Raw genomic sequence first — 52,428 nt, 5'->3', positions numbered from 1 at the left:
CGGTCAACTGTGGGAGCGGGCTTGCTCGCGAAGGCGTCCATCAGAGCACCACTGTCCGATTGGCGTTCAAGAACACCCGCCGCTCAATGTGATACCCCACGGCCCGGGCCAGGGTCAGGCCTTCGATATCCCGTCCCTTGGCAATCAAATCTTCCGGATAGTGACTGTGGTCCACCACCTCCACGCCCTGGGCGATAATCGGGCCTTCGTCCAAATCGTTATTGATGTAATGCGCAGTGGCGCCCACCAGTTTCACCCCCTTGTTGTAGGCCTGGTGATACGGCTTGGCGCCCTTGAAACCGGGCAGCAGGGAGTGGTGGATGTTGATGGCTTTACCGTCAAGCTTGCGGCACAGCTCCGGCGACAGCACTTGCATGTAGCGCGCAAGAATCACCAGCTCGGCGCCGGACTCTTCGATCACCTGCCACACCTGGCGCTCCTGCGACGGCTTGTCGTTGGGGTCCAGGGGAAAGTGGTAATAGGGAATCTGGTGCCAGTCGGCCAGGGGCTTGAGGTCCGGGTGGTTGGAGACTACGGCGACCACGTCCATCGACAGTTGGCCGATGCGCTGGCGGTAGAGCAAATCGTTGAGGCAGTGATCGGCCTTGGAGACCATGATCACCACTTTCGGCCGGTAGTTCGGCGCGGTCAGTTCGAAGATCATGCCGAAGGCTTCGCCACGGGTGGCCAGGCCATCGCGGAAGGCTTGTTCGTCGAAACCATCGGGCTGGCGGAACTCCACGCGGATGAAGAACCGGCCCGAGAGCCGGTCATCGAAGGAGTGGTGCTCAGTGACGTAGCAGCCCTGCTCGAACAGGTAGCGAGTGACCGCGTCCACCGTGCCGAGCACGCTGGGGCAGTCGGCGGTCAAAATCCATGTATCGGGTACGCGGCTCATTATTCGTGACTCCTTGATCGTTCCCACGCTCTGCGTGGGAACGCCGCAATGGACGCTCTGCGTCCGCTCTTGGGACGCGGAGCGTCCCGGGATGCATTCCCACGCGGAGCGTGGGAACGATCAGGCCTGGACGCTTAAACCATACTCAGCCGCCGCATCCTGCAACCACAGCCACCAGTAATCCGAGAAGCTGCGACGAATCACCAGCTCCCAGGTGTCTTCAGCAGTATGGCGAATCACCAATTGCGACTTGGCGAACACCGTGCCCACCGCCTTGCCCACCGGGAAGCTGTTGGGGTGCACGTCGTAGCTGGTGGATTTCATCAGCACATCGCGCACGTTGGGGCCGCTGAGTTCGAGAATCTGCTGGCCGCCGCTGACGTTGACGACCTGGATATGCAAATCACCCAGCGCCTCACGCAAGCTTTTCTCGGCGGCGAATTCCTCACCGCCTGGCACTACCAGCAACCACTCATCCGGACCGAGCCATTGCAGGCTGGTCTCACCCTTGACGATGACTTGCAGGGCACCGGGCAATTCGATACCCAAGGCTTTGTGCACACCGGCGGCGAAGGCTGCGTCATGGCCATCGCCACGAATGGTCAGGTGGCCCAGCAGTTTCTTTTCACGCACGGTCACGCCGGCGTTCTTGCGGCCCTTGCCTACCAGGCTGGCGAGGTCGGCATGGTGCAGCGACGACTCGGCCTTGGCTCCGGAGGTGGGGCGTTGTTGGTAAACATTGGCTGCTGTCATAAAGCACCTGTGTTGAATTTGATCGTTCCCACGCTCTGCGTGGGAATGCCGCCATGGACGCTCTGCGTCCGCTCTTGGGGCGCAGAGCGCCCCGGGATGCATTCCCACGCGGAGCGTGGGAACGATCAGGTGTCAGATGTTCTGACGATCGCCTTTAGGATCAAAGAACACCGAAGAAACAATCTCCGCCTCGATCACGCTGCCATCCGCCAGCGGTGCAAACACCCGCTCGCCGATGCGCTTCAAGCCGCCCTTCACCACGCCCATGGCAAACGAATAACCGAGGGAGTTGTGGGCATAACTGGAGGTGACGTGGCCGACCATCTTCATCGGGATCGTCTGCTTGGCGTCGAACACCAACTGCGCGCCTTCCGGCAGCCACACGTTCGGGTCGATCGGCTTGAGTCCGACAAGCTGCTTGCGGTCTTCACGCACGCAATCCTCGCGATTCATCCCGCGCCAGCCGAGCCACGAGAACGGTTTGGTGCGGCCTACACACCAGCCCATGTTCAGGTCGTCCGGGGTCATCGAGCCGTCGGTATCCTGGCCAACGATGATGAAACCCTTCTCGGCCCGCAGCACGTGCATGGTTTCGGTGCCGTACGGGGTCAGGTTGTACTGCTTGCCGGCCTCGACGATTTTCTCGAGCACACCCATGGCGTAGTCGGCCTGCACGTTGACTTCGTACGACAACTCACCGGTAAACGAAATCCGGAACACCCGTGCCGGCACGCCGCCTACCAGGCCTTCTTTCCAGGTCATGAACGGGAAGCCGTCCTTGTCCAGGTCGATGTCGGTGACTTCGCTCAGCAGCTTGCGGCTGTTGGGGCCGGACAAAGTCATGGTTGCCCAATGGTCGGTGACCGAGGTGAAGTACACCTTGAGGTCCGGCCATTCGGTCTGCTGGTAGATTTCCAGCCACTGGAGTACGCGTGCTGCGCCGCCGGTGGTGGTGGTCATCAGGAAGTGGTTGTCGGCGAGGCAGGCAGTCACGCCGTCGTCGAAGACCATGCCGTCTTCCTTGCACATCAGGCCGTAGCGGGCCTTGCCCACGTCGAGCTTGGTCCAGGCGTTGCTGTAGATGCGGTTGAGGAACTCGCGGGCATCCGGGCCCTGGATGTCGATCTTGCCGAGGGTGGACGCGTCCAGCAGGCCGACGCTGTCACGCACGGCCAGGCATTCGCGCTTCACTGCGGCGTGCAGGTCTTCACCGTTGCGCGGGAAATACCATGGGCGTTTCCACTGGCCGACGTCCTCAAACTCGGCGCCGTTTTTCACGTGCCAGGCTTGCAGCGCGGTGTAGCGCAGCGGCTCGAAGATGTGCCCACAGTGCCGGCCTGCTACCGCGCCGAAGGTTACCGGCGTGTAGTTGGGACGGAACATGGTAGTGCCCATCTGCGGGATGGTCACATTCAGCGAACGGGCCGCGATGGCCAGGCCGTTGACGTTGCCGAGCTTGCCCTGGTCAGTGCCGAAGCCCAGTGCGGTGTAGCGCTTGACGTGCTCCACCGACTCGAAACCCTCGCGGGTGGCGAGTTCGATGGCGGCCGCGGTGACGTCATTCTGCAGGTCGACAAATTGCTTCGGCGCCCGTGCGGTAGCTTTCTCGTGAGGTACCTGGAACAGCGCCAGGGTCGGTTCTTCCAGACGGCTCAAGGCTTTGGGCAGCGTACCTTCCACCGGCGCAAACCCGGCTTCGCTGGCAGCGCGCACGCCACCTTCAAAACCGTCGGCCAGGGAATCGCCGAGGCCGTAGACGCCATTGATGCCACCGACGCACACGCGTTTCTGCGGTGCTTCGCCCGGTACAAAACCGAGGATGTCTTCACGCCAGGTCGGCTTGCCGCCCAGGTGCGAGGCCAGGTGGACCACCGGGCTGTAGCCGCCGGAGCTGGCGACCAGGTCGCACTCCAGCCACTCGCCGGGGCTGGTGACTTTATGAGCTTTGACATCGATGGCCGCAACACGGGCACCAGTGACGTGCTTGCTGCCACGGGCCTCGATCACGGCGCTGCCGGTGAGGATGCGAATGCCTTTGGCACGCGCCTCTTCAACCAGCGCGCCCCGTGGGTTGTGGCGGGCATCGGCTACGGCGACAACGCTGAGGCCGGCGTCGAACCAGTCCAGCGCCACGCGGTAGGCGTGATCGTTGTTGGTGGACAGCACCAGCTTCTTGCCCGGTGCCACGCCGTAGCGACGCACGTAAGTGGAGACCGCTCCCGCCAGCATGTTGCCCGGTACGTCGTTGTTGCCGTACACCAGCGGACGCTCGCAAGCACCGGTGGCCAACACGACACGCTTGGCGCGAACCCGGTGGATACGCTGACGCACCTGGCCGATCGGCGCACGGTCACCGAGGTGGTCGGTGAGGCGTTCGTGAATGGTCAGGAAGTTATGGTCGTGGTAACCGTTGACGGTGGCGCGAGGCAGCAGCACCACGTCCGGCAGGGCCTTGAGTTCAGCAATCACACTGGCAACCCATTCAGCCGCCGGCTTGCCATCGAGGCTTTCGCGGGAATCCAGCAAGGAGCCGCCGAACTCTTCCTGTTCGTCCGCGATGATCACCCGGGCGCCACTGCGGGCAGCCGCCAACGCAGCCGCCAGGCCGGCAGGGCCCGCGCCCACAATCAGCACGTCGCAATGACGGTTCATGTAGTCGTAGGTGTCCGGATCGTTCTCGGTCGGCGAGCGGCCAAGACCGGCTGCCTTACGGATGTACTTCTCGTAAGTCATCCAGAACGATTGCGGGTACATGAAGGTTTTGTAGTAGAAACCCGGCGGCATCAGCTTGCCGCCGACCTTGCCGAGAATGCCCATCATGTCGTTGTTCACGCTCGGCCAGCCGTTGGTGCTGGTGGCGACCAAACCCTGGTACAGCGCCTGTTGCGTGGCGCGCACGTTGGGGATTTGCGTGGCTTCGGTGGCGCCGATCTGCAGCACCGCGTTCGGCTCTTCGGCACCGGCGGCGAAGATGCCGCGCGGGCGGGAATACTTGAAGCTGCGACCGATGATGTCGACGCCGTTGGCCAGCAGCGCAGCGGCCAATGTGTCGCCTTCAAAGCCTTTGTAGCTCTGGCCGTTGAAGGTGAAGCTCAGGGCTTTGTTGCGGTCGATCCGGCCACCGTTGGACAGGCGATTGATCTGGCTCATACCTTCTCTCCAGAAGCCTTGGCGGTGAATTGCGGCTTGGTGCCTATCTTGTAGGTTTCAAGAATTTCGTAGGTCACGGTGTCGCGGGTCGCGTTGAAATACTGGCGGCAACCGGCAGCGTGAATCCACAGTTCGTGGTGCAGGCCGCGCGGGTTGTCGCGGAAGAACATGTAGTCGCCCCACTCCTCGTCGGTGCAGGTGTTCGGGTCCAGTGGGCGCGGGATGTGCGCTTGGCCGGAGGCGTGGAATTCCTCTTCGGAGCGCAGTTCGCCACAGTGAGGACAGAAGATATGCAACATAGGGAATTTCTCCTGTTAGTGGGCGACGGCCGCAGCGCCGTGTTCGTCGATCAGCGCGCCGTTGTGGAAACGGTCGATGGAGAATGGAGCTGCCAATGGGTGCATTTCACCCTTGGCGAGGCTCGCGGCAAATACGTTGCCTGAGCCTGGAGTCGCTTTAAAACCACCGGTGCCCCAACCGCAGTTGAAGAACATGTTCGGGACCGGGGTCTTGGAGATGATCGGGCAGGCATCCGGCGTGGTGTCGACGATGCCGCCCCACTGGCGGTTCATGCGCACGCGGGACAGCACCGGGAACATCTCTACGATGGCCTGGATGGTGTGCTCGATCACCGGGTACGAGCCGCGCTGGCCATAGCCGTTGTAGCCGTCGATACCGGCGCCGATCACCAGGTCGCCCTTGTCGGACTGGCTGATGTAACCGTGCACGGCGTTGGACATGATCACGCTGTCGATGATGGGTTTGATCGGCTCCGACACCAGTGCTTGCAGCGGGTGGGATTCGATCGGCAGGCGGAAGCCCGCCAGGGATGCCATGTGGCCGGAGTTACCCGCCGTCACCACGCCGACGCGCTTGGCGCCGATGAAGCCTTTGTTGGTTTCCACGCCGATGCACACACCGTTTTCCTTGCGGAAACCGATCACTTCGGTCTGCTGGATCAGGTCCACGCCCAGTGCGTCAGCGGCGCGGGCAAAGCCCCAGGCCACGGCATCGTGACGGGCCACGCCGCCGCGCCGTTGCACGGTGGCGCCCATGACCGGGTAGCGAGTGTTCTTGGAGCAGTCGAGGTACGGAATCTCATCGGCCACTTGTTTGGCGTTGAGCAGTTCGCCGTCCACACCGTTTAGGCGGTTGGCGCTGACGCGACGCTCGGAGTCACGGATATCCTGCAGGGTGTGGCACAGGTTGTAGACGCCACGCTGGGAGAACATCACGTTGTAGTTCAAATCCTGGGACAAACCTTCCCAGAGTTTCATCGCGTGCTCGTACAGGTGCGCCGACTCGTCCCACAGGTAGTTGGACCGCACGATGGTGGTGTTGCGCGCGGTGTTACCGCCGCCCAGCCAGCCTTTCTCGACCACCGCCACGTTGGTGATGCCGTGCTCCTTGGCCAGGTAGTAAGCCGTCGCCAGACCATGCCCGCCGCCGCCGACGATGACCACGTCGTAGACCTTTTTCGGGGTGGGCGTGCGCCACATCTTCTGCCAGTTTTCGTGGTGGCTGAGTGAGTGCTTGAAGAGGCCGAAGCCCGAGTAGCGTTGCATAGTCATTACTCCAAAACCGCGCTCAGCGATAAACCGGGAAATCAGCGCACAGGGCGGCCACATGCTTGGCGACGTTGGCCTCCACATCGGCGTCGCCGAGGTTGTCGAGGATGTCGCAGATCCAGCCGGCCAACTCCAGGCATTGGGTCACTTTGAAGCCGCGTGTGGTCACCGCCGGCGTGCCGATACGCAGGCCCGAGGTCACGAACGGCGACTGCGGGTCGTTGGGCACGGCGTTCTTGTTGACGGTGATGTGAGCGCGACCGAGGGCGGCGTCCGCCTCTTTGCCGGTGAGGCCCTGACGGATCAGGCTGACCAGGAACAGGTGGTTATCGGTGCCGCCGGACACTACATCGTAGCCGCGTTTGATAAACACGCCGGCCATGGCCTGGGCGTTGTCGATCACTTGCTGTTGATAGGCCTTGAAACCTGGTTCCTGGGCTTCCTTGAAGCACACCGCCTTGCCGGCGATCACGTGCATCAGCGGGCCGCCCTGGGCGCCCGGGAATACCGCAGAGTTGAGTTTCTTTTCAATTTCTTCGTTGGACTTGGCCAGGATCAACCCGCCACGTGGACCGCGCAGGGTCTTGTGGGTGGTGGTGGTGACCACATCGGCGTAGGGCAGCGGGTTCGGGTACAGACCGGCGGCCACCAGGCCGGCGACGTGGGCCATGTCGACGAACAGCAGCGCACCGACCTTGTCGGCGATCTGGCGAAAGCGCGGGAAATCCAGGGTCTTGGAGTAGGCGGAAAAACCCGCCACGATCATCTTCGGCTTGTGCTCCACGGCCAGGCGCTCGACTTCGTCGTAGTCGATCAGCCCGGTGTTGGTGTCGATGCCGTATTGCACCGCGTTGTACAGCTTGCCCGAGGACGACACCTTGGCGCCGTGGGTCAGGTGGCCGCCGTGGGCCAGGCTCATGCCGAGGATGGTGTCGCCGGCGTTCAACAGCGCCAGGTAAACCGCGCTGTTGGCGGACGAACCGGAGTGCGGCTGCACGTTGGCGTAATCGGCACCGAACAGCTGCTTGGCACGCTCGATGGCGAGCACTTCGACCTTGTCCACGTGCTCGCAGCCGCCGTAGTAACGCTTGCCCGGGTAACCTTCGGCGTACTTGTTGGTGAGGCCGCTGCCCTGGGCTTCCATGACACGCTTGCTGGTGTAGTTCTCTGACGCGATCAGCTCGATATGATCTTCCTGGCGCTGCTCCTCGGCATTCATGGCCGCCAGCAGTGCATCGTCATAACCCTGGATCTGGTCTTGCTTGCTGAACATCGCGTCTCTCCCAGCGGCGGCGGTGCGCCAATCGTATTGTTGGGGCCGCCGCACGACGGAGGGGCCCTTTGATGCGATGGTAGGGCTGGCGCAGAGAGGTCAAATGCCTATGGACGCCACGCAAAGGTGCGTTTACGACATGGCCCCCGGCATTTGTAGGAGCGAGCTTGCTCGCGAAAAACCTGAGGGCGCCGCGCGCATCCAGACAGCCCTCGTAATCGTTGACGTTTTTCGCGAGCAAGCTCGCTCCTACAAGGGGTTAGGCGATGATCTTTCGAAGGAGTAGCAGCAGCAGGAAATGCGCCGGATAAAGCGCATACGCCCAGCGCCGCATGGCCGGTGGCGATACCTGCCCGGCATGTCGCAACAAGACCAATCCGGCCAGCGGCGCAATCAGGCATGTCGCCAATCCCAGCATCGCCACCAGCGTGCCGCTATTGAGCAGGATCTGCCATTGATTGGCAGCCAGGCACACCACACCCGGCAGCACGCTGAAGTACCACGGCCGGCGAAACACCAGCAGCATCGCCAACGGCAGCAGTACGCCAAAGAAACCGAACATCAGCTGCGCCGAGAAAAACCCCGCCAAAACCAGCGCGATCAACGCCAATCCTCGATCAATAACCGTCTTCTGCTGCCATCCCCGGGCAACCAGCAAACCCAGCGCCAGGGTCGGCAGCACGTTCAGCGTATCGGCGTCGTCAATGAACATCCGGTACGGCACCTCACTGATCACACTGAACAGCAGCAACCAGCTCAGATAGCGCCATTGCCCCGTCACCGGCGCGTCCTTGACCCGATGCAAATTCGCCGCGATCGCCAGGCAAAACCACGGGAACGCCAGGCGCCCCGGCACATACAGCCCGTCCAGGCTCAAACCGACATACCGCAGGTGGTCCAGCACCATACTCAGCAGCGCCAGCCACTTGAGCAGGTCCAGGGCGCCATCGCGGACGCGGCTTACAGGAACGCTTTCAGAACCGTGCATAATTCCCCAATGACTTTGCATTAACAGTGCGTGCGCCCGCCCGACAATCTTGGGTAAAGTGCGCACCAACATCGACCACAGGACTGGGCCATGACCGACAAGAGCCAACAATTCGCCAGCGACAACTATTCCGGCATCTGCCCGGAAGCCTGGGCCGCCATGGAACTCGCCAACCAGGGCCATCAACGCGCCTATGGCGATGATGAATGGACCCACCGCGCCGCCGACGGTTTCCGCAAACTGTTCGAAACCGACTGCGAAGTGTTCTTCGCCTTCAACGGTACCGCAGCCAACTCCCTGGCGCTGTCCTCCTTGTGCCAGAGCTACCATAGCGTGATCTGCTCGGAAACCGCCCACGTCGAAACCGACGAATGCGGCGCGCCGGAGTTTTTCTCCAACGGCTCCAAGCTGCTCACCGCCCGCACCGAAAACGGCAAGCTGACCCCGGAGTCGATCCGCGAGATCGCCCTCAAGCGCCAGGACATTCACTACCCGAAACCCCGCGTCGTGACCCTGACCCAGGCCACCGAAGTCGGCAGCGTCTACACCCCGGAAGAAATCCGCGCCATCAGCGTCACCTGCAAGGAACTGGGGCTGAACCTGCACATGGACGGCGCACGCTTCTCCAACGCCTGCGCATTCCTCGGCTGCTCGCCGGCCGACCTGACCTGGAAAGCCGGGGTCGACGTGCTGTGTTTTGGCGGCACCAAGAACGGCATGGCCGTGGGTGAAGCGATCCTGTTCTTCAACCACAAGCTGGCCGAAGACTTCGACTACCGCTGCAAGCAGGCCGGGCAGCTTGCCTCAAAGATGCGCTTCCTCTCCGCCCCGTGGGTGGGCCTGCTGGAAAACGACGCCTGGCTCAAACACGCCCGCCACGCCAACCACTGTGCACAATTGCTCAGCAACCTGGTGGCGGATATCCCGGGTGTGGAGTTGATGTTCCCGGTCCAGGCCAACGGCGTGTTCCTGCAACTGTCGGAACCGGCAATTGCCGCGCTGACGGCCAAGGGCTGGCGCTTCTACACGTTCATCGGTAAAGGCGGCGCGCGGTTCATGTGCGCGTGGGATACCGAGGAAGAGCGCGTAAGAGAATTAGCCGCCGATATTCGGGAAGTGATGAGCGCCTGAAGTAGGCATCAGCCCCTCAGATAATGGCGAAAGGCCGAGACTGTTTTTTGATATTTCTGACAGCAACCAACTTCGTTTTCATTGACTAGCCTCTTGGAACCCGGAAGGAAAAGGCCGCCTTTCGGGACTAACCGCCAGCCGAATAATCGGCCGGAAACGGAAATCCAGCAGAGGGCAATACCATGGAAGCGCAACGCTACGGAAACAACTTGCTAGGCGAAGGCACTATCAGCACCACCGTCATCGACTGGGACGAATTCAGAAAATCCGCGAAAATCGGTGACACCATCAGCGAACCGACGAGGACATTGCGGATCACTGACAAGGTCTATGAACTGACAGCATCCGGCCAGCACTTCGTCGTGCATATCTATGCCCAATAACCTCTAACTGATCGTTCCCACGCTCTGCGTGGGAACGCCTCCCCGGACGCTCCGCGTCCAGGCCACACCACGGTTCAAGGACGAATTGATGGGCAGAAGCCGCTACACCATTACCGAACCTGAAAAACCACACTTCCTGACATGCACTGTCATGGAATGGACACCGCTATTTACCCGCGACTACCTTGTCGGCCACCTATTGAGTTGCTGGCGATATCAACAAACCCACGAACATTTCAATCTCTACGGCTACGTCGTTCTCGAAAACCATCTGCACTTCGTCGCTCAAGCACCTGACCTGGGTAAATGTGTCAGCCAGTTCAAATCCTTCACCGCTCGAACCATCATTGACGACCTGCAGAAACGAGGAGCGGAGCGAGTGTTGCAGCGTTTGCGTTTCAGCAAACGGGCGCATAAAACGGACCGGATTTATCAGCTATGGCAAGAGGGGTCACACGCCGAGTTGGTGTACAGCGAAGCGGTGATGCGCCAAAAGCTTGATTACATTCACCACAACCCTGTGAAGCGTGGTTATGTGGACTTGGCCGAGCACTGGCGGTATTCCAGCGCCCGCAACTATGCAGGACAGGATGGCCTGATTGAAATTCAGCGCTGGGCCTGATCGTTCCCACGCTCTGCGTGGGAATGCAGCCCGTGACGCTCCGCGTCACACAGCGGGACGCAGAGCGTCCAAGGAGGCATTCCCACGCGGAGCGTGGGAACGATCGATTCCTGTGAAGCGGGGTTGTGTGGACTTGGCCGAGCACTGGCGGTATTCCAGCGCCCGCAACTATGCGGGACAGGATAGCCTGATTGAAATTCAACGCTTGGCCTGATCGTTCCCACGCTCTGCGTGGGAATGCAGCCCGTGACGCTCCGCGTCACACAGCGGGACGGGACGCGGAGCGTCCAAGAAGGCATTCCCACGCGGAGCGTGGGAACGATCGATTCCTGTGAAGCGGGGTTGTGTGGACTTGGCCGAGCACCGGCGGTATTCCAGCGCCCGCAACTATGCGGGACAGGATAGCCTGATTGAAATTCAACGCTGGGCCTGATCGTTCCCACGCTCTGCGTGGGAATGCAGCCCGTGACGCTCCGCGTCACACAGCGGGACGCGGAGCGTCCAAGGAGGCATTCCCACGCGGAGCGTGGGAACGATCGATTCCTGTGAAGCGGGGTTGTGTGGACTTGGCCGAGCTGGCGGTATTCCAACGTCCGTAACTATGCAGGACCGGACGGCCTGATCGAGATTCAGCGCTGGGCCTGATCGTTCCCAAGCTCTGCGTGGAAATGCAGCCCGTGACGCTCCGCGTCACACAGCGGGACGCGGAGCGTCCAAGGAGGCATTCCCACGCGGAGCGTGGGAACGATCGATTCCTGTGAAGCGGGTTGTGTGGCCTTGGCCGAGCTGGCGGTATTCCAACGTCCGTAACTATGCAGGACCGGACGGCCTGATTGAAATCCAGCGCCGAGCCTGATCGTTCCCACGCTCTGCGTGGGAATGCAGCCCGTGACGCTCCGCGTCACACAGCGGGACGGGACGCGGAGCGTCCAAGGAGGCATTCCCACGCGGAGCGTGGGAACGATCATTAGAACTCGATGCGCACATCACCCTTCGGCACGCTGCAGCACGACAGGATGTAACCCTCGGCTTCGTCTTCCTCGGTGATCCCGCCGTTGTGGTCCATCTCGACCTCCCCGCCCAGCTTCAGCACCTTGCACGTCCCACAGATCCCCATGCCGCAAGCTTTCGGAATCAGCAGGCCAAGCTTGGCCGCCGCTGCGTGCACGGTCTCGCCCGGTGCCACGCGAATGCTCTTGCCAGAGGCAATGAATTCCACCTGATGCAGGTCCGCCAGGTCGATTTCCGGTGCATCCGCCGCTTGTTCGGCTTGCTCCACCGCGTCGGCCCGGGCTTCCGGTGGCGTCGCGCCGAAGGATTCTTCGTGATAACGCGCCATGTCGAAGCCGGCGGCTTCCAGCAGGCGCTTTACCGCGTTCATGTAAGGCGTCGGGCCGCAACAGAAGACTTCCCGCTCCAGGAAGTCCGGCACCATCAGTTCGAGCATCTTGTGGTTGAGGTAACCGCGATAACCGGCCCAGGGTTCACCCAGGCCGTGTTTCTCGCAAATCAGGTGCAGGCTGAAGTTATCAATCCGCGACGCCATATGCTCCAGCTCGCGGTGGTAAATGATGTCCTTTGGCGAGCGGGCGCTGTGGATAAACGTCATGTCGACGTTGGCGTTGGTGTCGTAGAACCAGCGCGCCATGGACATCACCGGGGTAATACCGACACCACCACTGAGGTACAGCACTTTCGGGCTCGGGAAGTCGATGGCATTGAACAGCCCCACCGGCCCGTGCACCGCCAGCTCCTGGCCTTCGTGCAGCGTGTCATGCAACCAGTTGGACACCTTGCCGCCCGGCACGCGCTTGATGGTCACCGAAAAGCTGTAAGGCACCGACGGCGAACTGGAAATAGTGTACGAACGCATGATCGGCTGGCCGTCGATTTCCAGCTCCAGGGTGACGAACTGCCCGGGCTTGAAAAAGAACAGGATCGGCTGGTCGGCCATAAAGCAGAAGGTGCGCACGTCCCAGGTTTCCTGGATGACTTTGACGCAACGGACGATGTGCCGACCATTGGCCCAGGTCTGGGTTGTTACCGGGTTCAGGAAGCTGTTGGACATGCTGTTCTCCATAGCCGTGTGATCGGCCTTATGGTGGCGATTCTGCGTAACGCGAGAACCACCCATTTACCTATCTGCGACATTCACATACTTATAGCGACCAGCCCCCATACCACGGGGGTTGCGCGTCGGGAACAGAGTGGGCCATGTCGTTCATGGATAAGGTTCTGGCCGTTGTGGGGCCCACACTCGCTCCCAACAAAGACGCTTTCTTTACGCCTTGCTGCAAAACCTAGCCACTATTCGCCGGCCACACAGAATGGCCATGAGGACACACACGATGGACGTCACCGCAACCTTAAGCTTGGGCGATCCGCTGGAACCCGCACGCAAGGCCACTGCGCAAATGCTGCAAGAACGCGAGCGGACCTTTTCGCTGCCACAGCCGTTTTACTCTGATGAACGGCTGTTCGATATCGACATGCAGGAAATTTTCCAGAAAGAGTGGTTGATCGCCGGCATGACCTGCGAGATCCCCGCCAAGGGCAACTACATCACCCTGCAAGTGGGCAAGAACCCGATCATCGTGATCCGTGGCGCCGACGGTGTAGTGCACGCATTCCATAACGTGTGTCGCCACCGCGGTTCGCGCTTGTGCACCAGCGACAAGGGCAAGGTTGCCAAGCTGGTGTGCCATTACCACCAGTGGACGTATGAACTGGACGGCCGCCTGCTGTTCGCCGGTACCGAAATGGGCGCCGACTTCGACATGAAGCAATACGGCCTCAAGCCGGTGAATGTGAAGACCGCCGGTGGCTACATCTTTATCAGCCTGTCGGAGAACCCGCCGGCCATCGACGACTTCCTGTCGACCTTGAGCCACTACATGGAACCCTACGACATGGAGAACACCAAGGTGGCGATCCAGACCACCTTGTTTGAAAAAGCCAACTGGAAGCTGGTGCTGGAAAACAACCGCGAGTGCTACCACTGCAACGCGTCGCACCCGGAACTGTTGAAAACCCTGCTGGAATGGGACGACGTTACCGACCCGCGGGCCGACCAGGCCTTCAAGGACCACGTGGCCGCCTCCGCCGCCGCCTGGGATGCCGAAAAGATCCCTTACGCCCACGCCAGCTTCGGCCTGCGTAACCGCATCGTGCGCATGCCGCTGCTCAAGGGCACCGTGTCGATGACCCTCGACGGCAAGCAAGGCTGCAACAAGCTGATGGGCCGCATCAAGAACCCGGACCTGGGCTCGATGCGCATCCTGCACCTGCCTCACTCGTGGAACCACTGCATGGGCGACCACATCATTGTGTTCACCGTGTGGCCGATCAGTGCCCAGGAAACCATGGTCACCACCAAGTGGATCGTGCACAAGGACGCCGTGGAGGGTGTGGACTACGACGTCGAGCGCATGCGCAAAGTGTGGGACGCCACCAACGACCAGGACCGTCGCCTGGCCGAAGAGAACCAGCGCGGCATCAACTCCACCGCGTATCAGCCAGGTCCGTACTCCAAGACCTATGAGTTTGGTGTGGTCAACTTTGTGGACTGGTACAGCGAGCGGATGCTGAGCAACCTGGGGGCGGCGCCAGCGCCGTATCTGAAAGGCGTCGCCGTACACGAGTAACCGGCTGACACGCCGCCGATCAAAATGTGGGAGCCGGGCTTGCCCGGCCCCACACTGGTTTGTGACTGTACAAAATTCATCCAACACCGTGACAGACCGCTGCCCGCCTTACTTCCAGCCATTGCCCAACAACTTATCCACAAAGCCACCCACAGCAATTGTGGGCAACTGCGCTTTCTCGTCGAAATAAAACCAATAAAATCCGTGACTTATTCAAAGGTACCGGTTCTATCCCACATTGATCATTTTTTGACCTAAAGCCTGAAAGCCACGTCTTGCATGGGCTACAGAGGAACGCAAACACCTTATCCACAGAAGCGCCAACAGACTTTGGGGGCAACTTTGGACCATCTGTGGAAAACCGGCTTAAACCGAGGAAAATCGCGGCTTTGAAAGCGAAAATCAGCCGGAATAGCGATATTGGTTACATTTTAATCAACACACTGTAAGCCACGTTTTATATGGCCTACAGCGGATAGCGAACATCTTATCCACAGAAGCACCAACAGACTTTGGGGGCAAGTCTGTACTGGGCATTTTCCTTATCCACAGAAAAACCCAAGGAAAAACCGTCAGTTAGGTTGGTTGTTTTTCGTACAGCGAGCTGGAGGGCTTGATTTGCATGGGGTGTGGACAGCCGCGAACAGGTTATCCACAGGTGGGTTAACAGGGATTGTGGGTAAAGCCACAATCGCCGCAAAACAGTGTGGGAGCGGGCTTGCTCGCGAAAGCGGCGGATCAGTCGGTACATGAGTTACCTGACACACCGCCTTCGCGAGCAAGCCCGCTCCCACAGTGGATCAGCGCACTACACCTTCTTCTATAAGCAATTTAAGAATGGCTTCAGCGCCCGCCTCCGGACTCACGCCCTTGAGCACCTGCCCACCGCCGCCGCTGGCCTTGGCCGTAGCGGCCTTCATCCGGTCGGCACCGCTTTTGGCCTTGATCACCTTGAGGCGCTTGGGCCGAGGCTTGGCCGGCTGCAATACAGCGCCTGTGAATAACTCATCCTCCAACACCTCGACGTCATGGGCCGTCAGCTCACCGCGTTGCGCCGGGCCGTAGGCGCTTTGCCGTGGCTTGGGCGCCGCGTTATCCACCGTGGCCATAAACGGCAGGCGCACCTTCAGCCGCCGCCGTTGGCCGCGAGGCAAGGCCTGCAGCACATGGGCCACGCCGCCTTCGATGGATTCCACCTGGGCCAGGCCGACAATCAACGGCCAACCCAGTTGCTCGGCCAGCAGGAACGGCAACATGCCCGAGCCTTCGCCGGTTTCCGCCTGGCTGCCGGTGAGCACCACTTGGGCGCCCGCGTCCCGCAGATAGTCGCCGAGCACCGGCAAGGCGTCTGCCCCGGCCGGTTGTTCAAGCACGTGCAACTGCGGCAAGCCCATGCCCAGGTAAGCGCGCAGGGTGGGTTCGCCGATGTCGCCGGCGTGCAGCACTTGCAGGTTATCCCCAGCCAGTTGCAGGCCCAGTTCCACAGCGCGCGCATCTTGCTCGGCGCGGCGTGGGCGGCCTGAAGTCGGGTGGGCGCCGATGGACACCAGGCTGATTACATTCGTCGTCATGGCCATTTCCTTAAGCCGCATCGCGCTTGGCGCCGTGGCGGTAGGCCTCGACCGCAACGATCAAGGCTTGCAGTATCGCGGCGCTTTCGCCGATCACCGACAGGTCGGCACGCTTGATCATGTCGCAGCCCGGGTCGAGGTTGATCGCCACCACCTTGTCGCAGGCACCAATGCCTTGAAGGTGCTGGATCGCCCCGGAAATCCCCACCGCCACGTAAACCCGCGCGGTGACCCAGGTACCGCTGGCACCGACCTGGCGATCCCGGGCCATGAAGCCGTCATCCACCGCCACCCGCGAGGCGCCTTCTGTAGCGCCCAACGCGGCAGCGGTCTGGTGGAACAGTGCCCAGTCCTTGACCCCGTTGCCGCCCGAGAAGATGAACTCGGCTTCGGCCATGGGAATTGCCCCCGGGTCCACGGCCACCGCGCCCAAATCCTCAATGCGCGGCAAGCTGCGGGCCAGGCTTGTGGATAACTCCACCGGCAACACTTCGTGACGGGTATCGCTGACAGGCTCGGCGCATTCCGCCGCCGCCAGGATTATGCGTGGCAGTGGCCGGGCCAGGTCTTGCTGGCCGGCACCCGCACGGCCAATACATTCCTGGCCCTTGATCTGCCAGACCCGCGTGGCCGGGCGCTCCTTGAGGCTGGCGGCAAAGCGCCGCCCCAATTCACCACCGCCGCTGCGGCTGTCCGGCAGCAACCAGTGGCGCGGGTTGAACTGGTTATCCACAGCCCGCAGACCGTGAACCCGTTGCTCCGGTGAATAACCGTCGAATTCATGCCCGTCCAACACCAGCAGCCGATCCACACCGGCAGTGGCGAAGGCGTTTTCCTTGTGCTCGCCGAACACCACGGCCAATACCGCACCGTCGTCGCCGGCCAGTTGCCGGGCCAGGCCCAGCAAGTCGCGGTCGTGGCTGCTCAGGCGGCCGCCGACCATGTCCGGCACCACGTTGATGTAGAAAGCGGGCGCCGGTACCTGATGCAGCGGCAACTGCACTTCCACCGCTGCCGTACGCTTGGCCGCGCCGCCCTGCTGGGCGCCGCTGCGGTCAATACGCTTGATGCCGTTGGGGCCGATAAAACCGACACCGTGCACGTTCTTGCGGATGACCCCATTGGGCCCCATCCAGCTGTGTTGCACCGGCTGCATCGCCGCGTGCAGCGGGTGCAGGCGGTTACGGGCGATCCATTCGGCCCGTGGGTCGCGGCGGATAATGTCGCTCATCAATGCACCTCCGCAGGTTCGCGTTTCGGCGCCTTGGCCGGTGCCGCGTCTTCAAGCAACGCGTCAGCTACCAGTTCGGCAATGTCCTTGATCAACGGACGCGGTTCGACCACGCCTTCCAGCATCGCCGTGCACTGTGGACAACCCACGGCCACCAGTTCGGCGCCGGTCTCGCGGATGTCTTCCATGCGCATGTCGGGAATCCGCTGCTTGCCGGGAATATCGGTGATCGGCGCCCCGCCACCGCCACCGCAGCAGCGCGAGCGGAAACCGGAGCGCTGCATTTCCTTGACCTCGATCCCCAGCGCCCGCAGCACTTGGCGCGGTGCCTCGTACTCACCGTTGTAGCGGCCCAGGTAGCACGGGTCGTGATAGGTCACGCTGTTGCCTTTGTGCTGGCCCAGGTTCAGGGCGCCGGCGTCGATCAGTTCGGCCATGTAGGTGCTGTGGTGCTGCACGAGGTAGTTGCCATCGAAGGCGCCGTATTCGTTTTTCAGCACGTGGAAACTGTGGGGGTCGCAGGTGACGATGCGCTTGAAGCTGTACTTGGCCAGGGTCTGGATATTGCGTGCGGCCAGCAGCTGGAAAGTCGCTTCATCGCCCAGGCGCCGGGCCACGTCGCCGCTGTCGCGCTCCTCAAGGCCCAGTACGGCGAAGTCGACCTTGGCGGCTTTCAGCACTTTGACGAACGAGCGCAGGGTGCGCTGGTTGCGCATGTCGAAGGCACCGTCGCCGACCCAGAACAGCACGTCGACGGTTTTCCTGTCGCTGAGCAAGGGCAGGTTCAAATCCGCCGCCCAGTTCATCCGCCCGCCCGGTGCGAAACCGCCCGGGTTGTCGGTGGCGATCAGGTTTTCCAGGACTTCGGCGCCCTTGTTCGGGGTCGCGCCTTTTTCCAGGGTGAGGTGGCGGCGCATGTCGACGATGGCGTCCACGTGCTCGATCATCATCGGGCACTCTTCCACGCAGGCGCGGCAAGTGGTGCACGACCACAGGGTCTCGGCGTCCACCAGGCCATTGACGATTGGCTGGTGCGGGTTGCCGCTGTGTTCGCCGATGGCTTTGCCAGGATACGGGCTGCCGGCGAACTTGGCGTCGGTGCCACCGGCCAGGCCGACGACCATGTCCTGGATAAGTTTTTTCGGGTTCAGTGGCTGGCCGGCGGCGAACGCCGGGCACGCGGCTTCGCACTTGCCGCACTGCACGCAGGCGTCGAAGCCGAGCAGTTGGTTCCAGGTGAAATCCACCGGTTTTTCCACGCCCAGGGGCGCGCTTTTATCCGCGAGGTCCAGGGGTTTCAAACCGGTGGAACGGCCGCCGCCGAAGCGTTCGGCGCGGCGGTGCCAGGCCAAGTGCAGGGCACCGGCGAAGGCGTGTTTCATCGGGCCGCCCCAGGTCATGCCGAAGAACATTTCCGACACGCCCCACAGCACGCCCAGGCTCAGCAGCGCGGCGAGCAGCCAGCCGCCGAAGTCCGCCGGCAGAATCCCGGCCACCGGCAAGGTCACCAGGAAGAAGCTCACCGAGAACGCCATCAGGCTTTTCGGCAGGCGCATCCACGGGCCTTTCGACAGGCGTGCAGGCGGGTTGCGACGGCGCAGGTAGACGAGGGTGGCGCCGACAAACATCAGCACCGAAGCCAACAGCAAGGCGTAGCCGAGGATGCGGTTATGCAGGCCGAAACCGTGCACCAGGATCGCCAGCAGCGCCGAGAGCACAAAGCCCAGGGCGGTGGCGACGTGGGTGTTGGCGATGTATTTGTCGCGGGCGACCACATGGTGCAGGTCGACCATGTAGCGCTTGGGCATGGCCAACAGGCCGCCGAGCAAGTCGACCTTGGAGGACCGGCCGCGGCGCCACATGTTCACCCGGCGCAGCGCGCCGAGGACGGCAAGGCCCAGGGCGGCGAAGAGCAGGATGGGAAGAAGGGTGTTCAACATGGTGAAGCTCCCGAAGACCACACAGGTCTACTGTGAAACTGGCCCGAAATGTGGGAGCGGGCTTGCTCGCGAAGGCAGCGTGTCAGTCGATGCATCCAGTGGCTGACACACCGCTTTCGCGAGCAAGCCCGCTCCCACATTTGACCGAGTACACCTCGTCAGAAATCCTTGCACAGGCGCAGGGCGTCATAGATGGCCGCGTGGGTATTACGCTGGGCCACGCAGTCACCAATGCGGAACAGCAAGTACCCCTCGCCCGGCTCGCTCAGGCACGGCTGCGGCTTGATCGCGAACAGGGCCTCGATGTCCATCTGGCCCTTGTTGCGCGAGCCTGCCTTGAGCCCGTAGTAGAGCTCTTCGTCCGGACGCACGCCGTTCTCGACCACCACCTGGTCCACCACCCGCTCTTCCCTGGCCCCGGTGTATTCGTTCTCCAGCACCGCCACCAGCTTGTCGCCTTCGCGGTAGACCTTTTCCAGCATCATGTCGCCGGTCATGATCACTTCCTTGGGGTACATGCTGCGGTAGTACGTCGGGAACGACGTACCGCCCACGGCCACGCCCGGCTTGATGTCGTCGGTGACGATCTCGACCTGGCTGCCCTTGTCCGCGAGGAAGTCGGCCACCGACATGCCGGTGAACTCGCAGATGGTGTCGTACACCAGCACGTTCTTGCCAGGTAGAACCTTGCCGTCGAGCACGTCCCAGCTGCTGACCACCAGGCCTTCAGCCGCGCCCCAGTGTTCGTTCTGCTCCAGGAACGGATGACCGCCCACCGCCAGCACCACCACGTCCGGGCGCAGGTCGAGGATGGTCGCCGCGTCCGCCGCCACGCCCAGGCGCAGGTCGACGTTCAGGCGCGCCAGTTCCAACTGGAACCAGCGGGTGATCCCGGCAATCTGGTCACGCTGCGGGGCTTTCGATGCAGTGGTGATTTGCCCGCCGATAAATTCTTTCTTCTCGAACAGCGTCACGTCGTGGCCACGTTCGGCAGCCACCCGCGCCGCTTCCATCCCGGCCGGGCCAGCCCCCACCACCACGACTTTGCGTTTTGGCCCGGTGGATTTCTCGATGATGTGCGGCACGCCCATGTATTCACGGGAAGTGGCGGCGTTCTGGATGCACAGCACATCCAGGCCCTGGTACTGGCGGTCGATGCAGTAGTTGGCGCCGACGCACTGTTTGATCTGGTCGATCTGGCCCATCTTGATCTTGGCGATCAGGTGCGGGTCGGCGATGTGGGCGCGGGTCATGCCGACCATGTCCACGTAGCCGCCTTCCAGGATGCGCGTGGCCTGGTTCGGGTCCTTGATGTTCTGCGCGTGCAGCACCGGGGCCTTGACCACTTCCTTGATGCCGGCCGCCAGGTGCAGGAACGGCTCCGGTGGATAACTCATGTTCGGGATAACGTTGGCCAGGGTGTTGTGGGTGTCGCACCCCGAGCCGACCACGCCGATGAAGTCGAGCATGCCGGTGTCGTCGTAGTACTTGGCGATCTGTTTCATGTCCTCGTGGGACAAGCCGTCCGGATGGAATTCGTCGCCGCACAAACGGATGCCGACGCAGAAATCCGGGCCGACTTCCTTGCGCACCGCCTTCAACACCTCAAGGCCGAAACGCATGCGGTTTTCGAAGCTGCCGCCCCATTCGTCAGTACGTTTGTTGACCCGAGGGCTCCAGAACTGGTCGATCATGTGCTGGTGCACCGCCGACAGCTCCACACCGTCCAGGCCACCGGCCTTGGCCCGTGCCGCAGCGGTAGCGTAGTTGCCGATCACCCGCCAGATTTCTTCAGGCTCGATGGTCTTGCAGGTGGCGCGGTGCACCGGCTCGCGGATGCCCGAGGGCGACAGCAGCGTGGGCCAATGCTCGCCGTCCCAGCGCGAGCGACGGCCCATGTGGGTAATCTGGATCATGATCTTGGCGCCATGCTTGTGCATGGCGTCGGCCAGGTTCTGGAAGTGCGGGATGATCCGGTCATCCGCCAGGTTCACCGACTTCCACCAGCCTTGCGGGCTGTCGATGGCGACACTGGAAGAACCGCCGCAGATCGCCAGGCCGATCCCGCCCTTGGCTTTCTCTTCGTAGTACTTCACATAGCGGTCGGTGGTCATGCCGCCGTCGGTGGCATACACCTCGGCGTGGGCGGTACTGAGCACGCGGTTGCGGATGGTCAGTTTGCCGATCTGGATCGGCGCAAACATTGCTTCGAAAGCCATGGCAGGGTCCTCGACTTACAACGGCTTGACGGTGAACAGGCCGTCGTCGTGGCCCTCTTCGGAGCCGCCGTAGACCTGTTCCGCAACGGTGCGGATCTTGCTGCCGCGGGCTTCGAGAATCTGGTCCATCGCGCCGGCAAACCAGCCGGTGAACATGTAGTCGACCTTGCGCCCGACCTTGCCGTACACGTAGACGAATGCCGAGTGCTCGAGCTTGACGCTGGCGGTGCCTTTATCGAGGTCGATGTCCTGGATCTTGAACAGGCCCCAGCCGCGCTGCGACAGGCGCTTCATGTAGTGCTCGAACACTGCGACGCCTTCCAGGCCATGGCATTCAGCTTCTTTTTCACACCAGTGCCAGGCGGATTTGTAGCCGGCCTTGTAGAGGATTTCGGCGTAGGCCTCGCTGCCCAGGACTTCTTCGATCCCCATGTGATTATTGACGAAGAAATGGCGCGGCACGTACAGCATCGGCAGGGCGTCGGAGGTCCAGACACCGGTTTCGCTGTCGACTTCGATAGGCAATTGAGGGGCGATCTTGGCCATGGAAACTTAACTCCGGAAAATGCTTTGGTAAGCCCCCAACGCATAAGGTTGGGGGAAAAGAGGCGTGAGTGGTGGCTTATTCGCCCCAGACGTCCTTCAGGACGTTGACCCAGTTTTCGCCCATGATCTTGCGCACCACGCGCTCGGGATGGCCGCGCTTGAGCAGGGTCTCGGTGAGGTTCTGGAACTCGCCCACGGTGCGGATGCCCAGCGGGTTGATGATCTTGCCGAAGCTGGTCAGGCGGCGGGCGTAGCCCTTGTCGTGGGTCAGCATTTCGAAGAAATCCTGGCCATGGCCCTGGGTGAAGTCGGTGCCGATGCCGATGGCGTCTTCGCCCACGATGTTCATGGTGTATTCGATGGCTTCGGCGTAGTCGTCGATGGTCGAGTCGATGCCCTTGGCCAGGAACGGCGCGAACATGGTCACGCCGACAAAGCCACCGTGGTCGGCGATGAACTTCAGCTCTTCATCGGACTTGTTGCGCGGGTGCTCTTTGAGGCCTGAAGGCAGGCAGTGGGAGTAGCACACCGGCTTTTTCGATTCGAGGATGACTTCTTCGGAAGTCTTGGAGCCCACGTGGGACAGGTCGCACATGATGCCGACGCGGTTCATCTCGGCGACGACCTCGCGACCGAAGCCCGACAGGCCGCCATCGCGCTCATAGCAGCCGGTGCCCACCAGGTTCTGGGTGTTGTAGCACATCTGCACCACGCCAACCCCGAGCTGCTTGAAGATCTCGACATAGCCGAGCTGGTCTTCAAACGCGTGGGCGTTCTGGAATCCGAAGATGATGCCGGTCTTGCCCTGTTCCTTGGCGCGACGGATATCGGCGGTGGTTTTCACCGGGATCACCAGGTCGCTGTTTTCGCGAATCAGGGTCTGGCTGGCCACGATGTTGTTAATGGTGGCCTGGAACCCTTCCCATACCGACACGGTGCAGTTGGCAGCGGTGAGGCCACCCTTGCGCATGTCTTCGAACAGGTCGCGGTTCCACTTGGCAATGATCAGCCCGTCGATAACGATGCTGTCGGCGTGCAATTCGGCTGGGCTCATCAGGCGTCCCCTTATTGGCGATTCATGCGCCGAATCGTCTGCCGGCGCTTTGGGGCCAGCATATGCCCCGGGGCAGAAGGAGCCGGGTGCAAAAACGACAAGGGAATTGCCGAAAGCGTCAATCCGCGACAAAGGCCAACATGACATCTCTGACGGGTGTCTGTTCTTTGTCTTACGCTTGAGCCAGAATTTGCTCATCAACTGATATGAGACGGCGCAATGAAATCGATTTTCCTGGCTTTGGCACTCATCGCAACCGGCGTACACGCTGCTGAAGACACCGACAGCACGCCCTGCGATGGCATCGAGAACGACAAGCAAACCCTGGAATGCGCCACCTACAACAAAACCACCGCCGAACAACTGCTCAAGGATAACTACCAGGGCTTGCTGGAACGCATGGGTTCGACCTATGGCAGCAACAAGACGCAGTTGGCGGACATTACCGCTCGTCTGAAGGATGCCCAGCAGAAGTGGGAAAAGTTACGGGATGCGGATTGCGCCGTAGATACCTTTCCGGCAGTGGCGGGAAGCAAGGCATATGCGATCCAGCAGAATGATTGTCTGGCGCGGATGAGTGATGAACGGTCGGAGTTTTTGGAGTCGATTGGGCAGGAATAAGCGACAATCCCCTCCACTCTCTACTCAGAATCAAGGCTATTCATGACAATCTGCGGCATCGAAATCAAAGGCAGCGAAGCCATTATTGCTGTCGCCTCGCTCGACGGTCAGGCATTGAGCCATGCAGCCCTGGCCACCAAGAAAATCGCCCTTGAAGACGATGATGAGGCGGCCAACGTCAAGGCCTTCGCCGCTCAGGTCAGCGCGTTTGTGCGGGAAAACGGCATCAGCCGCATCGCCATCAAGAAGCGCAGCAAGAAAGGCGAATTCGCCGGTGGCCCGACTACGTTCAAGATTGAAGGTGTGTTTCAGTTGCTGGACGGCGTTGAAGTGACGCTGCTGTCGCCGCAGACCATCAATGCGCAGAACAAGAAACACGACTTTGCCCTGCCGGCGACGCTGAACAAGTATCAGCATGAGGCTTACAAGGCCGCGTGTTCAGCCCTGCTGAAGAAATAAGCTACATCGCACATCCCCTGTGGGAGCGGGCTTGCTCGCGAATGCGGTGTGTCAGTCAATACATGTAACGACTGATCCACCGCATTCGCGAGCAAGCCCGCTCCCACATTTGATCTGTGTTGTTTTCAATAGCGGTTTTCATACTGCTTCCCGGCGCCGATCTTCCCTTGGGCACTTGGCAAACCTTGCCCGGTAGCTGCGGGTGAAATACGACGGCGATTCAAACCCGCAGGCGATGCTCACCTCCAGCACGCTCAGGTCGCTCTGGCGCAACAACTGCCGAGCCTTTTCCAGGCGCAAACCCAGGTAGAAGTTGCTCGGTGTGTCGTTCAGGTGCAGCCGAAACAAGCGCTCCAACTGCCGCCGCGTGACCTTGATCGCCTCCGCCAGCGCCAGTGTGCTCAACGGCGGTTCCGTGTGCTGTTCCATCTCCCCAATCACCTGCACCAACTTCTTGTTGTTGATGCCGTAGCGCGTGGCGATCTGCATGCGTTGGTGGTCTTTGCGCGGGCGGATGCGGCCGAGCACGAATTGCTCGGACACCTGGATCGCCAACTCTGGCCCGTGAGCCTGGCTGATCAGGTCGAGCATCAGGTCGATGGACGCGGTGCCGCCCGCCGAGGTGATGCGCCGGCGGTCGATCTCGAACAGCTCCTGGGTTACCGTCAGCTGTGGATAAGACTCCTTGAAGGCGTCGATGGCTTCCCAGTGCAGGGTCAGGCGGTGGCCGTCGAGCAGGCCGGCTTCGGCGAGTACGCAGGCGCCAGTGTCGATGGCGCCCAGGGTCACGCCGTCGTGGTCAAGGCGACGCAGCCAGTGTTCCAGTGCGGGCGTGGCGAACTTCAGCGGTTCGAAGCCGGCCACCACCAGTAAGGTCGAGCCTTTCTTCAGCGGCTCCAGCGCGGCGTCGGCGTTGACCGACATGCCATTGCTCGCCAGCACCGCGCCGCCGTCGGCGCTCAAGACGTGCCAGCGGTACAGCTCGCCGCGAAAACGATTGGCGACACGTAAAGGTTCGATCGCGGAGATAAAGCCGATGGCGGAGAAGCCCGGCATCAGCAGAAAGTAGAAATCCTGGGACATGGAGCGCTCTCGTAGGACGGACAGCGTGGTCACTGTGATACGCCAGTTCAATCGGTCATTCAAGGGGGCAGGTCGCTGCAGTGCAAGAGCTGGTCGCCGCCGTGCGTTTTGTCGGGGACCAAGCTGCGTAACTTGGCTGCACGGTGCACAAAGACGCCGGAACCCACAATAACAACCTGCCGAGGGAACCACCATGAACCGACTGATCAGCCGCTGTGTGCTCGCACTCAGCGCCAGCGCCATTTTGAGCACCAACGTCATGGCAGCCGATGCGGCTTCTTGCCAGAACGTGCGCATGGGCGTGGTGAACTGGACCGACGTAATCGCCACCAGTGCCATGACTCAAGTGTTGCTCGACGGCCTCGGCTACAAGACCAAACAGACCAGCGCGTCCCAGCAAATCATCTTTGCCGGTATTCGCGACCAGCGCCTGGACATGTTCCTGGGCTACTGGAACCCGCTGATGACCCAGACCATCACCCCGTTTGTCGACGCCAAGCAGGTCAAGGTGCTCGACAAGCCGTCCCTGGAAGACGCCCGCGCGACCCTGGCGGTGCCGACTTACCTGGCCGACAAGGGCCTGAAGACCTTCGCCGACATCGCCAGGTTTGAAAAAGAACTGGGCGGCAAGATCTACGGCATTGAACCGGGCTCGGGCGCCAACACCCAGATCAAGGCGATGATCGCCAAGAATCAGTTTGGCCTGGGCAAGTTCCAACTGGTGGAATCCAGCGAGGCCGGCATGCTCGCCGCCGTCGACCGCGCCGTGCGCCGCAAGGAGGCCGTGGTGTTCTTCGGCTGGGCGCCGCACCCGATGAACGTCAACGTGGCGATGACTTACCTCACCGGCAGTGATGACGCGCTGGGCCCGAACGAAGGCATGGCCACCGTGTGGTCCGTCACCTCGCCGACCTACGCCGAGCAATGCCCCAACGTGCACAAGTTGCTGAGCAACCTGACCTTCACCGCCGCCGACGAGAGCCGAATGATGCAGCCGCTGCTGGATCACAAGGACGCTTTCGAGTCGGCCAGGCAATGGCTCAAGGATCACCCGCAAGACCAGCAGCGCTGGCTGGAAGGCGTGACCACCTTCGACGGCAAACCCGCCGCAGCCAACCTGCAATTGACCAGCAAATAACCTGTCTTGAATCACCGTTTCGCAGCCGCTCCCGGCTGCGAACGGTATGACTACGCCTGAAAATCACGCCTGTAAGGAACCTGCCTCATGAACCACGACGTCATCATCACCTGCGCACTCACCGGTGCTGGCGACACGACCGCCAGAAGCCCTCACGTGCCGGTCACTCCCAAACAAATCGCTGCCGCGGCGGTGGAAGCAGCCAAGGCCGGTGCCACCGTGGTGCATTGCCACGTACGTGACCCCGAGACCGGCAAGTTCAGCCGCGACGTGGCGCTGTACCGCGAAGTGATGGAGCGCATCCGCGAGGCGGACGTCGACATCATCGTCAACCTCACCGCCGGCATGGGTGGCGACCTGGAAATCGGTGGCGGCGAGAACCCCATGGAATTCGGGCCCAACACCGACCTGGTGGGCCCGCTGACCCGCCTGGCCCACGTGGAAGAGCTGCTGCCGGAAATCTGCACCCTGGACTGCGGCACCCTGAACTTTGGCGACGGCGACACCATTTACGTCTCCACCCCGGCCCAGCTGCGGGCTGGCGCCAAACGTATTCAAGAGCTGGGCGTTAAAGCCGAGCTGGAGATTTTCGACACCGGTCACCTGTGGTTCGCCAAGCAGATGATCAAGGAAGGCTTGCTCGACAACCCGTTGTTCCAGCTGTGCCTGGGCATCCCGTGGGGCGCGCCGGCCGACACCACCACCATGAAAGCCATGGTCGACAACCTGCCGGCTGACGCGGTGTGGGCCGGCTTCGGCATTGGTCGCATGCAGATGCCGATGGCGGCGCAAGCAGTGCTGCTGGGCGGCAATGTGCGGGTCGGCCTGGAAGACAACCTGTGGCTGGACAAGGGCGTGCTGGCGACCAACGGCCAGTTGGTGGAACGCGCCAGCGAGATCCTCAGCCGCCTGGGTGCGCGGGTCATGACCCCGGCCGAAGGCCGCGTGAAGATGGGCCTGACCAAGCGCGGCTAAGACACGCCGCACGACGCCCTGCAGGAACCGAATCAAATGTGGGAGCGGGCTTGCTCGCGAATGCGGTGGATCAGCCACCGAATGCATCAACTGACAGACCGCTTTCGCGAGCAAGCCCGCTCCCACATTTTGATCTTGGCTCTCACACAGAATCACCGAACTCTTTAGGAATTTGCCATGAGCTTTATCACTGAAATCAAAACCTTCGCCGCGCTGGGCAGCGGTGTTATCGGCAGCGGCTGGGTATCCCGCGCCCTGGCCCACGGCCTGGATGTGGTGGCCTGGGACCCGGCGCCTGGTGCCGAAGCGGCCCTGCGCAAACGTGTCGCGAATGCCTGGGGCGCACTCGAGAAACAAGGCCTTGCACCCGGCGCCTCGCAAGACCGCCTGCGCTTTGTGGCCACGATTGAAGAGTGCGTGAAAGACGCTGACTTCATCCAGGAAAGCGCCCCGGAACGCCTGGAATTGAAGCTGGAGTTACACAGCAAAATCAGCGCGGCGGCCAAGCCGAATGCGTTGATTGGTTCGAGTACTTCGGGGCTGTTGCCGAGCGAGTTTTATGAAGGCTCCACGCACCCGGAACGTTGCGTGGTGGGGCATCCGTTCAACCCGGTTTACCTGTTGCCGCTGGTGGAAGTGGTAGGCGGCAAAAACACTGCGCCGGAAGCGATTCAGGCAGCAATCAAAGTGTACGAATCCCTCGGCATGCGCCCTTTGCATGTGCGTAAGGAAGTGCCCGGTTTTATCGCTGACCGGCTGCTGGAAGCCCTGTGGCGTGAGGCGTTGCACCTGGTGAACGATGGTGTGGCAACCACCGGCGAGATCGATGATGCGATTCGCTTTGGCGCCGGTTTGCGCTGGTCGTTCATGGGCACGTTCCTGACCTATACGCTGGCGGGCGGTGATGCCGGGATGCGGCACTTCATGGCGCAGTTCGGCCCGGCCTTGCAGCTGCCGTGGACCTATCTGCCGGCGCCGGAATTGACCGACAAATTGATTGACGACGTGGTGGACGGCACCAGCGATCAGTTGGGCAAGCACAGCATTTCGGCGCTGGAGCGCTATCGTGATGATTGCCTGCTGGCGGTGCTGGAGGCGGTGAAGACCACCAAGGAAAAACACGGTATGACCTTCGCCGAATAAGCCCTGTAAAGATCGTTCCCACGCTCTGCGTGGGAATGCAGCCCAGGACGCTCTGCGTCCCAACGCGTGACGCAGAGCGTCACAGGAGGCGTTCCCACGCAGAGCGTGGGAACGATCACGTACCTACCGGGAACCGAACCATGCCCGCACTCACCACCTACACCACCAAAATCCTCCCCGAGTGGGTCGACTACAACGGCCACCTGCGCGATGCGTTCTACCTGCTGATTTTCAGCTACGCCACCGATGCGCTGATGGACACCCTGGGCCTGGACAGCGAAAACCGCGAAGCCAGCGGCCACTCGCTGTTCACCCTGGAGTTGCACCTCAACTACCTGCACGAAGTGAAACTGGGCGCCGCCGTCGAGGTGCACACCCAACTCATCGCCCACGACCGCAAGCGCCTGCACCTCTATCACAGCCTGCACCTGGTGGGCGACGAAAAGGAGCTGGCGGGCAACGAACAGATGCTGCTCCACGTCGACCTCGCCGGGCCGCACTCGGCGCCATTCAGTGAAGCGGTGCTGGGCAAGCTTGCCAGCATCAGCGCCGAACAAACCGACCTGCCGAAGCCCGCCCTGCTCGGCCGCGTGATTGGACTGCCACCCCAAAAATAAGGAATCGCCATGCAAACCGCCGCCGCTGTTGCCGACTTCCGTACTTACCCACTGATCAGTGACCTGGCCGATGTGCAGGTGCACGGCGATCACCTCAGTGTGCGATGGGCCGATGGGCGGGTCAGCCCGTTTCATCACCAGTGGCTGCGGGACAACTGCCCGTGCCCTGTTTGCGTCTACAGCGTGACCCGTGAACAGGTGCTGGAAATCGTCGATGTGGACGAACACCTCACGGCCCTCAGTGCACGTATCGACCAGGGTCTGCTGACAGTGGAATGGAGTGGCGGGCATCGCAGCCAATACGATCCCGGATGGTTGCGGGCGCACGCCTACGACGATGAGTCCCGCGCCGAACGCCGGGCGGCCAAGCCGAAATCCCGGCTGTGGGACCACAGGTTCGAGCTGCCCGTATTCGACTACGCAGCGCTGATGGAAGACCCGAAAGCCCTGCTGCAATGGCTGCTGGCTTTGCGTGACAGCGGCCTTACGCAAGTGCGTGGCGTGCCCACCGAACCTGGCTCGCTGGCGCTGATCGCCAAGCGCATTTCGTTCATCCGCGAGAGCAACTTCGGCGTGCTGTTCAACGTGCAGTCCAAGGCCGATGCCGACAGCAACGCCTACACGGCATTCAACCTGCCGCTGCACAGTGATTTGCCGACGCGGGAGCTGCAACCCGGGCTGCAGTTCTTGCATTGCCTGGTGAACGACGCCGACGGGGGCGAGAGTATTTTTGTCGACGGTTTTGCGATTGCCCGGGCATTGCGCGATGAAGACCCGGAGGCCTTTCGCGCACTGTGTGAAATCCCCGTGGAGTTTCGCAACAAGGACCGTCACAGCGACTATCGCCGGCTGGCGCCAATCATTGCTCTGGATGCCTTGGGTGAAGTCGCCGAGATTCGCATGGCCAACTTTCTGCGCGGGCCGTTTGAGGCGCCTGCAGAGCAGATGCCGTTGCTCTATCGCGCCTATCGCCGGTTTATTGCGATGACCCGGGAGGAGCGTTTTCGGCTGGTCAAACGTCTGAATCCGGGCGAGCTGTGGTGCTTTGATAATCGCCGGACCCTGCATGCGCGCAATGCGTTTGATCCGGCGTCCGGCGCACGGCATTTCCAGGGCTGCTATATCGACCGCGATGAGTTGTTGTCGCGGATATTGGTGTTGCAGCGGTAGACCGAGGCGCCCCCTTCGCGAGCAAGCCCGCTCCCACATTTGACCGAGTTCCTCCTGAAAAAACGCGGTCAACTGTGGGAGCGGGCTTGCTCGAAGGGGCCAGCAGCTTCACCTCAAATTTCAGCTCAAAAAAAGCCCCGATCCAGCCGTGACAGGATCGGGGCAGAGTGCTTTGTGTGAGCTGCGCATCCCGAGGGTGACCAAACCTTCAAGCTGCTTGCTTGATGCCAGTGTGCACACTCCCCTGCCTTGCGAGTTAGCCGAAAACGACCTGTTCATAGGTGTGCCGGACATTCATGCATTCAGGCCTTGCCGACTCGGTGATGGCCTACCAGAATCGACTTCAATCCCCCGCTCCCCTAACAAGGATTAACGTCATGATGCACGCGGATTTGATTGACCAGGATGACCTGCTGGGCCAGCTGCGGTCGTTGGGTTTCGAGGTGTCCAGCGGCGCTACCGCCGAGCAGGCTTGCGAGTGTGCGGTGCGCGGCTTGAGCGCGGCGCGGGCCAAGGCGCTCAAGGGTATGGTTGAGCAGATGTACACCGGCAGCGCGACGATCTTGCCGGCGGTGAGGCAGGCGATCGACAAGCAGTTGTTGCCGGCGCTGGTGCAATTTCGGCAGAACTCTGGCGCCTGATATACCGCATTCGCGAGCAAGCCCGCTCCCACATTCGACCGCGTTCCTACTGAAAAAACGCGGTCAAGTGTGGGAGCGGGCTTGCTCGCGAATGCAGGCGACTCGGTCTAAAGCCTTACACTCGCGAAAGTCGACTCATTCCTGGCCTGGCTCAACGCCGACAACGGCCCGGACAACGGTGACAACACCAGCGCCTGCGGAATCGGCATCATCGCTACCTGCTGCGTGGTGTTGGAACCCACACGCTCATCCCGCGGCGGAATGCCGAAGTATTCGCGGTAGCACTTGGAGAAGTGCGGCGTGGAGACAAACCCGCACACCGACGCCACTTCGATGATCGACATCGGCGTTTGCTTGAGCAACTGCCGCGCACGGATCAGGCGCAACTTGAGGTAGTAGCGCGACGGCGAACAGTGCAGGTATTTCTGGAACAAGCGCTCCAGTTGACGCCGGGAAACCGCGACGTACACCGCCAGTTCATCGAGGTCAATCGGCTCTTCCAGGTTGGCCTCCATCAGCGCGACGATTTCCTGCAACTTCGGCTGGTTGGTGCCAAGCATGTGCTTGAGCGGCACACGCTGGTGATCCTGTTCGTTGCGGATGCGCTCGTACACAAACATCTCGGAGATCGCCGCCGACAATTCACGGCCGTGGTCGCGGCTGATCAGGTGCAGCATCATGTCCAGCGGCGCGGTGCCGCCGGAGCTGGTGAAGCGGTTGCGGTCAAGGGTGAACAGGCGGGTGCTCATGGCCACGCGGGGAAAGGCTTCCTGCATCGACGCCAGGCATTCCCAGTGCACGCTGCAATCAAAACCGTCCAGCAGGCCGGCGCAGGCCAGGGCCCAGCTGCCGGTGCACACTGCGCCAAGGCGACGGGACTGGCGCGCCTGGCTTTGCAGCCACGACACATGCTCACGGGTCACGGTGCGCTGGATACCCACGCCGCCACAGACGATCACGGTGTCCAGGGCCGGAGCTTTGTGCATGGAAGCATCGGGGGTGATTTGCAGACCGTCGCTGGCCCACACCTGGTTTCCGTCCACACTCAACGTCGTCCAGCGATACAGCTCGCGGCCGGAGAGTTGGTTGGCCATGCGCAGGGGTTCGACTGCGGAGGCCAGGGAAATCAGCGTGAAATTGTCCAGCAGCAAAAAGCCGATGGATTGAGGCGCACGGTTCTGGGGTTGAGCCCCGGAGTTGAACGACGTCATCGCGGTATCTCCTCACACAAAGCGGGTGATGGCCTCAGGCGAGGCTCTTGTTATTGCGCTCATCGCCTTAAGGAAACTCCTATGGCGAGAGGCTTTGTATTGATAGAGCAAATGCCATGCCTAAAGTTGAATGCGTATTCAATAACTCCTGAAAACGACCTCATGACGTGTCTATATAAGCCCGCGCATGGAGTGGGGGATATGACCCAGAAAAGACGTGAGAGAACGCAGGCTCAAGGTGTGTGAGCAGATCGGTAGCACTTGTGGGAAGGGAGAGAAACGACGTGGGAAAAGTCTGTCACCACAAGCACGGGTGACCGATGGTCATGAGGGGAAATCGTTCGGGAGCTACTTATCTAATTGCGACGCGCTAAAAGGTGGCGCTTGCGGGTGTCGGTGTTCACTTTATGAGCAGTGATGCCCGGTCTACCGCATTCGCGAGCAAGCCCGCTCCCACACTTGACCGCGTTTTTTCAGTAGGAACTCGGTCGAATGTGGGAGCGGGCTTGCTCGCGAATGCAGGCGACGCGGTCTTTCCGGATCAACACTCCACCGCACTCACCGCCAACCCACCCCGCGATGTTTCCTTGTACTTGTCATGCATATCCGCCCCGGTATCGCGCATGGTGCGGATCACCCGGTCCAGCGAGATGAAGTGCTGGCCATCCCCCCGCAGCGCCATCTGCGCCGCGTTGATCGCCTTCACCGCGGCAATCGCATTACGCTCGATGCACGGCACCTGCACCAGCCCGCCTACCGGGTCGCAGGTCAGGCCGAGGTTGTGTTCCAGGCCAATCTCCGCCGCGTTGCACAATTGCTCCGGCGTAGCCCCGAGGATCTCCGCCAACCCCGCCGCCGCCATGGCGCACGCCGAGCCGACTTCACCCTGGCAGCCGACTTCAGCACCCGAGATCGACGCGTTCTTCTTACACAGGATGCCCACCGCCGCTGCGCCGAGGAAATAGTCGACCACGTTGGCCTCGGTCACTTCTTCGCTGAACTTCATGAAGTAGTGCAGCACCGCCGGGATGATCCCCGCCGCGCCGTTGGTCGGTGCCGTGACCATGCGCCCGCCGGCGGCGTTTTCTTCATTCACCGCCAGAGCGAACAGGTTGACCCACTCCATCGCGCTCAAGGTCGAGCCGATCACGTTCGGCTTGCCCAGCTCCTGCAAGCTGCGGTGCAACTTGGCTGCACGGCGCCGTACATTAAGGCCGCCGGGAAGGATGCCTTCGTGCTTGAGGCCTTGCTCCACGCAATCCTGCATGGCGCGCCAAAGCTTCATCAGGCCGCTGCGGATTTCTTCTTCCGAGCGCCAGGTTTTTTCGTTCGCCAACATCAGCTCAGCGACCCGCAGGTTGTGGGTCTTGCACAGCTGCAGCAGTTCCACCGCACTGGAAAAATCATAGGGCAGCTCGGTGCGGTCCATGTCCGCCACGCCGCTGTTGGCCTGGGCTTCATCCACCACGAATCCGCCGCCCACCGAGTAGTAGGTGTCGCGGTGCAGCTCGCCGTTATCACCGAACACCACCAGGGTCATGGCATTGGGGTGGAACGGCAGGTTTTCGTCGATCAGGCGCATGTCCCGCGCCCATAAGAAAGGCACCGGCAAACGTGCGTCCAGCAGCAGTGTGTGGGTCTCGCGCAGGGTTTCGATGCGGATGCCGATCTGTGACGGATCGATCGCGTCCGGCCACTCGCCCATCAGGCCCATGATCACCGCGTTGTCGCTGCCGTGACCGATGCCCGTGGCCGATAAGGAGCCATACAGCTGAACTTCGACGCGCCTGACTTGTTCCAACACATCACGTTCACGTAATCCTTGAACGAACAACGCCGCGGCGCGCATGGGGCCGACGGTGTGAGAACTCGAAGGCCCAATGCCGATCTTGAACAGGTCGAAAACGCTGATAGCCATTGCCGTGAAACTCCTCGATGAGCACAGGCCAGGCGCACATAACGCCTGGTGACGGAGCTGCTACGCTCATGTCGCAATCCGCCCAGATGCGGCCATCATCAAGCTTTTGTTGGCGCTCACGGCGTCTCACACCGACGTACCCATGCTCATCAGCGCCGCTGTTGTGGAAGGCGACGTTTTGGCCGTTTTTTGCGGTGCAGATCGGTAAAAAGTGCAGTTTTGCCGTGGAAAAAATCTGTAAGCGACGTCACCGACACTGGATACGACCATCCCTGTACTGGATACGACGCCCCCTGTAGGCGTCAGATTTTCACTGGTACATGATCAGTCTCGACTCGTTTGCACAGTTGCGTGGCAGAGCTGTGCCGCACGCCCAACCGCAACACCTATAAGCGCGGTGTTATTGCCGCCAGAAAAACACCAGGAGTCCACCCCCATGAAAGGTTCCCCGTCGTTGTTGTTGGCCGCCATGCTGAGTCTGCCAGTCGTGGCTCACGCTGCAGAACCGGCGCAATGCCAGACCGTCAACTTCTCCGATGTCGGCTGGACCGACATCACCGTCACCACGGCCACCACCAGCGAAGTCCTCAAGGGCCTCGGCTACAAACCCCGCACCACGATGATTTCAGTACCCGTGACCTACAAGTCCCTGGCCGACGGCAAGAACATGGACATCTTCCTCGGCAACTGGATGCCGACCATGGAAAACGACATCAAGCAGTACCGTGATGCCGGCACCGTGGAAACCGTGCGCGCCAACCTGGAAAACGCCAAGTACACCCTGGCCGTACCGGAAGCGCTGTACAACAAGGGCCTGAAAGACTTCGCCGACATCGTCAAATTCAAGGATGAGCTGGGCGGCAAGATCTACGGGATCGAGCCGGGCAACGACGGCAACCGGACCATCCAGACCCTCATCGACAAGGACGCTTTCGGCCTGAAAACCGCCGGTTTCAAAGTGGTCGAATCCAGCGAAGCCGGGATGCTTTCGCAGGTGGAACGCGCCACCAAGCGCGACCAGGCCATCGTGTTCCTCGGCTGGGAACCGCACCCGATGAACACCCGCTTCAAGATGAAGTACCTGACCGGGGGTGATGATTCATTCGGCCCCAACTACGGCCAGGCCACCATCTACACCAACGTCCGCAAGGGCTACACCCAGGAATGCAGCAACGTGGGCCAGTTGCTGAAAAACCTGTCGTTCACCCTGAACATGGAAAGCACCCTGATGGGTAACGTCCTGGACGACAAAATGAAGCCCGACGCCGCCGCCAAGGCGTGGCTGAAGAAGAACCCGCAAGTGCTCGACACCTGGCTCGCCGGTGTCACCACTGTCGATGGCAAACCAGGACTGGAGGCCGTCAAAGCTTACCTCGCCAAGTAAACCGCTGACCCCGGGCCGGTACGCTGGCCCGGGATGTTTTTCCTCTTCGCATGTGGACATTCACTACCATGCTGACTGAACATAAAATCCCGCTAGGCCAGTACATCGCTGCCTTCGTTGAGTGGTTGACCCAACACGGGGCCGCCTACTTCGACGCAATCGCATCGACCCTGGAAACGATGATCCACGGCGTGACGTTCGCGCTGACCTGGTTCAATCCACTGGCATTGATCGGTCTGATTGCGCTGCTCGCTCACTTCATTCAACGCAAATGGGGCCTGACGGTGTTTGTCATCGCCTCCTTCCTGCTGATCCTCAACCTGGGGTACTGGCAGGAAACCATGGAGACCCTGGCGCAAGTGCTGTTCGCCACCCTGGTCTGCGTGGTGATCGGCGTGCCGCTGGGCATTGTTGCCGCGCACAAACCGATGTTCTACACCCTGATGCGGCCGGTGCTCGATCTGATGCAGACCGTACCGACCTTCGTCTACCTCATCCCTACCCTGACCCTCTTCGGGCTGGGTGTGGTGCCCGGGCTGATTTCCACGGTGGTGTTTGCGATTGCCGCGCCTATCCGTCTGACTTACCTGGGTATCCGTGATGTGCCGCAAGAGTTGATGGACGCCGGCAAGGCCTTTGGCTGCTCGCGCCGTCAGTTGCTCTCGCGGATCGAACTGCCCCACGCCATGCCGAGCATCGCCGCCGGCATTACCCAATGCATCATGCTGTCGTTGTCGATGGTGGTGATCGCGGCCCTGGTGGGCGCCGACGGCCTCGGCAAACCGGTGGTCAACGCGCTGAACACCGCCGACATCGCCCTGGGCTTTGAAGCCGGCCTGGCGATCGTACTGCTGGCCATCATGCTCGACCGCATCTGCAAACAACCCGACGCCAAAGTAGGGGGTGATGCATGAGCATTATCCGATTCGAAAATGTCGACGTGATCTTCTCCAAAGACCCACGCGAGGCGCTCAAGCTGCTGGACCAGGGCATGACGCGCAACGAGATCCTGAAAAAGACCGGGCAGATTGTCGGCGTTGAAAACGCCAGCCTGGATGTCGAGAAAGGCGAGATCTGCGTGCTGATGGGCCTGTCCGGCTCGGGCAAGTCGAGCTTGTTGCGCTGCATCAATGGCTTGAACACCGTCAGCCGCGGCAAGCTGTTTGTGGAGCATGAAGGTCGCCAGATCGACATCGCATCCTGCACCCCCGCCGAGCTGAAAATGATGCGCACCCAGCGCATCGCCATGGTGTTCCAGAAGTTCGCCCTGATGCCCTGGCTGACGGTGCGCGAGAACATCAGCTTCGGCCTGGAGATGCAGGGCCGTCCGGAGAAAGAGCGGCGCAAGCTGGTGGATGACAAGCTGGAACTGGTGGGCCTGTCGCAGTGGCGCAACAAGAAGCCCGACGAGCTTTCCGGTGGCATGCAGCAGCGTGTCGGCCTGGCCCGCGCATTGGCGATGGACGCCGATATCCTGTTGATGGACGAACCCTTCTCGGCACTCGACCCGCTGATCCGCCAGGGCTTGCAGGATGAGTTGCTGGAGCTGCAACGCAAGCTGAGCAAGACCATCGTATTCGTGAGCCACGACCTGGATGAGGCGCTGAAACTCGGCAGCCGCATCGCGATCATGAAAGACGGGCGGATCATCCAGTACAGCGTGCCGGAAGAGATCGTGCTGAACCCGGCGGATGACTATGTGCGGACCTTCGTGGCCCACACCAACCCGCTGAATGTGCTGTGTGGCCGCAGCCTGATGCGCACGGTGGATAACTGCACCCACGTCAACGGCTCCATCAGCCTGGACCCGGGCGGTGACTCGTGGCTGGACCTGGCCGAAGGCAACACCATCAAGGGCGCGCGGCAGAACGGTTCGGTGCTGAACCTGCAGAACTGGGCACCGGGGCAATCGGTGGAGGGCCTGGGCCGGATGCCGACGCTGGTGGATTCGAATATCGGGATGCGTGAGGCGCTGCAGATTCGGTATCAGACAGGGAACAAGCTGGTGCTGCAGGACAACAACAAGGTGGTGGGGATTCTGGGTGACAGCGAGCTCTATCACGCCCTTTTGGGCAAGAACCTGGGCTAACAGACACCGCAACATAAATGTGGGAGCGGGCTTGCTCGCGAATGCGGTGTATCAGTGTCAGATGTACTGACTGACACTGCGCATTCGCGAGCAAGCCCGCTCCCACATTTTGCTCAGGTGGTGTCAGTAACGACACCACCTGTCCTTTCAACACTCAGCTATAGACACGGCCAAGGAGCTGCCGATGGCTTTCAAACTGATCGAGCACGTCCCGGGTGATCTGCTCCTGGGTGAAGCCCATCAGGTCGTATTCCTGAGGCCCGTTGTGCAGGTAAACCTCGGCGCGGTAGTAGCGCGTGCGTTCTTCCTCGGGCAAGTCGTTCGGTGCCGACGAATAAGCATCCAGGCTGACCTCGTAGACAAACGGATTGCCCTCTTGCATCTCGATGCGCACACCAATGCAGCGCTTGGATTTGCCCAGCAGGGTCTGCACTTCCAGCCCCTGGTCACGCAACGCAGTCGCCGCTTCTTCCAGCGCCGGCGTGACGTGCTTGTCCATAAAGCGTTGCACGGTACCCTGGCTCGGTTGCAGGTCCAGGGCAGTCAAACGCTCGCTGAAACCACGCCGACCACGCTCGGCCAACTGCGCCTGCTCCAACTCGATCGCCACGTCCTGGCGCATCGCCTTGTGCAGGCCGAACATGAAGAACACCAGCACCACCGAGAACGGCAAGCCCGCCAGCACCACCATGGTTTGCATGGCTTCGAAGTTACCGGCGAACAGCAGGCCGATGGTCACCAGGGTGATCACCGCCGACCAGAAAATCCGCAGCCAGTGCGGCGCATCTTCGTCAACGTTGCCGCCCTTGCAGGACAGGTTCGCCATCATCACCGCGCCGGAATCCGCCGGGGTCAGGAACAGTACGAAGCCCACAAAGATCGACACACCGATGACGATTTTCGACGCCGGGTAATGCTCAAGCAGTTGGTAGATCGCCATGGACGGCTGTTCCAGCGCCGTCTTGCCCAACTCCACCGCGCCATGGTTCACCACCAGGTCCAGGGCCGAGTTGCCGAAGATCGACAGCCACGCCAGGGTGAAGCCCAGCGGGATCAGCAGCACGCCGGCCACCAGTTCACGCACCGTGCGACCACGGGAAATACGCGCGATGAACATGCCCACGAATGGCGCCCAGGAAATCCACCAGGCCCAGTAGAACAGGGTCCACAGGCCCATCCAGCGTTCGGTCTTGTCGGCGTCGCCTTCGTACACGTACAGGTCGAAGGTCTTCAGCACGATGCCGTTCATGTAGTCGCCGATGTTCTGCACGAAGCCGTTGAGCAGGTGCAGGGTCGGGCCGAACAGCAGCACGAAAATCAGCAGGCCGCTGAACAGCACGATGTTCAGGTTGGACAGGCGGCGAATGCCGTTCTCCACACCCGACACCGCAGCAATAGTCGCCACGGTGCTCATCACGATGATCACGATCAGCAGGTTGGTGTTGCTGTGTTCCATGCCGAACAGGTTTTCCAACCCGGAGGACACTTGCATCGAACCAATCCCCAGGTTCGTCACCAGGCCCAGCAGCGTTACGAACATGCCGAAGCCGTCTACCGCGTGACCGGCCGCACCTTTGACCCAACGCTCGCCCACCAGCGGGTACAGCGCCGAACGCAAGGCCAGCGGCTGGTTATGACGGTAGGCAAAGTACGCCACGGCCAAGCCGACCAGTGCGTAGATCGCCCAGCCGTGCAGGCCCCAGTGCAGGAACGTCAACTGCAACGCCTGGCGTGCAGCTTCGCCGGTGGCCGATGCGCCTTCAGGCGGGTTGAAGTAGTGGTCCAGCGGCTCGGAGGCGCCGAAGTACAGCAGCGAGATGCCGATGCCCGACGAGAAGAGCATGCCGGCCCAGGCGCCGTAGCTGAAGTCCGGGGTGTCGTCCTTGCTGCCCAGTTTCAATTTGCCATAGGACGAAAACGCCAGGCCCACCACAAACACCAGGTAGGCGGCGATCACGACCATGTAGTACCAGCCAAAGCTTTTCGACAACCAGGCTTGGGCCACACCGAGCATCCTGCCGGCTTCCTGCGGGGCGATGATCAGAATCGCGGTCAACAACAGAATCAGCGCGGTGGAGGTGTAGAACACCCAACCGTTGACCCGCACCTTTTCTGGCGGGGTCTTTATAAGAGAGGCAGAACTCATGGCACAGATGCTCCGGGCAGTGCAGAGAAACACAAGGCAACGCTTGACCCGAGCCATCGATTTTTCGGCAGTCGACGGACGGGTGTATAAAGACACCCCGAAAAACCATAAACCCCCGGCGAACCGCTGTGCCGGGCTGTTTCATGGGTTTTCCCGATGTCAGGTGGCGCCACATGCACGTAGGAAATACCTGTAGGCAGCGACCATTTGTCGCAGATCTTATTCTTTGTTGATTGAACGTTCAATCAAAACAAAATAGACTGGCCCTCAAGCCGACGGACGTTTATCGCCCGTTGGCAGGCCTAAGGAGAGGTGCACGATGCCCAAGGTCGGTATGCAACCCATACGCCGCCAGCAGTTGATCGAAGCCACATTGACGGCCGTCGATCAGGTCGGAATGGGGGATGCCAGCATTGCGCTGATCGCCCGTCTGGCCGGTGTCTCGAATGGCATCATCAGTCACTATTTTCAGGACAAGAATGGCCTGATCGCCGCCACGATGCGGTACCTGATGAACGTGCTGATCGAGAACGTCACCGAGCGCCGGTTGGCGCTGAAAGATGACAGCCCGCGGGCCCATCTTCAGGTGATCATCGAAGGCAACTTCGACGCCAGCCAAGTCAACGGCCCGGCTATGAAAACCTGGCTGGCCTTCTGGGCCACCAGCATGCACCACCCGTCATTGCACAGGCTGCAGCGGATCAACGATCACCGTCTGTATTCCAACCTGTGTTGCCAGTTCCGCCGAGCGTTGCCGTTGCCCGAGGCACGCAGCGCAGCCCGAGGCCTGGCGGCCCTGATCGACGGTTTGTGGTTGCGCGGCGCCCTGTCGGGAGACGCTTTCGACACGGAGCAGGCGCAACGGATCGCTTACGAATACATGGATTTCCAATTGGCCAAGCAGGTGAGTTAGAGCACACATAAACGCTCAACTCCCGAACCGCGCCAACCACTAATGCACTTGCGAGGACTTTATGGCCCGTTTCGAACTGCAAAAACTCTACATTGACGGCGGCTACTCCGACGCTGGCAGCGATGCCACTTTCGAAGCCATCAACCCGGCTAACGGTGAAGTTCTCGCCAACGTGCAACGCGCTACCAAAGAAGACGTCGAGCGCGCTGTGGTCAGCGCCGAAAAGGGCCAGAAAATCTGGGCCGCCATGACTGCCATGGAGCGTTCGCGCATCCTGCGTCGTGCCGTCGACATCCTGCGTGAGCGCAACGACGAACTGGCCGCCCTGGAAACCCTGGACACCGGCAAGCCGTATTCCGAAACCCAATACGTCGACATCGTCACCGGCGCTGACGTGCTGGAATACTACGCAGGCCTGGTGCCCGCCATCGAAGGCGAGCAGATCCCGCTGCGTGACACCTCGTTCGTCTACACCCGTCGCGAGCCACTGGGCGTCGTGGCCGGTATCGGCGCATGGAACTACCCGATCCAGATCGCCCTGTGGAAATCCGCACCTGCCCTGGCGGCCGGTAACGCGATGATCTTCAAGCCAAGCGAAGTCACCTCGCTGACCACCCTGAAACTGGCTGAAATCTACACCGCGGCCGGCGTTCCGGATGGCGTGTTCAACGTCCTGACCGGCAGCGGCCGTGAAGTCGGCACCTGGCTGACCGAACACCCGCGCATCGAGAAAGTCTCCTTCACCGGCGGCACCGACACCGGCAAGAAAGTCATGGCCAGCGCTTCGAGCTCTTCGCTCAAGGAAGTCACCATGGAACTGGGCGGCAAATCCCCGCTGATCATTTTCGACGACGCCGACCTCGACCGCGCCGCCGACATCGCGATGATGGCCAACTTCTACAGCTCGGGCCAGGTCTGCACCAACGGCACCCGCGTGTTCGTTCCGATCGCCCTCAAAGGCGCGTTCGAAGCCAAGATCGCCGAGCGCGTTGCCCGCATCCGCATCGGCAACCCGGAAGATGAAAACACCAACTTCGGCCCGCTGGTCAGCTTCGCCCACATGGAAAGCGTGCTCGGCTACATCGCCAAAGGTAAAGAAGAAGGCGCCCGCGTGCTGTGCGGCGGCGACCGTCTGACCGACGGTGAATTCGCCAAGGGTGCCTACGTGGCCCCGACCGTGTTCACTGACTGCACCGACGAAATGACCATCGTGCGTGAAGAAATCTTCGGCCCGGTGATGAGCATCCTCACCTACGACACCGAAGAAGAAGTGATCCGCCGCGCCAACGACACCGACTTCGGCCTGGCCGCTGGCCTGGTGACCAAGGACCTGAACCGCGCCCACCGCGTGATTCATCAGCTGGAAGCCGGTATCTGCTGGATCAACGCCTGGGGCGAGTCCGACGCGAAGATGCCGGTGGGCGGCTACAAGCAGTCGGGCGTGGGCCGTGAAAACGGGATCAGCTCGCTGAACAACTTCACTCGCATCAAATCGGTACAGGTTGAGCTGGGCGACTACGCCTCGGTGTTCTAAAACCTGATTGAGCCTGGCATGGCCCATGTGGCGAGGGGGCTTGCTCCCGTCGGGCCGCGAAGCAGCCCCATGCCAGGTACCGCAGTTCTTTCAGACAGAACTCGAGCGCTGACTTTGCGACTGCTGCGCAGTCGAACGGGAGCAAGCTCCCTCGCCACAAAAGCAGCCTGAACCAACTTTCACGAGGGTGCATTCAATGTCCCAAGAATACGACTACATCATTGTGGGTGCCGGCTCTGCCGGTAACACCCTGGCGACCCGTCTGACCGAAGACGAAGGCGTCACCGTCCTGCTGCTGGAAGCCGGCGGCCCGGACTATCGTTTCGATTTCCGTACCCAGATGCCAGCCGCCCTGGCGTTCCCGCTGCAAGGCCGCCGCTATAACTGGGCCTACGAAACCGATCCAGAGCCACACATGGACGGCCGCCGGATGGAATGCGGTCGCGGCAAGGGCCTCGGCGGTTCCTCGTTGATCAACGGCATGTGCTACATCCGCGGCAACGCGATGGACTACGACAACTGGTCGAAACTGCCGGGCCTGGAAGACTGGACCTACCTGGACTGCCTGCCGTATTTCCGTAAAGCCGAAACCCGCGACATCGGCCCGAACGACTACCACGGTGGAGACGGCCCGGTCAGCGTGACCACGCCAAAGGCCGGCAACAACCCGCTGTTCCACGCGATGGTTGAAGCCGGCGTACAGGCCGGTTACCCACGTACCGAAGACTTGAACGGCTACCAGCAGGAAGGCTTCGGCCCGATGGACCGTACCGTGACGCCAAACGGTCGTCGCGCCAGCACCGCTCGCGGTTACCTGGACACGGCCAAGAAGCGCTCGACGCTGACCATCGTCACCCATGCCCTGACCGACAAAGTCCTGTTCGAAGGCAAGCGCGCCGTCGGCGTGCGTTACCTGATCGGTGCTGCCGAAGAGCGCGTTGAAGCCCGTGCCCGCAAGGAAGTCCTGGTGTGCAGCGGCGCAATCGCTTCGCCGCAACTGCTGCAACGTTCCGGCGTCGGCCCGGCGAAGCTGCTGGAAAGCCTCGACATCCCGGTGGTCCACGACCTGCCAGGCGTCGGCGAAAACCTGCAGGATCACCTTGAGCTGTACCTGCAATACGCGTGCACCCAACCGGTCTCGCTGTACCCGTCGCTGCTCTGGTACAACCAGCCGGCCATTGGTGCCGAGTGGCTGTTCAACGGCACCGGCATCGGCGCCAGCAACCAGTTCGAAGCGGGCGGTTTCATCCGTACCCGTGAAGAATTCGATTGGCCGAACATCCAGTATCACTTCCTGCCGGTGGCGATTAACTACAACGGCAGCAACGGTGTGAAAGAGCACGGTTTCCAGGCGCACATGGGCTCCATGCGTTCGCCGAGCCGTGGCCGCGTGCAGCTGAAGTCGAAGAACCCACGGGAATACCCGAGCATCCTCTTCAACTACATGGCCACCGAACAGGACTGGCAGGAATTCCGTGACGGCATCCGCCTGACCCGTGAAATCATGCAGCAGCCGGCACTGGACCAATACCGTGGCCGCGAAATCAGCCCGGGCATCGACGTGCAGACCGACGAGCAACTGGACAAGTTTATCCGTGAGCACGCCGAGACCGCGTTCCACCCGTCCTGCTCGTGCAAGATGGGCACCGACGAGATGGCCGTGGTTGACGCCGAAGGCCGTGTGCATGGCATGCAGGGTCTGCGCGTGGTTGACGCCTCGATCATGCCGATCATCACCACCGGCAACCTGAACGCGCCGACGATCATGATCGCCGAGAAAATCGCCGACAAGATCCGTGGCCGCAAGCCACTGCCGCGCAGCACTGCGGATTACTACGTGGCAGGCGATGCGCCGGTGCGTGGCAAGCCGATGCGTGAAGTGGGTCCTACTGCGCAGTAACTGATGGACCGAGGTGCTCCCTTCGCGAGCAAGCCCGCTCCCACATTTTTGACCGTGTGAACCCGATCAAATGTGGGAGGGGGCTTGCTCCCGAAGAGGCCCGATCTGACACCGCAAGACCTCCCGCCCGCCTACACTTTCCTTGATCAGCTCCCAGCCCAGGCCTACTCTGTTTGCCTGCCCGCGCCGAGCCGCCCACAAGGAAGGCCCCATGTTCGAACACCACGCCACACTCAAAAAGCAGTTCAGTGCCCTGCGCACCACCGCCGAATTCTTTTCCCTGCGCTACGTCCGCGAGTCCGGCCAGTACCTGTCGGTACGCAAGAACGTCGCCGAGCCGCCACACCTCAGCCAGGACGAAGGCGCGATGCTCACCGTGCGCCTCAATGGCGTCGAAGCCTACGCCGCCACCCACGACATTTCCCTGCCCGGCCTGCAAGCCGCCCTTGAGCGCGCCGAACAGCAAGCCCGGCTCATCAAGCCCCACGCCCTGCTCGACCTGCGCGACCAGCCAGTGTCCAGCGACATTGCCGACTACCTGTCGCCGAGCCTCGACCAGCCCTTCCCGTCCCTGAGCGACTGCTACCAACTGCTCGGCGCCGAATCGGCCGCCGTGCCCAAGGACGAGCGCCTGGTGAACTGGGAAGTCAGCCTGGGCACCACCCACGTCGAACAGATCTACCTCAACAGCGCCGGCGCCGAACTGCGCCAGGCCCAGCGGTTTGTGTTCCCGGGTGTCAACGTCACGGCCTACGACGGCAATGACAGCCAGACCCGCACCCTGGGCGGCACCAACTTCGGCCAGCAAGGCGGCTTCGACGTGATCAGCCGCTTCGGCCTGGTGGGCGCCGCGCCGCAAATTGCCGACCAGGCGCTGCAACTGCTGCTGGCCCCGAACACACCCCAGGGCCCACGCGACCTGCTGCTGATGCCCGACCAGATGATCCTGCAGATCCACGAATCCATCGGCCACCCGCTGGAACTCGACCGCATCCTGGGCGACGAGCGCAATTACGCCGGCACCAGCTTCGTCAAGGCCAGCGATTTCGGTCACCTGCAATACGGCTCCAACCTGCTGAACGTGACCTTCGACCCGGACATTCCCGAGCAGCTCGCCAGCTACGGGCATGACGACGACGGCACGAAGGCCAGCAAACAATTCCTGATCCGCGAAGGCTTGCTGCTCAAGCCGTTGGGCGGTGCGTTGTCGCAATACCGCGCCGGCATGCAAGGCGTGGCCAACAGCCGTGCCTGCAGCTGGAACCGCGCGCCGATCGACCGCATGGCCAACCTGAATATCGAGGCCGGCGACCAGAACATGGCGCAGCTGATTGGCGGCATCGAGAACGGCATCCTGATGTCCACCAACCGTTCGTGGTCGATTGACGATGCACGCAACAAATTCCAGTTTGGCTGCGAGTGGGGCCAGTTGATTGAAAACGGCGAGCTCAAAGGCGTGGTGAAGAACCCCAACTACCGGGCGATTTCCGCGCAGTTCTGGCGCAACCTCAGCGCCGTCGGCGACGCCAGCACCTTCAAGGTGCTGGGCACGCCGAACTGCGGCAAGGGCGAACCCAACCAGGTGATCCGCGTCGGCCATGCGTCGCCGGCCTGTGTGTTCAGCAACGTGGACGTGTTCGGGGGAGACGCCTGATGAATAATTTCAAAGCCCTGGTGGATTGGCTCAAGCAGGCCATCACCGACCACGAACAATTCCACCTCGGCTACGCCGACGAGTCCTCCGAGTTTGTGCGTTTCAACCACGGCAAAGTGCGCCAGGCCGGCCAGGTGCAACAGGCCAGCCTGAACCTGAAGCTGATCAATGACGGGCGCCACGCCGACCTCGGTATCACCCTGGCGGGCGAGCCTGAACTGGATCGCCAGCGCCTGGCCGACGGCCTGCAACAACTGCGCGAGACCTTGCCGTTGTTGCCGCAGGATCCGTACCTGCTGCTCAACCACAACGCCTGGCAAAACAAGGACCAGCAGGACCGACCACTGCCGGACCTGGCCCAGGTGCTGGAAGCAATCAGCGCGGCCGCCGAGGGCGTGGACATGGTCGGATTCTACGCCGCCGGCCCTATCAGCCGTGGTTTCGCCAGTTCATCAGGCGCCTTCGGCTGGCACCAGGCCAACAGTTTCAACTTCGACTTCAGCCTGTTCCACGCCAACGGTGAAGCGGTGAAAGCCAGCTACGCCGGCAACGATTGGGACAGCGTGGCCTTCGCCCAGCGTTTCAAGCAGGCCCGTGAGCAACTGGAATACCTTGGTCGCCCGCTGCACCCGCTGGCACCGGGGCAATACCGCGCCTACCTTGCCCCGGCGGCCATGGAAGAAATCATCAGCATGCTCACCTGGGGCGGGTTTTCCGCCCAGGCCATCGCCAGCAAAGGCAGCCCGTTGCAACGGTTGTATGGCGGTGATCAGTCCTTGAGCCCGCTGGTGACCCTGGACGAACAGGTCAGCGGCTCCCTGAGTTCGGCGTTTTCCCGTGACGGCTATCGGCGCAGTGATGTGAAGCTGATCAATGCCGGCAAGGCTGAAGGCCAATTGGTGAACTCCCGCAGTGCTGCCGAATACGGCTTGAGCACCAATGGCGCCAGCGGCGATGAATCTCCAAGCGCCCTGCAGATGGCCGCCGGCGACCTGGCCCAGGCCGATATCCTCAAGCAACTGGGTACCGGTTTGTACATCAGCAACCTGTGGTACCTGAACTACTCCGACCAGCCCGCCGCGCGCCTGACCGGAATGACCCGCTTCGCCACGTTCTGGGTCGAGGACGGTGAGATCAAGGCGCCGGTCAGCACCATGCGTTTTGATGACAGCGTGTACAGCCTGCTGGGCTCGCAACTGGAAGCGCTGACCGCTGATCGGGAATTGCTGCTGTCGGCGAGTACGTATAGCCAGCGCAATACGTCATCCAATCTGCTGCCGGGGGCGCTGGTAAAACGCCTGACCCTGACCTTATAAGCAACGCAAAACCCATGTGGGAGCGGGCTTGCTCGCGAATGCGGCGTGTCAGCCACTACATCTGTGACTGAGGCACCGCATTCGCGAGCAAGCCCGCTCCCACAGTTGATCGCATTCCACATTTTGATTCGGTTCATCCTCAAAGCCCCACTCCAGACACCTGGCCGTCCGGCCAGTTGTCGCTCGCGAAAAACCTCGTTATAAAGGTTGGTGGCACCTAGCCACGTCCGCGCGGTAAAAAAACTCAAACAACACCCCGCCGTCCTCAACCCACTTGCACGCAAGTGATGCACGACCTTGCCCGGGATAGGGCAAGCTGGAGCGTTGACATGAACCATGGAAGTTTTGTCATTGAAAAGCTGTTCAAGCACTACAACGTTCACGTAGAGCAGCTTGGTAACAACCCAGAGAAGAAAACCGTGCTGTTGGTCAACGGCGCGCTGTCCACCACCCGCTCGTTTGCACGCACCAGCAAGTGCCTGTCCGAGCACTTCAATGTGCTGATGTTCGACCTGCCGTTCTCCGGCTATTCACGCCCGCACAACACCGACCTCGACCTTGTGACCAAGGACGATGAAGTGCAGATCCTGCGCGCTCTGGTGGAACGCTTTGAGGTCAACCACCTGGTGTCTGCCTCATGGGGCGGGATTTCCACGCTGCTGACCCTCGCCCACAACCCGCCGTCGATTGAAAGCTCGGTGGTGATGGCACTGGCGCCCAACCTCAACCAGGCCATGCTCGAATACGTAGAGCGGGTGCGCGTGCTGATCGAGGCCGATGACAAATCCGCCGTCGGCCATCTGCTGAATGAAACCGTGGGCAAATACCTGTCGCCCCGGCTCAAGCGCAACAATCACCGGCACCTGTCGACCATGGCCACCACCGAGTATCGCCAAGCACGCTTCCATATCCATCAGGTGCTGGCGCTGGGTGACGGCAACTACCTGCCGCAACTGACCCGGATCGAAACCCCGGTGCACTTCCTCAACGGCGTGCTGGACGAGTACACCCCGGCAGACGAAGCCCAACTGTTCAAGAAATACGTAGGCCGCAGCAGCTTCGCCACCGCCGAACACACCGGCCATTTGCTCGACCTGGAATCCCGCGAGGCGGCCCTGGCCGTGCACCGCGCGCTGATTGATTTCCTGGTGGGCAAACACGTGGCGCTGTCAGATATAGACGAAGGGCCTGTGGGAAAAGGAGCCGCCGATGGCGCATAATCGCCGACACATAGGCTGCTAACAAAAAGGTAACTCATGCCGAATCGCGCCCCTCTCGATGCCAAGACCGCCCGCTGGCTACCCTGGGTGGTAGCGATTGCCTTCTTCATGCAATCGCTGGATGGGACGATTCTCAACACCGCGTTGCCGGCCATGGCCCGAGACCTGGCGGAGAACCCGTTGCGCATGCAAGGCGTAGTGATTGCCTACATGCTCACCGTGGCCCTGCTGATTCCCGCCTCGGGCTGGGTGGCCGACCGCTTCGGCACCAAGAAGATCTTCTTCGGCGCGATCATGCTGTTCAGCATTGGCTCGTTGCTCTGCGCGCTCTCCAGCACGCTGACCATGCTGGTGGGCGCCCGGGTGATCCAGGGCCTGGGCGGTGCGTTGATGTTGCCGGTGGGCAGGCTGGTGGTGCTGCGCGCCTACCCGCGCTCGGAGCTGGTGCGGATCATGGGTTTCATCACCATTCCCGGGCTGCTCGGCCCACTGCTCGGCCCGACCATGGGCGGCTGGATGGTGCAATACCTGACCTGGCACTGGATCTTCCTGATCAACCTGCCGGTGGGCATCATCGGCTGCTACGCCGTCTGGAAATTCATCCCCGACCTGCGCGGCAGCGAACGTACGCGGTTCGACGGCGTGGGTTTCCTGCTGTTCGGCGCGGCGATGGTGCTGATCACTATCGCCATGGAAGGCCTCGGCGAATTGCACCTGCCGCACCTGCGGGTGATGTTGCTGCTGTTCGGCGGCCTCGCGTGCCTGGCGGCTTACTGGCTGCGCGCCGGGCATATCGACAACCCGCTGTTCTCGCCGGTGCTGTTCAAGACCCGGACCTTTGCGGTGGGCATCCTCGGCAACCTGTTCGCTCGCCTGGGCAGCGGCGCGTTGCCTTTCCTGGTGCCGCTGTTGCTGCAGGTGGCGCTCGGTTACTCACCGTCCGAAGCCGGGATGAGCATGCTGCCCCTGGCGGCGGCGGCGATGTTTGCCAAGTCCATCGCCCGGCCGCTGATCGAGCGCCTGGGCTACCGCGTGGTGCTGACCGGCAACACCCTGGCGCTGGGCATCATGCTGGCAAGCATGGGCCTGGTCAGCGAACACACGCCCTACCCGCTGCTGCTGAGCATGCTGGCGATCCTCGGGGCGATCAACTCGCTGCAATTCACCGCGATGAACACCGTGACCCTGATCGACCTCGACGACGCCCAGGCCAGCAGCGGCAACAGTTTGCTGTCGGTGGTGGCGCAGTTGTCCCTGAGCCTTGGGGTGGCCTGCGCCGGTGCGCTGCTGGGTGGTTTTACCGCCGAAGTGGGCAACGACGGGGTCGACACCGTGCTCGGCGCGTTCCAGTTGACCTTCGTCACCGTGGGCATCATGGCGATGCTGGCGGCGGCGATCTTCCTGCAATTGTCGCCAAAAGACGGCAAACGCGTGGTCAGCCGTGAGCACGACATTGAGCATTAACAGGCTTCTCGTCTAGAACTTGCAGGGAAAATCCCACGAGGCTGGTACACTGCGCGACATTTTGTTTTGCAGAGCCAGTCCCGTGACTACCATCGCCACCGCTTTTAATACTTTGCCCCTGTCCGCCGCCATGCTGGCTAACCTCGACTCGCTGGGTTATGTCGAGATGACGCAGATCCAGGCGCAAAGCTTGCCGGTGATCCTCAAAGGGCTGGACCTGATTGCCCAGGCCAAGACCGGCAGCGGCAAGACCGCAGCCTTCGGCATCGGCCTGCTGAACCCGATCAACCCGCGCTACTTCGGTTGCCAGGCACTGGTCATGTGCCCGACCCGCGAGCTGGCTGACCAGGTGGCCAAGGAAATCCGGCGCCTGGCCCGCGCCGAAGACAACATCAAGGTGCTGACCCTGTGCGGCGGCGTGTCCCTCGGCCCGCAGATCGCCTCCCTGGAGCACGGCGCCCACGTCATCGTCGGCACCCCGGGCCGCATCCAGCAGCACCTGCGCAAGGGTTCGCTGGTTTTGGACGGCTTGAACACGCTGATCCTCGATGAAGCCGACCGCATGCTCGACATGGGCTTCTACGACGCCATCGAAGACATCATCAGCAAGACCCCGGCCCGCCGCCAGACCCTGCTGTTCTCGGCCACCTACCCGGTGAGCATCAAGCAACTGGCCTCGAAATTCATGCGCGCGCCGCAACAGGTCAAGGCCGAAGCGTTCCACTCGGACGACCAGATCGAGCAACGCTTCTACGAGATCTCCCCGGAAGAGCGCATGGACGCGGTGACCAAGGTCCTGGCGCATTTCCGCCCGGCGTCTTGCGTAGCCTTCTGCTTTACCAAGCAGCAAGTGCAGGAAACCGTGGATCACCTGACCGCCAAGGGCATCTCCGCCGTTGGCCTGCATGGCGACCTGGAACAGCGCGACCGTGACCAGGTACTGGCGATGTTCGCCAACCGCAGTACGTCGGTACTGGTCGCCACCGACGTGGCAGCCCGTGGCCTGGACATTGATGCACTGGACATGGTGATCAACGTCGAACTGGCCCGCGACTCGGAAATCCACATCCACCGCGTGGGCCGTACCGGTCGCGCGGGTGAGACTGGCATCGCTATCAGCCTGGTTGCCCCGTCTGAAGCCCACCGCGCCCAGGCCATCGAGCAGTTGCAGAAGTCGCCGCTGAACTGGGACCAGTTGGACAACCTCAAGCCGCAAAGCGGCGGCCCGTTGCTGCCAGTGATGAGCACCCTGTGCATTGCCGCCGGCCGTAAAGACAAGGTTCGCCCGGGCGACATCCTCGGCGCACTGACCGGTGAAGCCGGGATTCCGGGGGCCCAGGTCGGCAAGATCGCGATCTTTGATTTCCAGGCGTTCGTGGCCGTTGAACGCGGGATCGCCAAGCAGGCGCTGCAGCGTTTGAATGACGGCAAGATCAAAGGCCGTTCGTTGCGCGTGCGTATCCTGTAAAGATCTCAAACTATACCGAGATCAAAAATGTGGGAGCGGGCTTGCTCGCGAATGCGGAGTGTCAGTCACCGAATCTGTCGACTGATACACCGCATTCGCGAGCAAGCCCGCTCCCACATTTGACTGTATTCCAATTCAGAATTTGTATGAGGACATGGCTGTGCGCTCGACCGAAGTTGTGATCATTGGCGCCGGCGCCGCAGGCTTGATGTGTGCGCTGACCGCCGCCGGACGTGGGCGCAAGGTGATGTTGATCGACCACGCGAACAAGGCCGGCAAAAAGATCCTGATGTCCGGCGGTGGCCGCTGCAACTTCACCAATATGTACACGGAGCCTGCCAACTTCCTCTCCCACAACGCGCACTTCTGCAAGTCCGCCCTGGCCCGCTACACCCAGTGGGATTTCATCGCGCTGGTGGCCAAGCACGGCGTGCCGTACCACGAGAAAAAACTCGGCCAGCTGTTCTGCGACAACAAGTCCAGCGACATCCTCGGGATGCTGCTGGATGAGTGCATCCAGGTCGGCGTGAGCATGCACCTGGACACCTCGGTGCAGGAGATTGCCAAGGTCGATGGCGGCTATCAGTTGCAAACCACCCTGGGTGAGTTGCGCTGCGAATCACTGGTGATCGCCACCGGCGGGCTGTCGATCCCGACCCTGGGGGCCACCGGCTTTGGTTATCAAGTGGCCAAGCAGTTCGGCCATGAACTGCTGCCAACCCGCGCCGGGCTGGTGCCGTTCACCATCACCGACCAGCTCAAGGAATTGTGCGGCGAGCTGTCCGGTACGTCCGTGGATTGCCTGGTGAGCTGCAACGACCAAAGCTTTCGCGAGAACATCCTGTTTACCCACCGCGGCCTGAGCGGGCCGGCGATCCTGCAGATTTCCTCCTACTGGGAACCCGGCGACACGGTGGAAATCAACCTGCTGCCCGACCACGACGCCCACACCTGGCTGCAAGCGCAACAGGTGGAGCGCCCGAACAGCGAGCTGAAAACCCTGCTGGGTGAGATCTTCACCAAGAAGATGGCCAACCTGCTGGCCGAAACCTGGTTCGTTTCCAAGCCGATGAAGCAGTACACCCACGCCGAGATTGCCGACATCGCCGGCAAACTGGGGAGCTGGCAACTGGTGCCGGCGGGTACTGAAGGCTATCGCACCGCCGAGGTCACCCTGGGTGGCGTGGACACCCGGGAAGTCTCGTCCAAGACCATGGAATCCCTGAAAAGCCCCGGTTTGTACTTCATCGGCGAAGTGTTGGATGTGACCGGTCACCTGGGCGGGTTCAATTTCCAGTGGGCGTGGGCTTCCGGTTATGCCGCTGCCCAATTTGCCTGACGGAACCCGGTAAAAAATGTGGGGGCGGGCTTGCTCGCGAAGGCGGAGTGTCAG

At 61.5% G+C, this 52,428-nt stretch carries 42 protein-coding genes and 1 pseudogene; 24 read left to right on the top strand and 19 right to left on the bottom strand.

Annotation, left to right across the window (positions count from 1 at the left end):
• Positions 1-40: 40 nt before the first annotated feature.
• The 8 genes and pseudogenes from purU to HX873_RS05605 form a co-directional block, all read right to left on the bottom strand.
• Positions 41-898, bottom strand: coding sequence for a formyltetrahydrofolate deformylase (purU, locus tag HX873_RS05635; RefSeq protein ID WP_003209192.1), 858 nt, complete (start codon positions 896-898; stop codon positions 41-43).
• A gap of 120 nt (positions 899-1,018) precedes the next feature.
• Complete coding sequence (locus HX873_RS05630; RefSeq protein ID WP_102604381.1) at positions 1,019-1,651, bottom strand: sarcosine oxidase subunit gamma; 633 nt, start codon at positions 1,649-1,651, stop codon at positions 1,019-1,021.
• 132 nt (positions 1,652-1,783) lie between these two features.
• Positions 1,784-4,801 (bottom strand): sarcosine oxidase subunit alpha, encoded by a 3,018-nt coding sequence (locus HX873_RS05625; RefSeq protein ID WP_177122464.1) that lies wholly within the window; start codon positions 4,799-4,801, stop codon positions 1,784-1,786.
• Entirely contained in the window at positions 4,798-5,100 is a 303-nt protein-coding gene (locus HX873_RS05620; RefSeq protein ID WP_003209187.1) for a sarcosine oxidase subunit delta, read from the bottom strand. Before HX873_RS05620 ends, HX873_RS05625 begins: the two co-directional genes overlap by 4 nt.
• A gap of 15 nt (positions 5,101-5,115) precedes the next feature.
• A complete protein-coding gene (locus tag HX873_RS05615; protein WP_003209185.1) occupies positions 5,116-6,366 on the bottom strand; it encodes a sarcosine oxidase subunit beta in 1,251 nt (416 codons plus the stop codon).
• Positions 6,367-6,388: 22 nt separating this feature from the next.
• Complete coding sequence (gene glyA / locus HX873_RS05610; protein ID WP_087694757.1) at positions 6,389-7,642, bottom strand: serine hydroxymethyltransferase; 1,254 nt, start codon at positions 7,640-7,642, stop codon at positions 6,389-6,391.
• A 154-nt stretch (positions 7,643-7,796) separates the two neighbouring features.
• A pseudogene (locus HX873_RS31725) lies at positions 7,797-7,883 on the bottom strand (outer membrane lipoprotein carrier protein LolA); the annotation flags it as partial.
• A gap of 18 nt (positions 7,884-7,901) precedes the next feature.
• The gene (locus HX873_RS05605; protein ID WP_177122463.1) at positions 7,902-8,630 is read right to left on the bottom strand and encodes a TraX family protein; all 729 of its coding nucleotides are present in this window, start codon (positions 8,628-8,630) and stop codon (positions 7,902-7,904) included.
• Between the two features lie 90 nt (positions 8,631-8,720).
• On the opposite strand from HX873_RS05605, the gene HX873_RS05600 reads away from it, so the two are divergent.
• The 3 genes from HX873_RS05600 to HX873_RS05590 all read left to right on the top strand — a co-directional run bounded on the left by HX873_RS05600 (position 8,721) and on the right by HX873_RS05590 (position 10,766).
• A complete protein-coding gene (locus tag HX873_RS05600) occupies positions 8,721-9,761 on the top strand; it encodes a low specificity L-threonine aldolase (RefSeq protein ID WP_087694760.1) in 1,041 nt (346 codons plus the stop codon).
• Positions 9,762-9,943: 182 nt separating this feature from the next.
• Entirely contained in the window at positions 9,944-10,144 is a 201-nt protein-coding gene (locus HX873_RS05595; RefSeq protein ID WP_003209176.1) for a hypothetical protein, read from the top strand.
• A gap of 88 nt (positions 10,145-10,232) precedes the next feature.
• On the top strand, positions 10,233-10,766 hold the full coding sequence (locus tag HX873_RS05590) for a hypothetical protein (protein WP_008434329.1): 534 nt from the start codon (positions 10,233-10,235) through the stop codon (positions 10,764-10,766).
• 967 nt (positions 10,767-11,733) lie between these two features.
• Here the strand turns inward: HX873_RS05590 and gbcB are convergent.
• Positions 11,734-12,834 (bottom strand): glycine-betaine demethylase subunit GbcB, encoded by a 1,101-nt coding sequence (gbcB, locus tag HX873_RS05580; protein ID WP_003216947.1) that lies wholly within the window; start codon positions 12,832-12,834, stop codon positions 11,734-11,736.
• Between the two features lie 280 nt (positions 12,835-13,114).
• Here gbcB and gbcA point away from each other — a divergent pair, with 280 nt between their 5' ends.
• Positions 13,115-14,410, top strand: coding sequence for a glycine-betaine demethylase subunit GbcA (gbcA, locus tag HX873_RS05575; RefSeq protein WP_003216945.1), 1,296 nt, complete (start codon positions 13,115-13,117; stop codon positions 14,408-14,410).
• Positions 14,411-15,210: 800 nt separating this feature from the next.
• Here the strand turns inward: gbcA and HX873_RS05570 are convergent.
• The 6 genes from HX873_RS05570 to HX873_RS05545 all read right to left on the bottom strand — a co-directional run bounded on the left by HX873_RS05570 (position 15,211) and on the right by HX873_RS05545 (position 22,971).
• On the bottom strand, positions 15,211-15,981 hold the full coding sequence (locus tag HX873_RS05570; protein ID WP_102370063.1) for an electron transfer flavoprotein subunit beta: 771 nt from the start codon (positions 15,979-15,981) through the stop codon (positions 15,211-15,213).
• Positions 15,982-15,991: 10 nt separating this feature from the next.
• The gene (locus HX873_RS05565; RefSeq protein WP_087694762.1) at positions 15,992-17,212 is read right to left on the bottom strand and encodes an electron transfer flavoprotein subunit alpha/FixB family protein; all 1,221 of its coding nucleotides are present in this window, start codon (positions 17,210-17,212) and stop codon (positions 15,992-15,994) included.
• Positions 17,212-19,152, bottom strand: a complete 1,941-nt coding sequence (gene dgcB, locus HX873_RS05560) for a dimethylglycine demethylation protein DgcB (protein ID WP_087694763.1) — start codon at positions 19,150-19,152, stop codon at positions 17,212-17,214. The genes HX873_RS05565 and dgcB overlap by 1 nt, the downstream gene beginning before the upstream one ends.
• A gap of 158 nt (positions 19,153-19,310) precedes the next feature.
• Positions 19,311-21,371, bottom strand: a complete 2,061-nt coding sequence (gene dgcA / locus HX873_RS05555; protein ID WP_087694764.1) for a dimethylglycine demethylation protein DgcA — start codon at positions 21,369-21,371, stop codon at positions 19,311-19,313.
• Positions 21,372-21,386: 15 nt separating this feature from the next.
• Entirely contained in the window at positions 21,387-21,917 is a 531-nt protein-coding gene (locus tag HX873_RS05550) for a DUF5943 domain-containing protein (RefSeq protein ID WP_008430647.1), read from the bottom strand.
• 76 nt (positions 21,918-21,993) lie between these two features.
• Complete coding sequence (locus HX873_RS05545) at positions 21,994-22,971, bottom strand: dipeptidase (RefSeq protein WP_177122462.1); 978 nt, start codon at positions 22,969-22,971, stop codon at positions 21,994-21,996.
• Between the two features lie 219 nt (positions 22,972-23,190).
• Here HX873_RS05545 and HX873_RS05540 point away from each other — a divergent pair, with 219 nt between their 5' ends.
• Together HX873_RS05540 and HX873_RS05535 are read left to right on the top strand one after the other, a co-directional pair.
• A complete protein-coding gene (locus HX873_RS05540) occupies positions 23,191-23,592 on the top strand; it encodes a lysozyme inhibitor LprI family protein (protein WP_003216930.1) in 402 nt (133 codons plus the stop codon).
• 42 nt (positions 23,593-23,634) lie between these two features.
• Entirely contained in the window at positions 23,635-24,051 is a 417-nt protein-coding gene (locus tag HX873_RS05535; protein WP_177080643.1) for a DUF3010 family protein, read from the top strand.
• 138 nt (positions 24,052-24,189) lie between these two features.
• Here HX873_RS05535 and HX873_RS05530 read toward each other — a convergent pair whose 3' ends face one another.
• Positions 24,190-25,134 (bottom strand): GlxA family transcriptional regulator, encoded by a 945-nt coding sequence (locus HX873_RS05530; RefSeq protein WP_003216927.1) that lies wholly within the window; start codon positions 25,132-25,134, stop codon positions 24,190-24,192.
• A gap of 193 nt (positions 25,135-25,327) precedes the next feature.
• On the opposite strand from HX873_RS05530, the gene HX873_RS05525 reads away from it, so the two are divergent.
• The 6 genes from HX873_RS05525 (at position 25,328) to HX873_RS05500 (ending at position 30,818) form a co-directional block, all read left to right on the top strand.
• Positions 25,328-26,272: a choline ABC transporter substrate-binding protein gene (locus HX873_RS05525; protein WP_003216926.1), complete on the top strand. Its 945-nt coding sequence runs from the start codon at positions 25,328-25,330 to the stop codon at positions 26,270-26,272.
• An 87-nt stretch (positions 26,273-26,359) separates the two neighbouring features.
• Positions 26,360-27,247 (top strand): 3-keto-5-aminohexanoate cleavage protein, encoded by an 888-nt coding sequence (locus HX873_RS05520; RefSeq protein ID WP_003216924.1) that lies wholly within the window; start codon positions 26,360-26,362, stop codon positions 27,245-27,247.
• Positions 27,248-27,424: 177 nt separating this feature from the next.
• Positions 27,425-28,390 carry an L-carnitine dehydrogenase gene (locus HX873_RS05515; protein ID WP_017476440.1) on the top strand — a complete coding sequence of 322 codons (966 nt, stop codon included), beginning with the start codon at positions 27,425-27,427 and terminating at the stop codon, positions 28,388-28,390.
• Between the two features lie 140 nt (positions 28,391-28,530).
• Positions 28,531-29,007: a thioesterase family protein gene (locus HX873_RS05510; RefSeq protein ID WP_008430629.1), complete on the top strand. Its 477-nt coding sequence runs from the start codon at positions 28,531-28,533 to the stop codon at positions 29,005-29,007.
• A gap of 9 nt (positions 29,008-29,016) precedes the next feature.
• On the top strand, positions 29,017-30,177 hold the full coding sequence (locus tag HX873_RS05505) for a gamma-butyrobetaine dioxygenase (protein ID WP_003216919.1): 1,161 nt from the start codon (positions 29,017-29,019) through the stop codon (positions 30,175-30,177).
• Between the two features lie 377 nt (positions 30,178-30,554).
• On the top strand, positions 30,555-30,818 hold the full coding sequence (locus HX873_RS05500) for a hypothetical protein (RefSeq protein WP_003216918.1): 264 nt from the start codon (positions 30,555-30,557) through the stop codon (positions 30,816-30,818).
• A gap of 107 nt (positions 30,819-30,925) precedes the next feature.
• On the opposite strand, the gene HX873_RS05495 is transcribed toward HX873_RS05500, so the two are convergent.
• The gene (locus HX873_RS05495; RefSeq protein ID WP_003216915.1) at positions 30,926-32,029 is read right to left on the bottom strand and encodes a GlxA family transcriptional regulator; all 1,104 of its coding nucleotides are present in this window, start codon (positions 32,027-32,029) and stop codon (positions 30,926-30,928) included.
• Positions 32,030-32,570: 541 nt separating this feature from the next.
• Entirely contained in the window at positions 32,571-33,947 is a 1,377-nt protein-coding gene (locus tag HX873_RS05490; protein ID WP_177122461.1) for an L-serine ammonia-lyase, read from the bottom strand.
• A gap of 436 nt (positions 33,948-34,383) precedes the next feature.
• Between HX873_RS05490 and HX873_RS05485 the strand changes: the two genes are divergently transcribed.
• The 3 genes from HX873_RS05485 to choV all read left to right on the top strand — a co-directional run bounded on the left by HX873_RS05485 (position 34,384) and on the right by choV (position 37,420).
• A complete protein-coding gene (locus HX873_RS05485) occupies positions 34,384-35,331 on the top strand; it encodes a choline ABC transporter substrate-binding protein (RefSeq protein WP_003216912.1) in 948 nt (315 codons plus the stop codon).
• Positions 35,332-35,399: 68 nt separating this feature from the next.
• Complete coding sequence (gene choW / locus HX873_RS05480) at positions 35,400-36,245, top strand: choline ABC transporter permease subunit (RefSeq protein ID WP_003216909.1); 846 nt, start codon at positions 35,400-35,402, stop codon at positions 36,243-36,245.
• Positions 36,242-37,420, top strand: coding sequence for a choline ABC transporter ATP-binding protein (gene choV, locus HX873_RS05475; protein ID WP_003216907.1), 1,179 nt, complete (start codon positions 36,242-36,244; stop codon positions 37,418-37,420). Before choW ends, choV begins: the two co-directional genes overlap by 4 nt.
• Positions 37,421-37,574: 154 nt before the next feature.
• Here choV and HX873_RS05470 read toward each other — a convergent pair whose 3' ends face one another.
• Positions 37,575-39,509 carry a BCCT family transporter gene (locus HX873_RS05470; protein WP_371135988.1) on the bottom strand — a complete coding sequence of 645 codons (1,935 nt, stop codon included), beginning with the start codon at positions 39,507-39,509 and terminating at the stop codon, positions 37,575-37,577.
• 376 nt (positions 39,510-39,885) lie between these two features.
• Between HX873_RS05470 and betI the strand changes: the two genes are divergently transcribed.
• The 9 genes from betI (at position 39,886) to HX873_RS05425 (ending at position 52,374) form a co-directional block, all read left to right on the top strand.
• The gene (gene betI / locus HX873_RS05465; RefSeq protein ID WP_003216902.1) at positions 39,886-40,479 is read left to right on the top strand and encodes a transcriptional regulator BetI; all 594 of its coding nucleotides are present in this window, start codon (positions 39,886-39,888) and stop codon (positions 40,477-40,479) included.
• Between the two features lie 61 nt (positions 40,480-40,540).
• Complete coding sequence (gene betB / locus HX873_RS05460; RefSeq protein WP_177122460.1) at positions 40,541-42,013, top strand: betaine-aldehyde dehydrogenase; 1,473 nt, start codon at positions 40,541-40,543, stop codon at positions 42,011-42,013.
• 196 nt (positions 42,014-42,209) lie between these two features.
• Positions 42,210-43,913: a choline dehydrogenase gene (gene betA, locus HX873_RS05455; RefSeq protein ID WP_087693216.1), complete on the top strand. Its 1,704-nt coding sequence runs from the start codon at positions 42,210-42,212 to the stop codon at positions 43,911-43,913.
• A 211-nt stretch (positions 43,914-44,124) separates the two neighbouring features.
• The gene (locus HX873_RS05450; protein WP_134327445.1) at positions 44,125-45,567 is read left to right on the top strand and encodes a TldD/PmbA family protein; all 1,443 of its coding nucleotides are present in this window, start codon (positions 44,125-44,127) and stop codon (positions 45,565-45,567) included.
• The gene (locus tag HX873_RS05445) at positions 45,567-46,883 is read left to right on the top strand and encodes a TldD/PmbA family protein (RefSeq protein WP_177122459.1); all 1,317 of its coding nucleotides are present in this window, start codon (positions 45,567-45,569) and stop codon (positions 46,881-46,883) included. The genes HX873_RS05450 and HX873_RS05445 overlap by 1 nt, the downstream gene beginning before the upstream one ends.
• 329 nt (positions 46,884-47,212) lie before the next feature.
• A complete protein-coding gene (locus HX873_RS05440) occupies positions 47,213-48,103 on the top strand; it encodes an alpha/beta fold hydrolase (protein WP_003216895.1) in 891 nt (296 codons plus the stop codon).
• A 36-nt stretch (positions 48,104-48,139) separates the two neighbouring features.
• Positions 48,140-49,567, top strand: coding sequence for a multidrug transporter subunit MdtD (mdtD, locus tag HX873_RS05435; protein ID WP_003216894.1), 1,428 nt, complete (start codon positions 48,140-48,142; stop codon positions 49,565-49,567).
• A gap of 130 nt (positions 49,568-49,697) precedes the next feature.
• Positions 49,698-51,035, top strand: coding sequence for an ATP-dependent RNA helicase DbpA (gene dbpA, locus HX873_RS05430; RefSeq protein ID WP_236260841.1), 1,338 nt, complete (start codon positions 49,698-49,700; stop codon positions 51,033-51,035).
• A 160-nt stretch (positions 51,036-51,195) separates the two neighbouring features.
• Positions 51,196-52,374, top strand: a complete 1,179-nt coding sequence (locus HX873_RS05425) for an NAD(P)/FAD-dependent oxidoreductase (RefSeq protein ID WP_102604416.1) — start codon at positions 51,196-51,198, stop codon at positions 52,372-52,374.
• Positions 52,375-52,428 lie beyond the last annotated feature (54 nt).

It is taken from the genome of Pseudomonas sp. P7758, assembly GCF_013386485.1.
Taxonomy (GTDB): domain Bacteria; phylum Pseudomonadota; class Gammaproteobacteria; order Pseudomonadales; family Pseudomonadaceae; genus Aquipseudomonas.
This window is presented reverse-complemented; position numbering and strand designations above follow the sequence as displayed.

Bases quoted from the DNA above. Each gene is read 5' to 3' on its own strand.
- dgcA (WP_087694764.1), bottom strand. From the start codon at position 21,371: ATGGCTTTCGAAGCAATGTTTGCGCCGATCCAGATCGGCAAACTGACC.
- betI (WP_003216902.1), top strand. From the start codon at position 39,886: ATGCCCAAGGTCGGTATGCAACCCATACGCCGCCAGCAGTTGATCGAA.
- betB (WP_177122460.1), top strand. From the start codon at position 40,541: ATGGCCCGTTTCGAACTGCAAAAACTCTACATTGACGGCGGCTACTCC.
- betA (WP_087693216.1), top strand. From the start codon at position 42,210: ATGTCCCAAGAATACGACTACATCATTGTGGGTGCCGGCTCTGCCGGT.
- HX873_RS05525 (WP_003216926.1), top strand. From the start codon at position 25,328: ATGAACCGACTGATCAGCCGCTGTGTGCTCGCACTCAGCGCCAGCGCC.
- HX873_RS05590 (WP_008434329.1), top strand. From the start codon at position 10,233: ATGGGCAGAAGCCGCTACACCATTACCGAACCTGAAAAACCACACTTC.
- HX873_RS05565 (WP_087694762.1), bottom strand. From the start codon at position 17,212: ATGAGCGACATTATCCGCCGCGACCCACGGGCCGAATGGATCGCCCGT.
- mdtD (WP_003216894.1), top strand. From the start codon at position 48,140: ATGCCGAATCGCGCCCCTCTCGATGCCAAGACCGCCCGCTGGCTACCC.
- dgcB (WP_087694763.1), bottom strand. From the start codon at position 19,152: ATGTTGAACACCCTTCTTCCCATCCTGCTCTTCGCCGCCCTGGGCCTT.
- HX873_RS05510 (WP_008430629.1), top strand. From the start codon at position 28,531: ATGCCCGCACTCACCACCTACACCACCAAAATCCTCCCCGAGTGGGTC.
- purU (WP_003209192.1), bottom strand. From the start codon at position 898: ATGAGCCGCGTACCCGATACATGGATTTTGACCGCCGACTGCCCCAGC.
- HX873_RS05535 (WP_177080643.1), top strand. From the start codon at position 23,635: ATGACAATCTGCGGCATCGAAATCAAAGGCAGCGAAGCCATTATTGCT.
- HX873_RS05500 (WP_003216918.1), top strand. From the start codon at position 30,555: ATGATGCACGCGGATTTGATTGACCAGGATGACCTGCTGGGCCAGCTG.
- HX873_RS05505 (WP_003216919.1), top strand. From the start codon at position 29,017: ATGCAAACCGCCGCCGCTGTTGCCGACTTCCGTACTTACCCACTGATC.
- HX873_RS05630 (WP_102604381.1), bottom strand. From the start codon at position 1,651: ATGACAGCAGCCAATGTTTACCAACAACGCCCCACCTCCGGAGCCAAG.
- HX873_RS05490 (WP_177122461.1), bottom strand. From the start codon at position 33,947: ATGGCTATCAGCGTTTTCGACCTGTTCAAGATCGGCATTGGGCCTTCG.
- HX873_RS05570 (WP_102370063.1), bottom strand. From the start codon at position 15,981: ATGACGACGAATGTAATCAGCCTGGTGTCCATCGGCGCCCACCCGACT.
- choW (WP_003216909.1), top strand. From the start codon at position 35,400: ATGCTGACTGAACATAAAATCCCGCTAGGCCAGTACATCGCTGCCTTC.
- choV (WP_003216907.1), top strand. From the start codon at position 36,242: ATGAGCATTATCCGATTCGAAAATGTCGACGTGATCTTCTCCAAAGAC.
- HX873_RS05600 (WP_087694760.1), top strand. From the start codon at position 8,721: ATGACCGACAAGAGCCAACAATTCGCCAGCGACAACTATTCCGGCATC.
- HX873_RS05595 (WP_003209176.1), top strand. From the start codon at position 9,944: ATGGAAGCGCAACGCTACGGAAACAACTTGCTAGGCGAAGGCACTATC.
- HX873_RS05495 (WP_003216915.1), bottom strand. From the start codon at position 32,029: ATGACGTCGTTCAACTCCGGGGCTCAACCCCAGAACCGTGCGCCTCAA.
- HX873_RS05620 (WP_003209187.1), bottom strand. From the start codon at position 5,100: ATGTTGCATATCTTCTGTCCTCACTGTGGCGAACTGCGCTCCGAAGAG.
- HX873_RS05550 (WP_008430647.1), bottom strand. From the start codon at position 21,917: ATGGCCAAGATCGCCCCTCAATTGCCTATCGAAGTCGACAGCGAAACC.
- HX873_RS05440 (WP_003216895.1), top strand. From the start codon at position 47,213: ATGAACCATGGAAGTTTTGTCATTGAAAAGCTGTTCAAGCACTACAAC.
- HX873_RS05515 (WP_017476440.1), top strand. From the start codon at position 27,425: ATGAGCTTTATCACTGAAATCAAAACCTTCGCCGCGCTGGGCAGCGGT.
- HX873_RS05485 (WP_003216912.1), top strand. From the start codon at position 34,384: ATGAAAGGTTCCCCGTCGTTGTTGTTGGCCGCCATGCTGAGTCTGCCA.
- glyA (WP_087694757.1), bottom strand. From the start codon at position 7,642: ATGTTCAGCAAGCAAGACCAGATCCAGGGTTATGACGATGCACTGCTG.
- dbpA (WP_236260841.1), top strand. From the start codon at position 49,698: ATGCTGGCTAACCTCGACTCGCTGGGTTATGTCGAGATGACGCAGATC.
- HX873_RS05545 (WP_177122462.1), bottom strand. From the start codon at position 22,971: ATGAGCCCAGCCGAATTGCACGCCGACAGCATCGTTATCGACGGGCTG.
- gbcA (WP_003216945.1), top strand. From the start codon at position 13,115: ATGGACGTCACCGCAACCTTAAGCTTGGGCGATCCGCTGGAACCCGCA.
- HX873_RS05450 (WP_134327445.1), top strand. From the start codon at position 44,125: ATGTTCGAACACCACGCCACACTCAAAAAGCAGTTCAGTGCCCTGCGC.
- HX873_RS05445 (WP_177122459.1), top strand. From the start codon at position 45,567: ATGAATAATTTCAAAGCCCTGGTGGATTGGCTCAAGCAGGCCATCACC.
- HX873_RS05625 (WP_177122464.1), bottom strand. From the start codon at position 4,801: ATGAGCCAGATCAATCGCCTGTCCAACGGTGGCCGGATCGACCGCAAC.
- gbcB (WP_003216947.1), bottom strand. From the start codon at position 12,834: ATGTCCAACAGCTTCCTGAACCCGGTAACAACCCAGACCTGGGCCAAT.
- HX873_RS05520 (WP_003216924.1), top strand. From the start codon at position 26,360: ATGAACCACGACGTCATCATCACCTGCGCACTCACCGGTGCTGGCGAC.
- HX873_RS05530 (WP_003216927.1), bottom strand. From the start codon at position 25,134: ATGTCCCAGGATTTCTACTTTCTGCTGATGCCGGGCTTCTCCGCCATC.
- HX873_RS05605 (WP_177122463.1), bottom strand. From the start codon at position 8,630: ATGCACGGTTCTGAAAGCGTTCCTGTAAGCCGCGTCCGCGATGGCGCC.
- HX873_RS05540 (WP_003216930.1), top strand. From the start codon at position 23,191: ATGAAATCGATTTTCCTGGCTTTGGCACTCATCGCAACCGGCGTACAC.
- HX873_RS05615 (WP_003209185.1), bottom strand. From the start codon at position 6,366: ATGCAACGCTACTCGGGCTTCGGCCTCTTCAAGCACTCACTCAGCCAC.